Here is a 57,671-nt window from a genome sequence, read left to right as displayed (position 1 = left end):
AGCACCGGCGATAATTGCGACAATCAGAAATGTTAACGCCCAACTAATCATGGTATATCCTTGTTAAAGTTGATGGGAGTTATACCTTAGGTCGATTATAAAAAAAGCTCCTTAACACAGGTTAAAGCGAAATTTAAGTCAAAAAGTTAGCTTGGGAGTACACTTGAAAAAGTGATGTAATAAATGTTTCACTGAATGCTAATAAAATGCATTTTTACATTTACACATACAAACTTAAATTTTCAGAGGTAAATGATTATGTTAAATAATACTGATTCAAATCCATTCCGTCTGCTATGCAAAATTTTGCTTATGACATTTGCCTTGTCGAGTGTTGGCTTTATAACTGCTTGTGAAAATCAAGGTCCCGCTGAAGAAGCTGGTGAAGAAATAGATGAAAGTATTGAAGAGTCTGGCGATGCTATCGAAGAAGCGACAGATTAAAAAATTGAAGTAATCAGTTCAATTTAGCTGTCACAACCTTAGCTGTTCTTCAAACGGCAGATAATTTTTTTCAAGGAGATATTTACATGGCAACGGCTCAAACTAATCAAGAACTTCAAGAGCAACTAGATACACTGCGTAAAGACTTTGCTGAAGTTACCAAAACATTAAAAGATATGACGGCAGCTTATGCCAAAGAAAGCCAAGATCGTGTCAAAGTTGCAGCAGGCTATGCACAGGATCAAGTAAAAGAATCTTTTACTAAGGTTCAAGGCGAAGTTGAAAGTCATCCCTACAGCAGCATGGCAGTTGCTTTCGGTATCGGTTTAGTGATTGGCAAAATCCTGGATCGATAAGCAAACCTGAGTTATGCATGGATACTGAGTAGTTAGGAGATAAGCATGGGCTGGCGTTCCAGAGTACAAATTAATACCGTGGCATTAACAGTCTCAACACTGTTAGGCATATTTGCGCTAGGGTTCGCTGGCTTTGCTGTTTATCTGGCATTGCTGGTTCATTATCCACCGAATATTGCTGCAGTTATGACAGCTGGAGGATATGCTCTAGCGGCAATAATAGTGATGCTGATAGCAAAGTTTGCAGTGTATCGCACCAAAATTGCTTCTCCAAGTATCGAAAGGTCGAGAGCTCCTGATGTGGACGACCTGGAAAATGTTTTACAATCAGTTATAACGCCAGCCATCACTAAAATGATTCATCAACATCCTGGTAAATCAGCTATGGCTACCTTACTCGCGGGATTAGTTGTTGGTTACAATGATGATTCACGTGATGCTGTGAAAAATGTCTTAAAACGTTTTTTTGAACAAAAATAATGTTTAAGGGCTGATAAATCTGACGATAGTTAGATAACATAAGCATTCAGTTCTATTGACATCAGGCAGGTGTGCTGTGGGGAAAAAACTGAATCGTACCGCAGGTAAAATGCGGATTGAGACTTTGCAAAATCAACGCAAAGAGCGGATCGCAAAAGCAGGTTTATTGCTTGAGCGGTGGGGACAGCAAGAAAGAGTTCCTGTTTCAGGCGGAGCAGAATTAAGTGAAGTTGATCCTGAATTTATTGAGGATCAAATGACAGCGGAAGTGCTTAGTTCGTTAACCGCGGAACATATGCGTATAGTCACACAGCACTGGTCTCAAGGTCATTCTGCTGTTGAGATTGCTGAGATGGAAGATCAACCTCGAAGTGAAATACGACAGACATTGGCATTAGTTATTGAACAAGTTGCCGATAAAGTTTTGAAGTAAGCTGCCGATAAGACTTTTAGTAAACGAATTAGGGAGATGATAATGGAAACAACTAATGTTGCTGCAATGGCGACCCAGTTGTCAGTACAACAATCAGCCCAGCAGCAGATGGTCGCTACGCTAAAACTTAGCAATGACCAAATTAAGGCTCAGGGTCAGGCTGTTTTGCAATTATTGGATGCGGTGCCAATGCCTCAAGGTAATTTGGGTAATATCATTAATGTAAAAGTATGATTGCCTAATCTAACCTTAATTAGCATAAATTAACTAAAACCACCCCAGACATTGCCTCGGGTGGTTTTTTAATGCCTGAAAACCACGTAAGCTTCAACCAGACTTCATTCATATGGAAATACCGGTATATGGAAACTTACGTTGTAATTGTTTACTTGATTATCGTCTTGCTTATTGGGCTTTGGGCAGGTCGGGGCATAACAACCATGCACGAATATGCCTTGGCTGGAAAATCCTTTGGTACATTGGTGATTTTTGCCACGTTATCAGCATCGTTTATAGGTGGTGGATTTTCGATGGGCAATGCAGAAAAAGTATTTCTGGTCGGTATTAGTAATATCGTTGCCTTGTGGGGCTTCAGCATCAAAGAAATTCTGGTCGCAAAATATATTGCGCCACAAATGATGCGTTATCCCAATGCCATTTCTGTGGGCGACATTATGCATGAGCATTATGGTAAAGGGGCTCGGCTATTTAGTGGCGTATTTTCACTGGCTTTGTGTGCAGGGATCCTTGGCGCACAAATCGGCGCAATGGGTTACGTGTTTAATCTGTTTCTTGATGTCGATCGAGTTTGGGGTGTGTTGATTGGCTGCGGTATCGTCATTGCTTATGCCACAGTGGGTGGTATGCGTTCTGTGGTGTGGACCGATGTTATTCAGTTTATCGTACTGGCAGTCGGTATTCCGATGACATTATATTTTGGCTTACAGCATGTCGGTGGCTGGCAATCGATGCAAAGTAGTTTGCCGGATGCACATCTGTCTTTACCAACAGAACCATTAGCAATCATTGCTTTATTGTCATTATTTTTAACGTTCATGTTGGGTGAAACATTAGTTCCACCTTATTTACAACGTTTGTTGATTGGTAAAAGCAGTAAAGATGTTATTCGAGGTTCATTGTTAAGCGGGTTATTTTCGATTCCGTTTTTTGCCGTCACTGGTTTAATCGGTTTGGTGGCTCTCGCCATGCAACCAACGTTAGATGCTAATTTGGCGATGCCTTATGTTATCCAACAGGCTGTTCCCCCGATCTTGCAGGGTATTGTGGCTGCCGCAATAGTCTCAATTATTATGTCTTCGGCAGATTCGTTTTTAAATTCTGCATCAATTGCTTTTAGTAATGATATTGTGACTCCGCTGCGAAAAACACCATTAACAGCCAAAGCAGAATTAATGTTGGCTCGCGTTGTCACATTGCTAGTAGGTGTTGCTTCGATGGTTTTTGCTTTGTCGATAGACAGCGTGATTGATATTTTGATCTACGCTTATAACTTCTGGGCTCCGACAGTATTGGTGCCTTTAACGATGGCGATTTTGGGATGTTATGTGAGTCGTAAACGATTTATAGCGGGCGCTATTGCTGGCATCGGTTCTGCCATCGTTTGGAATGTGATATTGCAACAACCTTGGCAAATTGATGCATTAGTAATCGGGTTTTTTGCTAATCTGATTGCCTTTACTACGGTTGATAAAGCCGCAGCAAATGCCGCTAAATTGGCTCGGGTTTAATGGTTTCTAAGATTACCGTAAGCGTAATCTATTGGTGAGGAATAACGGATGAGAATATCTTTAGCACACTTTCGCCAGCTACTGGTTTTGCCGATATTTATTGCATTGACGAGCTGTGCTGCCTATAGCGTGGTCAATAGTGATCGTTATTCCGGATCATCCAGTGCGGTTCCTGCTGAATATATTCCATCACCTGGATTTTGTCGTATTTGGTATAAAAACCGTACACCCGAACAACAACCTGCTCAGGGTGATTGTGAAACGTTGAAACAGAATATTCCTGAAAATGCAGTGTTATTAAAAGGCTGACTCTTATGATGCAATTACGTTAATATTCATCCATGATTATCCGACTGCGTATGCTGACTGCTGTATTTGTTATCATCAATTTATTGATGGTCAGCGTTGTCACTGCGTCTGTCGCTCATTTGCCGGACGATCATTATTCAGCCCATCTGAGTATCGTGCATAGTCACGCTGATCATGACCATCAACATGAGGAAGTTGATCATGATCATCAACTTCATCTGCATATCGTTGCTGATTTAGTTAGTTTTTCGATGATTTTTCAGGCTCGCACTGCTGATGCAGTCTCTTCCTCCATCAGCAGTCAGCTGGTTACTTTGTATTATTCCCCTCTGTTACCGCCTCCCAACGCTTAACTCCATAACGTTTTAAACAACTTAATGTTTTGCTGCCTGCTTTTCAGCTGGTGGTGTTATGGAGTTCATCATGAATGATCAAAAAATTCTTTCCGCTAACAGGGTAATTATTTCCCTGATAATCTTCTCGTTATTGTTACTAACATCAACTGTGCGAGCTGACAGTCAGTCAAGTCTGGATCTGACCACAGCGATTGAACGCACCTTGTTACAAAGTCCACGACTACAACAGTTTCCTTATCAACAGCGGGTACTGGAAGCTCAACGGTTACAAGCTGGTTTACCTCCAAATCCACAAATACAAGCGGATGTAGAAAATGTGTTTGGTACTGGCGAGAGCCGGGTTCTTTCCGGTGCTGAATTCACTCTTTCATTAAGCCAACTGATCGAAATGGGTGATAAACGTCTGAAACGTGTCGATCTTGTCGATGCGAAATCTAGCCAGATACAGCAGGACTTTGAGCGCCAACGCCTAGATACGCTGTCTGATGTCACTATGAAGTTCCTGCAGGGGCTACGAATTGATGCCTTATTAAACTGGAATCAACAACGTATTCAGATTGAGCAGCAAGCGTTGGACGTTATCAACCAGCGGGCCGCTGCAGGCGCTGTCGGTCAAGCTGATGTGTTACGCATGCAGTTATTAGTCGAACGTTCCAAAGCTCGGCAGCAACAGCTCAGTGGTGAGCGTCAACTGGCCTATCAGCAACTGGCAGCCAGTTGGGGAGAAGAAGTTGATTTTGCTAGCCTTGAAGGCAAATTGCAGCAGCTACCTACCTTGCCTAAACGAGAAATGTTGGAACAAGCTATTAGCCAGTCACCGACGTATTTACAAAGCCATGCATTAATTCGCTTACGTGAAGCGCAATTAAGGTTAAGCGAGGCACAATCCAAAGCTGACATTAGCTTTGGAGCAGGCATACGGCGCTTAGAAGCACAAAATGACAATGCCTTGGTGTTTAGTTTTTCGATGCCATTGCAGTTATACGATCGGAATCAGGGCAATATCGCCGCTGCTCATGCAGATTATGAAGCCGGCATGTTGCAGCAACAACTCACGCAAACCGAATTACGGATGGCTTTACTGGAAATATATCAAGCTATGCTGAATAACCATCAACAAAACGATCGGTTACAACAAACCCTTATTCCTCTGACCCAAAAATTGTTGAAACAAACTGAAGCTGGGTATCAATCTGGCCAGTACAACGTGTTGCAATGGATTGATGCACAAATCGAAGCATTCAGCGTGGAACGTGAACTGATCGAAGCTCAGACTGCTGTGCATAGCCAGTTACTTGAGCTTGAACGGTTAACTGGAATGCCGCTCAGTAGTTCGATGTTTACCACCAGTTTTCAGGAATAAACCAATGAAATTAATAACATTATTATTTAGTCTGCTATTACTGCCATTGTCGATGCCGCTAGCCGCACCTGGCCATGACCATGCCGATCCTCATGATCATGAAGAACCTGTGGAAGGACCGCATGGTGGGCGTTTATTGGAAAGTGGTGAGTTTTCGTTGGAAATCACTTTTTATGAACAAGGTGTGCCGCCGGAACTGCGGGTTTATGCATTTGAGCACAATAAGCTAGTTGATCCTGAGCAAGTCGGGTTGATGGTCACGCTCGTTCGCCTGGATGGTGAACAGAATCTTATCGACTTTGCTGCTGAAGCCGATTACCTCGTCGGCGATACAATCGTTGATGAACCACATTCATTTGAAGTGGCGGTGGAGGCGGAATATCAGGGACAGTCCTATCACTGGCATTACGATAATTTTGAGGGTCGTAGTGAGATTAGCGATCGTCTGATAAAACTGTCTGGTCTTGAGACGGAGATAGCTGGTCCACAAACCTTGTCGATTAAAAATGCGTTATACGGTGTGATTACCGTAGCTGAAAATCGTCAATTTCGCATTCATGCTCCCTATCCCGGAATTATTGAGTCGGTGTTGGTGAATACCGGCGATAAAGTCAAAAAAGGCCAGGCATTACTGACGGTGCGTAATCAAGTCACTTTGCAAAGTTATTCCATCAATAGCCCTGCAAACGGTGAAGTGACGCAGCGTAATGCAAATGCAGGTGATCACAGTGATATGGGTAATTTACTGCAAATAAGTGATTTATCACGGGTTTGGGTCGAGTTGTCGATGTTTCCTGCTGATATTGAACAACTTCGGGTCGGTATGCCCATTCAAGTAAATGATTTACATCTGCATGAATCAGCCGAGACAACCATCAGTTATATCTCGCCGAAAATGACCGCCGGTCATATAGCGCGTGCTCGGGCTGAAATTAGTAATACCCACGGCAATTGGCGACCTGGCATGCACGTCAATGCTGAAGTAATGGTTGAGCAATATCCTGCAGCGTTAGCCGTTAAGCGAAGTGCCATCCAAACCTATCGTGATATGCCGGTGGTGTTTGTGCGCTATGGCAATACCTTTGAAGTAAGAATGCTCACGCTAGGCAAACAGGATGATGACTATGTCGAGGTACTTTCAGGTTTAAAACCCGGCAGTGAATACGTAACAACAAATAGTTTTCTGCTCAAAGCGGAAGAGCTCAAGTCAGGTGCTACCCATGATCACTAGCGCTTGTTTAGCTTTATTCCAACTCACAACAGAGGCGGCTATGAAAGATAAACAGGCCCTTTGGAGCAGATTATGATTAATTTAATTGTACGATTTTCTGTTGAACGCCGATGGTTAGTGCTTTTTTTGACAATACTTATCGCCGGAGTGGGCGCTTACAATGTTTTTCAGCTCAATATTGATGCTGTGCCGGATATTACCAATGTGCAGGTACAAATCAATTCTGAAGCGGATGGTTATTCCCCGTTAGAAGTTGAGCAGAGAATTACCTACGCTGTTGAAAATGCGATGGCAGGATTACCTAATCTAGATTACACCCGTTCATTGTCCAGATACGGTTTATCTCAAGTGACGGTTGTGTTTAAAGAAGGTACCGATATTTACTTTGCTCGACAGCTCATCAGTGAGCGATTGCAAAGTATTCGCAGTGCTTTACCGGCGGAGATAGAACCCGAAATGGGGCCTATTTCAACCGGATTGGGCGAAGTATTCACCTATAGCGTTCAAGCTGAAACGGACGCTTTAAAAGCAGATGGTACGTCTTACTCAGCTGAGGATTTACGCACTATTCAGGATTGGATTATTCGTCCTCAACTGATGAAAGTGCCCGGCGTTACCGAGATTAATGGTATTGGTGGTTTTGAACGCGAATATCAGGTTGCTCCCGATCCCGCTAAATTGCTGGCTTATAAGATCAGTCTTGCTGACCTTAACGAGGCATTGCTTCGCAATAACCAAAACGCTGGTGCAGGCTATATCGAACGCAATGGCGAACAATGGCTGGTGCGTACTCCGGGCCAATTAACTTCGCTGGAGGATATTGCCAATGTAGTTATTACCAAACGAGATGACACGCCGGTTCGGGTTTCTGATGTTGCAGCGGTTTTTTATGGAAAACAGTTGCGTACTGGCGCAGCCACGCGAGATGGGCAGGAAACGGTTTTAGGTACAGCTTTTATGCTGATTGGCGAAAACAGTCGAGTAGTCGCCAAAGCCGTAGCCGAAAGGTTAGCCTTGGTTAATCAAAGTTTGCCTGATGGTGTAATCGCCGAAGCGGTATACGACCGCACTACATTAGTGGATAAAACACTTAAAACGGTGCAGAAAAACCTGTTTGAAGGTGCTTTACTAGTCATCGTAGTGTTGTTTTTATTATTGGGTAATTTTCGAGCAGCATTGATAACGGCATTGGTTATCCCATTAAGCATGCTGTTTGCAATTACCGGTATGGTCAGTAATCGTGTTTCAGGGAATTTGATGAGCCTTGGCGCAATTGATTTTGGGCTCATTGTTGATGGGGCGGTGATCGTGGTGGAAAACGCTTTACGCCGTTTGGGAATGGCTCAACAACGTTTGGGTCGTTTGCTAAGTTTGCAGGAACGCCTGGCGGAGGTGATTGACAGTACCCGTGAAGTGTTTAACCCCGCCGTATTTGGCATGTTTATTATTATGCTGGTGTATTTGCCCATTTTTGCGCTCAGTGGAGTTGAGGGCAAAATGTTTCATCCCATGGCCTTTACCGTAGTAGCGGCTTTAATTGGAGCCTTGCTGTTTGCGGTAACGTTTGTCCCCGCAGCGATTGCAGTAATGATCACCGGCAAAGTGGCTGAACGTGAAAATCCAATTATGCGTATGGCTCGTTGGGGGTATCAACCCTTTTTAAAGTTGTCAGTACGTTTACCGATGCTCATTGTGTTATTCGCTACGCTGTTTGTTAGCATCACTGCTTATTATGGCTCGAAATTAGGCAGTGAATTTCTGCCACAGCTCGATGAGGGGGATATTGCTTTGCACGCCCTGCGTGTTACCGGCACAGGCTTGGAACAATCTGTGGCAATGCAAAATCAACTGGAATCAGTGATAGGAGAATTTCCGCAGGTTCAACATGTGTATTCGAAAATTGGTACACCGGATATTGCTACTGATCCTATGCCTCCTAGTGTCGCCGATACCTTTGTTATCCTCAAACCCTATGATGAATGGCCCCAACCTCAACAAAGTAAAGCTGAATTTTTGGCTGAATTACGTGAGAAGGTTGAAGCTGTACCCGGCAACCTTTATGAATTTACTCAGCCAATTGAAATGCGTTTCAATGAGCTGATTGCTGGCGTTAGGGCGGATGTCGCATTACGAATTTATGGTGATGATCTTGAGACGCTTTATCAGTTAGGCGGGCAAGCTGAGCAGATGTTGTCAGAGGTTGACGGCGCCACGGATGTACGGATGGAGCAGCTCACCGGTTTACCCATGTTGTCGATTGAACCACAACGTGATCATCTGGCCTTATTGGGATTGGATATTGTCAGTGTGCAGCAGGCCATTCAAACGGCTATTGGTGGCACAACTGCTGGGCTGATTTACGAAGGCGATAAACGTTTTCGTATTATGGTGCGCCTAGCGGATGAGCTACGCGAAAATCCTGATCGTTTAGCAAAATTACCTATTTCATTACCGAATAGTGATGATCAAGATTTATCGTATGTGCCGTTGGGTGAAATCGCAGATATTTATGAAATCAGTGGCCCGAATCAGATAAACCGTGAAAGTGGTAAGCGCCATGTGATTATAAGTGCCAATGTGGCTGATCGAGATCTAGGTTCATTTATAGGTGAGGTGCAGCAAAACTTTCAACAATTGAATTTGCCAGCCGGTTATTGGCTGGAATATGGCGGGACATTTGAACAGTTGGAATCAGCCAGCAAACGTTTGATGGTTGTTGTACCCGTGACTTTACTGCTGATTCTACTGTTACTGTTTAGTGTATTCAATTCATTGAGGGATGCTTTGCTGATATTTACCGGCGTGCCGATGGCCTTAACGGGAGGATTAATTGCACTCATATTAAGAGATATGCCCTTATCAATTTCAGCAGCGGTGGGCTTTATTGCGTTGTCAGGCATCGCGGTATTAAACGGTGTGGTGATGTTGACGTTTATCCGCCAATTACGTGAACAAGGTTTGGCATTAATCGAAGCGGTATTTCAAGGTGCTATGCAACGTTTGCGGCCGGTATTGATGACTGCCTTAGTAGCGGGGTTAGGATTTTTACCGATGGCGCTGAATACGGGAACCGGAGCAGAAGTGCAACGTCCGTTAGCCACAGTTGTGGTGGGGGGGATTGTGTCTTCCACGCTCTTGACGCTAGTTGTTTTACCGGCGTTGTATCTTTTAGTCCATGGATACAAAAAAGTGGCTTCGTCCAAATGACAGAAATGAAAAAGCCGGGAGAACCCCGGCTTTTCCACAACAAACGAAGCTGACACGAACTTAGTTCAGCATAGATTGCACTTTATCGCGCAATTCAGGATCACTTTGGATGGCCAAAGCGATATTACTGTATGTTTCTACATCTAAGCCTTTATCTTGAACGGTCTGAACCATTTTTTGGCTTGCTTCTTGTTGTAACTGTGCTGCTTGGTCTGGATCTTCTGTGCTTTCCAGACGACCTGAGTAGTCACTACGGATCCCTTCAAGATCTTCCTGAACATCCGCAAATTTTTTCAAATCAGCTTCACTGAAATCAGCAGCTTGATTAGATTCTGGCATAGGAGCTTGAGGAGCCGCTTGCTGTGGAGCTTGAGTGCCTTGCTCTGCCATCGCAGAAGTGCTCAAACCTAATGCCATTAAGATTGAAACTAATGTGGCTGTTTTTTTCATGGTGTTTTCCTTTAATGATTGTGGAACACACAGAGTAAGTAGCTAGTTCTGTGCCAAAAACATTGGCAAACTTAAGGTGTTGAAATTTAAAGGTAAATAAAAATTCTTGCTTATGAACTTAAATTTGATTGGCTTGACCACTACAGTATGGTGTGTCATTTTGGCTCATGTGCCATAAACTCAAGTTTTATTAAAGGCTCTAAAGATGCGATTCCCTTCGATTTTTAGCAATCTACGTTTAGTGCTGATCATGCAAGTTGCCTTACCGGTTTTATTGGTATTGGCTGCCATTTTGGCAATTGGCCTCTCCATGGTGGGTCAATTTATCGAAGAACGTATGCAACGTGATTTGCAGCAGGTCGCTAGGACTATTCATTTACCGGTTTCACAAGCACTTGAACGTGAGGATTTAGATCAATTGCAAAATAGTATGGCCTCGGTGTTTGGTATAACCGAAGTGTATGGCGCCTATTTATTTGATGCCAAAGGGAAACGTCTAAGCAGTTTTGGTGTGGTCAATCCCACTAAGGAACAGGCAACCGATGCGTTAGAGCAAATTGTACAAGGTGAGTTTGCTCAATACGAACGGATTCGTGGCCAAAATGTATATTCGTTTTTTATGCCATTGTTTGATGCCACTGGGCAGCCCAATGGTTTGCTGCAAGTGACACGCCGGCGTAGTGATATCGATCGGGAATTAACCGAATTAAAATATTGGGCCTGGGGTGGTTTTGCCTTGGTGTCATTAATTATTTTAGGCGTGATTACCTTTTCTCATCAACGGGCCATTGAAACACCGTTACAGCGATTGGTCGAAAGCATGCGGCGAGTCAGTCAGGGGGATCGGCATCACCGGGCAGCAGAGCAAGGGCCCATTGAAATCAGTCAATTAGCTCAAGGGTTAAATGGCATGCTGGATGCGATCGAACAAGCCGAAACGAGTGAAGCTCAACAACGTTCTGCCCGAGAACAAATGGCTGAGAGGCTAAGGCAAACTGAAACTATGGCAGCTCTTGGGCAATTGTCAGCAGGTGTGGCACATGAATTAGGTGCTCCATTAACAGTAGTTGATGGCCGCGCCAGTCGATTATTACGCCGTATTGATAATGAAAAAGATGTTAATGAGCTAAATGATATCCGCCAGCAAGCGGCTCGGATGACCTCCATTATTCAACAATTACTCAGTTTTGGTCGTTCATCACGGGCTGAGATGCGCGATCTGGATGTATTGTCTTTAGTAGAAAGATCCCAAGCCTTGCTCGCTGATCAAGGCTACCAAATCAAGCTTATCGAAGGACCAAAGGCCATTACAAAAGGTGATTCGTTAAGTTTGGAACAGGCCTTAGTCAATTTATTACGCAATGCCTGTCAGGCATGTCCAGCTGGACCTGTTGAACTGTCATGGCAAGTAGATGAGCAAATACACATTCATATAGATGATGCTGGACCAGGTATTACGGATGATCAACAAAGCCAGGTTTTTGAGCCTTTTGTGACCACTAAAGCACCTGGCGAAGGTAGTGGTCTTGGCTTGGCCATTGTGCAAAGGATTATGCGCGAACATCAGGGAGAGGTGAAATTGACTCATAGCCCACTGGGCGGTGCTAGATTCAGCTTAATTCTACCCTTGATAACAACACATTCCGGAACAACACTATGACGTTAAAACAGCAGATGAATCTGCCAATCTTGTTAATAGAAGATGATCAGGCCCTCGCCAGGTTAATCACTGATGAATTAGAGGCGGAGGGTTGGAGTCTAGTCGTTCATCACCAAATCCAATCGGCGATGGATTGGTTAACCATTAACCAGCCGGCATTGATAGTCACGGATCTGCGACTACCCGATGGTGATGGTATGAAAGTGGTAGAGCAGGTGGTCACGCATTGGCCAGAAGAACAACGCCCTGGGCTGATTGTTATTACCGCATTTGGCAGTGTGCGTCAGGCGGTTCATGCGTTGCAAGCGGGGGCTGATGATTTTCTCACCAAACCGTTGGATTTAGAGCACTTTCTGCTGGCGGTGGAAAGAGTTGTGGCCACTCGAAAATTGCATGATGAGTTATTTCAGTTTCGCAAACTCAATCGACAACCTGCTTTTCATCAGATGTTTGGCCGCAGTGAAGCGATGCGCAATCTATTTGAGCAAATAAAGGTAATTGGTCGTGCGCAGGGGCCAGTATTGATTAATGGCGAAAGTGGTACCGGTAAGGAATTGGTTGCCAAAGCCCTTCATGCTGAAAGCGACCGTGCTGATGGACCATTTTTAGCCGTCAATTGCGCCGGTATACCTCAAGAATTATTAGAAAGTGAATTTTTTGGTCATGCGGCCGGGTCATTTACTGGGGCCAAAAAAGCCCGCAAAGGTTTATTACAAGAGGCCAATGGTGGCAGCCTGTTACTGGATGAAATAGGTGAAATGCCAATGGCTTTACAGGCAAAGCTATTACGGGCGTTGCAAGATGGCTCGATTCGTCCAGTGGGTCAGGACACTGAGGAAAAAGTCGATGTTCGAATCATTGCGGCCACGCATCGGGATTTAAAGCAAAAAGTCGTCGAAGGCAGCTTTCGAGAAGATTTGTTCTATCGACTAGAAACCTTTGCTTTATCGGTGCCACCATTAAGGGAGCGAGAAGAAGACAGAGAAATTTTGGCACAGCAGTTTTTACAACAACTGGCCGTCTCGCAAGGGCGAAAAATTCAGGGTTTCAGCGACAAGGCATTGGAAATTATTCGCGAGTATGCTTTCCCGGGGAATGTCCGGGAACTACAGAATGTGGTGGAAAGAGCCTTTGCATTTTGTACGGAAGATTGGGTGCAACCACAACATTTACCAACACGGTTACTGGAAAACCAATCGACACCACAAGAGTTGGTAAGGCCTGATATGGAGAAGCACAATGATGATTTATTGGCTGGGGCTGTATTACCAACCTTAGATCAGTTACAAAAACGTTATGTAAATCTGGTGTTACAAGAAGTAGATGGTAATAAGCGACGTGCTGCTGCGCTACTCGGTATCGGGCGTAGGACTTTGTACAGGTGGCTAGATGAAGAAAGCGATGAAGCGGAAGAGCTGAGTTAGTCTTTCGAAATATAACCCCATTTATCAAGAATTTTTATCGCGGCCAACCCTTCGCTAAATGGATGAGCGTGTTCAAACTGGGGTTTGATAACCACTTCACCCTGACGATTGATAAAACCATATTGGCGATAGTTATGAGTTATCACGGCTAAACCATCTGAAAATGAATAGCCCCATACGTATTCCGGTTCAATTTCGATATTGCCGTCAGTGTTGATATAACCAACCATGGCATTTTTTTCTACACGGGCTAGCCCTTCGCTAAAATTCCAAGCATCCTCAAAATACGGTTTTACTACCATTTCACCCTGAGAATTAATGAAGCCGTATAAACCATTCTGTTTGATGACGGCAAAGCCTTCGCCAAAGGCTTTAGCTTGTTCGAACTGTGGTTTTATCAGCCAGTCACCCTTTGTATCGATATATCCCCATTGCCCATCGACTAAGACAGCAGCAAATCCTTCGCGAAATACTCTGGCCTGAGCATACTGTGGCTCAATCACCATATTGCCCTGTGCATCAATATAGCCCCAGTTTTCACCGATCTTAACGGCTGCACGTTGTTCGCTGAAAATATGAATTTCATCATATTGAGCAGCAATAACTTTTTCACCTTGTGTATTAAGATACCCCCAGTGTTCATTTTGTTGAAAGCCCGCCAAGCTTTCAGAGAAAACACCTACTTTGTCATATTGAGCCGAGATTACTTCTTTGCCGAAAGCATCTAGAAACCCCCATTTACCGTCGTTGATAAACGCAGCATAGCCCTGTTTGAAAGACTGGATTTTGGGATAAGTGGGCTGCAAAATCGTCTGACCATTACGGTCAACGATGCCCCATAGATTATCTTGACGGTAGGCGGTGACACCACTGTCCAAATCATTAATTTCATCTGCTGTGAATAAAATTTCACCATCGGGATTAATCATCGCAAAATTTGCCCGACCTTGATTGGCAATCATTATGGCTGCGCGCTTATTGTTAAAACTGCCTGCATCATCGAAAATCAAATCAATCTTCAGATTTTCTACATAAGCCATGGTAGGCTGGACAGCATAACTGGTAGCGATGCCAGTAAGCAGTAATGTCAGCGCAGACAAATAATATCCCAATGTTTTTAAAAGCTTTTTATTCATAACCACAGCCACACCTTAGGAGTTCTCTTAATAGTAAGTCTGTTCTCGATATGGTGAAAATATCGTGAAAGCAAATTTTGGGAAAAATCGCTCTGGAAGCTGCATTGCAGCTTAAGTGATAGTGAATCAACAATGCTGATGGAGAAAGTATGGAAAAGGATGAAGATACTTATATCGCGCTGAAAATGATGGCAGAAACCATTGATCTGAGCTCACGCAATGATAATGATGAGATTATCGGCCTTGAATATTACGTTAATCTGCATGTGTTGACTGACCAAGAATTGGCCGAATTAACTCAGCTTTGGGAACAAAAGTTGGCCACTTGCCAAAAAGAAAAACTGGCTTCGCAATTTACCGTAGTTCAGGTGTTTGGCTTAATTGGTTTGGCGATGCTGATTGCCTGGTTATCAGGAGGCATTGCCGGTGCAATTGCCAGTATGATTGGCATTGTGGGCATGATAGCGATGATAGAGGACAAACGTGTTAAGAAAGCAAAGCGTAACTTAAAAGATGCTGAAAAGGTGTGCAATAAGCTTCGTACCGCTGCGCGTTAGCCTGCTTTAAGGAACCTCTGTCCAGCTGACTCAGTCTGCAGTAGCAGCTAACTTCAGGAATATTATGTGTTTCGACAGCTTGTTAAAACGGTTTTTGGCGGTTTCTCTGCGCTTTCCTTAAGTGCTTGCTCACCCGTAACGGTATTAAATGCGATGGTGCCGGAATCGGGTTATCAACATCAAGCGGATATTCAATATGGCGATCTTCCTCGACATAGACTGGATATTTATCAGCCAGTGAAGTCGACAGGGTCAAAAACACCTGCAACCGTCATTTTCTTTTATGGCGGTGGCTGGGAGGCCGGCGAAAAAGCGGATTATAAATTTGTCGCAGAAGCACTGACCTCACAAGGTGTCATGGTAGTTATTCCTGATTATCGCGTTTTCCCTGAAGTTATATTTCCTGAATTTATCGAAGATGCTGCTCAATCAGTGGCCTGGACCAAACAGCATATTGCCGAGTATGGCGGCGACCCGGAACAACTGTTTATTGCAGGACATTCCGCAGGTGCCCATATTGCGGCAATGGTAACGCTTAATCCGGTGTATCTTCAGCAGGTTGAAATGCAACCACAGCAGCTGCGAGGGATGATTGGTTTAGCCGGACCATATGATTTCTTGCCATTAAAAAGTGAAACCTTAAAACAGATTTTTGGCGATGAAGACGGTCAATGGCAAAGTCAGCCAGTTAATTATGTCACCACCGATCATCCACCCATGTTATTGCTGGTGGGGAGTGACGACCGTACGGTGTTGCCACGTAACAGTTTCCGATTGGCTGAAAAACTTAAGCAGCATGGCAACTCAGTAGAGCTAGTTGAATTGAATGGTTACGGCCATGTGGCGTTGGTTGCCAAGTTGGCCAAGCCTTTGCGGGGTAATGGAGCTCTACTGACGCCGATAGTTAATTTCATTGAGCAACATCGCGATTAAGTTAAATGTGGCATAAGTTGTTCTGCTAAGGCATCAGCGCTACTGAAAGCAGCTTCAACCCGTCCCTGAATGCACCAATCACCGCACGCGGCTAATTTCAATTGGCTATCTAGGAAAGCTTGCTGACCCATTTGAGTCTGAATATTGGCAAAGACCCAGCGTTTGAGATCTACATGACTGGCTTTCGAAGTGTCTATACCACTAATACGTCGGACTTCTTCCAGCATCAACTGTTGAATAGTTTTATCAGTTTGCTGCAGGTGTTTTTCAGCCCAGAGATTATTTGCTTGAATCACCATGGAAAACCCTGCAGCACGTGAAGGCTTGCTGCTATTAACGGACATCCAGCTAATGATGGCGTCACTGACCAAGGCAGCTTGCCAATCTAAATCGAGGGGGTGATCAAATCCTAGCATCAGTGCGTAACAAGCCAGCATTTCTATTTGCTGAATTGCCTGAATATTCTCAAAACTATCAGGTAACAAATTTGCGGATTGTTTAGCCGGAAGACAGCAAATCACCCAGTCAAATTGCTCTGCTACCAGTTTATCGTCACTAAATAAGCACCATTTTCCATATCGCTGCTGGAGTTGAGTGATTTGACAGTTAAACTGAATATTTAGTGGTTTAGCGAGAGTTTCTGCAATGGCTTGCATGTCCGGACTGCCCACATAGTGCGGATAGTCAGCATTCCATTGGCGCTTTGCGATGGGCTTTGAAGCTGAAAACTCTACGAATTTTGCATCCCAGCGTTCAATTGCCCGCTGTTCGATTAAGGGTTGAATAAATTGGGTAAAACGCTGAGTTTTAACCGTAAAAAATTGCGCGCCATGATCAAAACTAAACGATCCCGCGGATCGTGAAGCTAATCGACCTCCAGCACGTTGGGCTTTATCGAATATCTCTACGTCAGCATAGGCTTGAAGCTGATGGGCCAGCGTCAAACCTGCCATCCCACTGCCGATAATCGCGATTTTGCTCATGGTATTCCGATGTTAAATGAATTCGGCAATCAGACCAGAGTGATGCTATGAGGTTTCCAGCAGGCAAAAAAAAGCCCCAATCCGAAGATTGAGGCTTTTTTATTTTTACTATGCGTATTAACGGTTACAGATGTACATTGTTACTTCGAAACCGAAACGCATGTCTGAATATTCTGGTTTAGCCCACATAATATTTCTCCTGTTGTTTGTTATCAGCTTTTGCTGACTTAGGTATAGATTATCGCGTTCAAACAATTAAAACCTCAGTGAAAACCCCGAAGCAACTCAGGATTTTCCTGATTAATCACTTACCGGTGTGCGCATGGTGACAAATTCTTCAGCAGCAGTGGGGTGAATCCCAATCGTTGCATCGAAATCTACTTTGGTTGCCCCGCATTTAATCGCAATGGCAATACCTTGCATAATTTCTCCTGCGTGGTCGCCAACCATATGAGCACCCAAGACTTTATCGGTATCCCCATCGACCAGTAACTTCATTAAAGTACGTTCCTGCGAACCACCTAAGGTGTGTTTCATGGCGCGGAAATTGGAACGGAATTTTAATACATTGGAATATTCCTTCCGTGCCTGCTCTTCCGTCATGCCCACCGTACCGATATTGGGTTGGCAAAATACGGTAGTGGCAATATTGCTGTAATCTACCTTGCAAGGTTGTTCATCAAACAAAAATCCAGCTAAAGCCATGCCTTCAGCTAAGGCTACCGGCGTAAGTTCAATACCCCCCGTGACATCACCTAGTGCATAGATGCTCGGCTCAGAGGTTTGAAATGTCTCATTCACCGCAATATGTCCGCTGTTACTAAGTTTGATATCCACATTTTCCAGTCCCAACCCATCCAGATGGGGCTTTCTACCAGTGGCAAACAACACAGCATCAACCGTTAAATGCTGACCATCAGTCATCGTTAAATATAAGCTACCATCCGACTGTTTTTTGATGGATTTCACTTCAGTATTGAAATGGATATGTACGCCATTTTGCTGAATCTGCTCAGCAGCAAACTCAGCCGTTTCTTTATCAAACCCATTTAATAATCCACCACCGCGAACCAGTTGAGTGACTTGTGAGCCTAAACCATGAAAAATACCAGCAAATTCAACAGCAATATAACCACCGCCCACTACGGCTAAACGATGGGGGAATTCTGCCAAATCAAATATGCCGTTTGAGTCTACAGCATGGGTTTTACCTGGAATATCCGGAATAAAGGGCCAGCCGCCGGTGGCAATTAAAATTCGTTCCGTAGTGATTTTTTTACCATTAACTTCAACGGTGTGTGCATCAATGATTTTCCCTCTACCATTAATGATCTCGACGCCTGCACGATCCAAAATGCCTTCATAGACACCATTCAATCGGCTTATTTCGTCTGTTTTATGGTCTCGTAACGTTGGCCAATCAAAAGCTGGTTTATCAACTTGCCAGCCAAAACCTTTAGCATCCTTAAAGTGAGCTGAATATTCAGAAGCATAAACATAGAGTTTTTTGGGCACGCAACCTACATTGACGCAGGTTCCACCCAGATAACGATCTTCGCATACCGCGACTTTTGCACCATATGATGCCGCCATGCGGCTGGCTCTAACGCCGCCGGAACCGGCACCAATAACAAATAAATCGTAATCATATTTCATCTGTAAAACTCCTGTTTACTGCTTAACTTTGCAAAAAAACACCGGGCCTGAGACTATTGCAGACCCGGTGAATCATGGCTAAGCGATGTTACTGTTTGTTCAAATAATCCAGCATCGTATCGACACCACTAACCTCAAATGGGTCATCAGGGCAGTTATCCATTTGGCCCGGTTCAGCAAACAATTGTTTGATTTCACCATCGACCACGTGCATTGAATAACGCCATGAACGTTCACCAAAACCTAGATTTTCTTTTTTCACCAACATGTTCATGCCGCGGGAAAATTCACCATTACCATCTGGAAGTAATTTCACTTTATTTACTTCCTGACGTTTTCCCCATTGGAACATGGTGAACGCATCATTAACGGACAAACAATAAACTTCATCAATGCCTTTGGCTTTCAGCTCTTCATAATGTTCTTCGTAACCAGGCAAATGGCTACTTGAGCAGGTTGGGGTAAATGCACCGGGCAGAGCAAATACGATGACATTTTTGCCTTTGAAAATATCGTCAGTGGTGACATCCTGCCAACGGAATGGATTATCTCCGCCAATGCTTTCATCACGTACGCGGGTTTTAAATACGACGTTAGGGACGCGTTTAGTCATGTTAAAAATCTCCTTTTGGGGTGGTTGTGACCTGAACATTTATTCAGTTGCGAGCAGTGTAGCGAAATTAAGTTGATTAATAAAACAACTTATTCAGGTTGATTTAATCGAAAAAAACGATTGTTATAGCGACTGACTATTAATATCAATTGCCATATTTAGTTGATGTCCATGGCGTTTGTTTCGATACATTGCTTCGTCAGCAAGTGTGTAGAGCTGTTGAAGATCATAATCACTTAATGATTTAGTGGTGGTAATGCCAAAACTGTAATGCAGATGAATATCACTATGGATGGACTGATTATAACCATCCACAATACTGGAGAGCCGTTGCAGAATCGTTGATTGATCAGTGTCATTCTGATTGACCATCAATACAACAAACTCATCACCACCAATTCGTCCGATTAAATCAGAATCACGAAAAGTATTGTTTAATAATCTGGAGAATTGCAGTAATGCATTATCGCCAGCTGGATGTCCGTGGCTATCATTGATTAAATTAAAGTTATCCAAATCAAAGTAGATCAACGACGCTTCACAGCCCAGGTTTCGGCACATTTGTAAAATATGATTTGCCCGAAACTCGAAACCTCTTCTATTCAATAAACCAGTTAAATGATCTTCACATAGCAGCTGATTGGTAGCGATTTCTTCTTCTACCATCAGCGCCAGCCCAGCTAATAAGCGGGAGTCCTTTTCACTGATATAACGGGGTTTAGTATCAATCAAACATAACGATCCCAACATTTCTCCGCTTGGAGCCCGGAAAGGAAAACCAGCATAAAAACGTATATGGGGGGCATTCACAACCAAAGGATTATCAGAGAATCTAGGGTCAATAGCAGCGTCATTCACTATAAAGCTTTTTTCTTGCTCAATAGTGTAGTTACAAAAGGCATGATCTCGAGCAGTTTCACTGATGTCGACGCCTACTTTTGATTTGAACCACTGTCTTTCCGAATCCAGCAATGTAATCAGAGCAATTGGTACATCGAACATGCGTTTTGCCAATCGGGTTATTCGATCAAATCGTTGTTCAGCACAGGTATCCATAATATTCAAAGATTCCAGCGCTTTCAGTCTTTGTTGTTCTAAAGCCAATTTACGTTGTTGTAGCCATTGGTCAATCTGATCAGCAGGAATCGGTCTGCCGATAAAGTAACCCTGAGCTTTATCACAGCCTTGCTGCTGTAAGAACTGCAAGGTAGCGTAGTCTTCAATGCCTTCAGCAATGACTTTCATATCAAGGCTGTGTGCTAGTTCAATTATGGCTTGAATGACTAATCTGGATTCGCGTGATTGCTGCGCGGTCATCACAAAGGATTTATCGACTTTTACCTCGGAAAAGGGCATGCGGACCAATTGCAGCATCGACGAAAAACCCGTTCCAAAATCATCAATCGACAATTGAAAGCCTTTCATCCTTAATCTAGTGAGGATATCCAATGAAGCCACGGGGTCGTCCATCGCACCCGTTTCAGTGAGTTCAAGCATGATGGTATGCAGTTTTACAGCATGTAATTCACACAAGGCTTCGATCTGATTAAACAAGGTCAGATTACGCAATGATAAGGCAGAAATATTAATGGAACAGATTAATTGACTGGCTTGAGCGGTGATGGGATTTAATCGTTGTTGCTGGCAAAACTGACTAAACCAAGGCAATGCTTGCTCGAAAACCAGTAACGTCAGATCGTCGATGAGATTGTTTTGTTCGGCAATGGCAATAAACACGTCGGGAGCAACAAAGCCATGTTCGGCATGATGCCAACGTGCCAGTGCCTCAAACCCCATTAACGCGCCACTAATACAGCCCACTTTAGGTTGATACGCCAGCGTGATTTCGCGATTTTTAATCGCTTTCTCCACATCCATTGCGGTAATGGCGGGCATGCTCGGTTTGCTTTGCAGATGCTGCCCATCAAGCAAATCAGAGGGATTTAGTGATGGTAAATCGATCATTTCTCGAAAAGCTTTCGGATTAAACGGTTTGGGCAAAATGCCGACAATGTTTAATCCGTGTGCCGCAGCGGAGCGTGCTGCGGCTTGTAGTACCTGATGACCCACACCACTGGTGATAATAATTTTGGCAGTAACCAGTTGCTCACCTAATGCTCCCAGAACCTCCACACCATCCATATCCGGCATGATGAGGTCAAGTGCAATATGCGTAGGCTGCCATTCGTTTAATAAACTAAAAAAATTAATTGCGTTGGTGGTCACTTTTACTGACATACCGGCGAATTCGGCGACATTACGGATGGTTTCTCCGGTCAGTTCGTCGTCATCCAGTATTAGCAGTTTATGCTCCGACATGTATTAATCTCTCAGGTCTTATAATTCAGCATTTGGGCGACTCTATTTATTAGTGCTGCACGATGATAAGGCTTATTTAAAATAGCAATACTGCCAGTTTCGCCTTGCACATCGGTTAATACATTTTCAGTGTACCCAGAGGTATAAAGAACGGGCAGATTTTTTCGAAGCTGCTTGGCTTGTTGAACCAGTTCGAAACCACTTAGTCCACCAGGCATGAGCACGTCTGTGAACAGTAAATCAATTTGTTGTGCAGACGCAAGCCAGTTTAACGCCTGATTGCCATCTGCAGCGGCTAATACCTGATAACCTGCGTCCCGTAGCTGCGCAATAGCATATTGCCGGACCAAATCATTGTCCTCAACAACCAGTATGGTTTGTTGAGAATTCTCTACCGATATTGGAGTTTCTATATCATGCAGGACTGGAGCTGGTGTGACTGTATCTGTATGAGGAATAAACAGTTGAAACCGTGTGCCGTGACCAATTTCAGACTGAACCTGAATATGTCCACCGGATTGTTTGATAAAACCAAACACCATACTTAACCCCAAGCCACTGCCTTTACCAGTGGGTTTAGTGGTAAAAAAAGGTTCAAACACTTTGTCTAGTAAATCTTTTGGTATGCCATCACCGTTATCCAGCACATCAATTTTTACGTATTCCCCTGCTTCTAAATCATTTTGAGATGTTTTTTGCTGCTCCAACAGAGTAAATCGTTCAGTGCTTATCATTAGTGTACCGCCCTCAGGCATGGCATCACGCGCATTGATTGTCAGGTTTAATAAACTGCTCTCCAGTTGAACCGGATCAATCATCACTGGCCAAATGTCACTGCTGAGATTCATATCCAACTGATATTTTTGCCCCAGAGAACTTCGTAATAATGCTTCCATGTTACGGATCAGCATGTTGATATTCACGGCTTCAGGTGACAAGGGTTGTCGCCTGGCAAATGCCAGCAGGTTACGCGTTAACCCAGCTCCACGTTCAGCGGCGCTGCTGATAAGTTTGGCAAGAGGTTGCAGAGAGGGGCTGTCGGACAACTGATCAATTAATAGTTCTGTATTACCGGTGATGACGGTTAACAGATTATTGAAATCATGGGCTATACCGCCCGTTAATTGTCCGATCGCTTCCATACGTTGAGCGAGTTGTAATTGTTGTTGTAAATGTCTTTCTTCGGTGATATCACGTTCTACAGATACCCAATGGGTATACCAACCCGCAGTTAATCCAATTGGGACGCTATTTAGTTCTAACACTATCTCCCGACCACTTTTATGATACTGCGTCAGTTGAGCTCGAATGGGTTGCCAAGTGCTATAAGCAGCCTTAATTTTGCGGAGTTCATTTTTTTCAGTTTTGGGCCCATGCAATATTTGTAGGGTTTTACCAATGACTTCCTGGCGGTTGTAACCGGTTATACGTTCAAAAGCACTGTTCACGAAGACGATATTGGGTTTTTCATGCGAGTAGCGAGAAGCTTCGGTAATAATCACTACATCATTGAGTTGTGATACGGCGCTACGTAATAGCTTAAGCTCCTCACCTTCTCTGCGTTGACGAGTGATATCTCGCAGATAAACCGTTAAACCATTGCTTGACGGATAAATTCTGATATCTAACCACAGTTGTCTGGCTTCATATAAATGTTCAAAAGAAATTACCTGCTGTTGCAATAGCGCTGAAGACAATTTTTTAACCAATAAACCAGCAGGATCAATATCGGTGTTTTCAATTCCTTTATGATCCAATAACGATGAGCGCGTCATGTTAAATAAGGACATTGCTTGGTTATTCACATAACTAAAACGCAAATCGGTACTTAATGTAAAAAAGGCATCGGTGATACTGTCCAGCGTATTTTGTAATTGCTGAGATAACACTTCACTTTGATGTTGAAGCATTTTGGTTTGATGGATATTGATACTCGACCCATACCATTTAGTGATTTGCCCTTGCTCATCACGAATGGCGCTGGCCTGAGCCAAAAACCATTTATATTCTCCATCAAAACGGCGCAGGCGAAATTCGTCAGAATAGGCATCCCCAGTTTTTATGGAATGAAACCAGCGTTCATGGACTCTTTGCTGATCATCCGGGTGCACTAACTCAATCCAGTTATTCAGAATATACGCTTCAGTTTTTCCAAAATACTCGGTGGTAAGAAGAGAAACCGAATCAATTACACCTTCAGCTGAGACCGACCACATAAATTGCAGTGTGCTTTCAGCCAAATAATTAAAGCGACGTTGTTCTTCCGCCAGATTTGCTTCAACAAGTTTATTTTGATGAACATCCTGAATGATGCCTTGAATTTCATTAAGCAACTGATCGTCATGGTAAGCCATGATCCTGAGGCGATATGGTCCATTGTTCACAGCCAGTGAGAACTCACCATCCAGAGGTTTTTTATTTTTTAAGGTGTTATTTAATGCCTGTTGCAGATCTTTTTGTTGCTTATCAACAAACAAGGAAACAAATTGAGTTGGCGAAATTTTGCCGAGATTATTTTGATTAAGCAGTTGGGCAGCTTCTGGACTTAGCAGTAGTTGACCAGAGTTATCGATTTGCCAATAGCCTAATTTTGCAATATTGGCGGCGAGCTTGAGTTGTTGCTGGTTTTTGGCTTGTTGCTGTTGCGCGCGAATAGTGAAGCTGCTGAGCAAAAAGATCGTCATTAAAGCCAACGTGGCGAGTATACGGTTGGCGATAGTTTGGGTTTGAAAAAAGGTTTCCTGACCGGCAGGCATAATAAACATGCCCGCCCAAACCAATATGATACAAATTAAGAATGTCGTCGTAAGGCGACGGAGACTGTTGCCAATACCAGATAGCATAAGGATGGGGGTATACAACACCCCATGCGCAAAGACTGGAATCGTGTATCTATCAGCCAGAAAAACGATTAATAGCAATAAATAAATCAGCCAATCAAAGGCTGAACTATTAATCAATCGGCTAATCGTCTGATTCATATAAAGATGACTCCAGTCATCCGGCTCTAAGTGATAAAAACGCACTTCAAGCGATGAATATACTGTAAACGCACGGAGCGTCACATGCTTTTAATATTTAGTCTTCCAAAAGACTTTTTTGGCTAGTGAATAGTTAAGAGAAAAATATTACGGATAAATATTTTCTTCGGTGACAATAAGATCCATTGGCACATCATGCGGCTGCGGGTGAATACTATTAAGTTGCATCCATTGATAGCCAATACCAATGCTTAAAGGTTTCGCAGAAACGGCTAAGGTTCGATCATAAAAACCACCGCCGTTACCTAAACGATGAAGTTCGTTATCAAAGCCCACCAACGGAATAATGAGCACATCTGGTTGAGTGACTGCGGTATTTTGGGGAACCGGAATGTCCCATACTTCCGCTTGCATGATGGATTCTGGACTCCAGCGACGAAATTGCAGAGCTTGTTTGGAATCGATGATTTTAGGCAAAGCCGCTTGCCAACCTTGTTTGATAAGTCCACAAATAAAATCGCGGCAATCAATTTCGCCGCGAACCGGCCAATAGAAACCGATTATGCCTTTAGGTAGGGGATCAAGAACTGTCTGTAATTTTTTAAATAGCGCCACCTGATGTAGCAGACGAAGATCACTTACCAGCTCAAGCCGTTGTTGCGTTAAACGATAGCGTTGTTCGTTTCGCCATTGTTGCCAGGAGCTCATGCGGATTCCGGTATTTCCAGCAGTTCCTGTAAACGATCTTTATTGAAAATTACATCAGCCAAAGTGTAATCATCCAAGACTTTTAAAAAGGCCGCCTGGGCCTTATGCAATGCATTTCTTAATATGCATGCGGGTTGAATTGGGCAAACAATTTCATCACTAAAGCAGGGCAGTAATTGCAAGTTTTCGGTTTTACGAACCAGCTTTCCGATACCAATATCACCAATCGGGAGCGCCAGCTTCAAGCCACCACCACGACCTCGATGGCTAACGATATAACCATGCTGGACCAACGTTTGAGCAACTTTAGCCAGGTGATTGGATGAAATACCAAAGCGCGACGCTGCATCCTGAATTGTTGCGGGCTGTTTCCCGTGATGTATTGCCAAGTACACCAATAATCTAAGCGCATAATCAGTATGCGTGGTGAGTTGCATTATTCATTGACTCCTAAAAGATGGACCAATACTATGCGTTTTTAAACAGGCATGTAAAATGCCTGTTTAGACAATAGGAGTTCGGCAATGAAGCCAGAAACTTTCGATATTATCCGTCAAACGGTGCCTGTTTTAGAGCAGCATGGCGAAGAATTAGCTGACTGTTTTTACAAAAATATGTTCCGTAATCATCCGGAAGTAAAAGCTTTTTTTAATCCGGCACATCAACATGACGGAACGCAACAACGCGCGTTGGCAGCGGCAATCTGTGCGTACGCTCAACATGCTAATGATCCTGAAAAATTGCGGCAGACAATTGAGTTAATTGCTCAAAAGCATGTTTCATTAGGCATCAAGCCGGAACATTACCCCATCGTTGGGGAGAATTTATTGGTTACACTGAGTGAAGTATTGGGTGAGGCTGCAACAGATGACGTTATTGATGCCTGGGCTGATGCTTACGGCATTTTGGCTGGTGTTTTCATTGATAGAGAAGATGAGTTATACCATCAACAAGAAACAATACATGGCTGGCAAGGTTTTAAACCGTTTACGCTGATTCGACGTCAAGTTGAAAGTAGCAATATCACTTCTTTTTATCTCTGTCCTACTGATCAACATCCCATACAACCATATTTACCAGGCCAATACATCACCCTGAAGGTAACTTTGGCCGACGGTAGCCAAGCGATGCGAAATTATAGTTTGTCTACAGCGCCAAGAGAAGATTACTTTCGAATTAGTGTTAAGAAAGAAACAGCAAATGACTACCATGGCGTCGTATCAAACCAGTTGCATAATAACTTTAAAGAAGGCGACCAGGTGCTGGTGGGGCCGCCCTGTGGTGAATTTACTTTAAAACCATCCTCCTCCCAACAGCGACCAGTAGTGTTTATTGCCGGAGGTGTTGGTATCACGCCTTTGCTAGCCATGTTGCATAGCGGTTTAAAACACGACCACCAACGACCCTTTGTGCTCATTCAATTGGCCAGAAACCAAGAAGTATTAGCGTTCTATGAAGAACTGTCGGTTTTAGCCCACACCTATCAAAATTTTGATTGGCATATTCGCCTAAGCCAACCATCTACAAACACATCATCCACTAAAGTGCATCAAAGCGAAGGTTATCTTGATGGGGCTTTGTTGGAGCAATTGCTACCCAACCCTCAAGCACAGTATTACTTGTGTGGTCCGACCACCATGATGCAAAGCACGATGGCATTACTTCAGCAGCGTGGTGTTGCCAGTACCTCAATATTTGCAGAATTCTTTGGAACAACTCAAACACTCACTATTTGAACTAACTCACCAGTATATGTATCCGCTTATCTTGCAACGAAGCAGATAAGCGGTTTTTATCCACTACTAACCGAAATCTGAATAAGCAATGAAGCTATCCAATTGGCTGCAAAAAATGCAGCAACGTGCAATACATAATCATCCAAAACTAAAAGAGAAGCTAAACGCAAGCTTGGGTGCGTTTACCGCCATTTGGTTATTAATGACTCTCGTCGGCCAATTACAATTGACACTACAAATGGAGTTATTAGTACTTGCTTCAATGGGGGCATCAACCTTCCTACTATTTGTTGTGCCGCATAGTCCCATGGCGCAGCCTTGGCCGTTAATGGCCGGTCATTTAATTGCTGCTGTAATGGGAGTGAGTTGTAACTATTGGATAGCTGAACCGGTGATGGCAACCGCCTTGGCGGTGGGTTTATCGGTATTTTTAATGCATTTTTTGCATGCGTTACATCCGCCCGCTGCTGCTACCGCTATGATTGCGGTCATCGGATTGCCAGAGCAAAGCAGTATCGCTTGGCATTTTGTCTATGCGATTGTCTCTATCAATGCAGCAAGCCTGCTGATCTTATCCTTACTGATTAATAATTTGCTGCCAGGTCGGCATTATCCACATCGGGATAACCACCATAAACATCATGATCAATTTATGAGTCAAACCAACAATAAAACGCTGCTAAATGAAGAGGACTTTCATTGGGCACTTTCAAAAATGGATGCAGTCATAGATGTAGCAGAAACAGACTTAGTCGATTTATATGAGTTTGCTTTAGAGCATGCCGAGCAACGAAATTTAAACCCTGAAATTAAAAATTAATTTTATTCAGTTTGATTTAAGTTTGGTTTTGTAAAGTGGAGCCACCTTAATCGGAAAGGAGTACCAAAAAATGAAAAATTTAAACAAAATGACTTTAGCAACATTACTCGCTTCAGCATTAACTTTGTCAACAGCGACAGCTATGGCAGATGATGATATGGCGACGATGAAGATGCAAGCCGAAAAATTCGGTTTGATAAGCGCTGAAGAAGCGAAAAATATCGCTTTAAAAGAAAAATCTGGCATCGTAACTGATATTGAATTAGATGATATTGATAACGGTGGTGGCTGGGAATATGAAATTGAAGTTGTCCAAGAAGATGGCACTGAATGGGACATTGATGTTCATGCCAAAACCGGTGAACTTCGTAAAGTAGACCGTGATTGATAGTTAATTCTGTCTAAGCGTAAAAAGCAGCGGCCCGTCTTTGACGGGCCGTTTTTTTATGTGTAATAAAATTAAAATAATTTAAAAATTCAGTTTGATTTAATTTTATTTTTATATCGTTAGTCATCATAAATAAAAAGAGGCTAGATATGAAAAAGTTACTAATATCCACATTGGTCGGAACTGCATTAAGTTTTCCAGCTTTCGCAGATGATATAAATGAAATGAATGCAAAAAGTGAGCAATTAAGCCTTATTAGGGTTGAGGAAGCAAAAGCAATTGCTTTGGAAGCCAAGCCTGGCATCGTTGATGATATTGATCTGGAGAATCGTTCATTTTTTGGTGGCTGGGACTATGAAATTGAAGTACTTGGTAAAGATGGTAAAGAGTGGGATGTCTATATCAACGCTGAGACAGGTGAAGTGAGAAAAGTGAGTAGAGATTGGGATTTGTTCTAAAGACAGTTTTGAGGAACCCGCTAAGGCGGGTTCCTTATATGATCAAAGGCAACCGTACTTCCACTTTTAATCCACCCATTGATGATCGACTAAACAGCATCTCGCCGCTATAACTTTCAACAATATCAGCCACAATGGCCAGGCCTAGCCCACTTCCTGGCACTGATTCATCTGCTCTGAAACCACGCTGTACCAATTGCGACAGTTCACTTTCAACACAGCCAATTCCATCATCTTCAACGACAAAACAGCAGTTTTGGTTCTGATAAACACTTATATAGACTCTTTTTCGACACCATTTGCAGGCATTTTCTAATAAGTTGCCTAGCATCTCGAGTAAGTCTTCCCGATCGCCAAAAAACAATAAGCCTGGCTCAATTTCCCAATCGATTATGGGAGATTTTTCGCGATAAAGTAATTGTAATGTTCGGCTTAATTCAGCAATTTCATGTTCAAGCTCAACCTTCTGGCCAGGCATCGGTGAACCCAATAGACGAGCCCGTTTTAATTCTCTCTCAATAACCTGCCCCATATCTCGGCTCACTTGATTCAGAGAAACTTGAATTTCCGGCAGATTTTTTAAAGACGCGTGTTCAGCGGTTTGGTTGAGCAACGTTAAACGGGTTTTAAGTGCGTGAGCTAAATTACCAAGTGCTGCACGTGAACGCTGAGTTTTGCGTGTCATTGTATTTAATAATCGGTTCAGCTCTTCAATCATAGGCTGAATTTCTGCAGGCCCTTGCGCATCTATTTTTGCGGTTTCACCCTTACGCAATCGCGAAAGTTGTTTTTGGATGTTTTGCAAAGGTTGTAGCGCCTTGCCAACAATTAGCCATTGAATAAAAAGCAATAAAGCCAAGCCAATGGCGGAGACTAGCGAATAGAGCATTTGGAACTGAAAAATATCCTCATGCAATTCACTAATATTCTGAGCGACCATAATGGTAAGGCGGTGATCCTGCTTAAAATAACCACGATGTAAGGTGAATAAACGTTCATCATTTGGACCAACCATGGAAGATTGGAGCTTACGACCGCTGGGGAGTTGCTCAATATTTATCGATTCATCCCATAAAGACCGAGATTGCTTGCAGGATTGCTCGGTACAAACAACAAAATAGTGTCCAGAGAAAGGGCGTTGATACAAGCTGCTTAGACGTAATGAATTGAGATCGAACGAGCCATCCGGGTAGATTTCGATACTAGCGAGAAGACCCTCACTTTCACTTTCGAGCCGTTCCAGTAATTGTGTTTCTGTGACGCGCTCAATCACCAATGTTATTAAAGCCCACTGCAATAAGATCAACAGGCTTAAAGTAAACGTCAGACCAAGTGATAGTCGGCGTTTAAGAGAAATCATGCAGAACCGAAAATATAACCTTGCCCTCGGCGAGTTTGAATCAAATCCGTTCCCACTTTTTGCCGTAATCTGTTGACGTAGACCTCGATGACATTACTATCGCGGTCACTGTCATACTCATAGACATGTTCAGTTAAGCGGCTTTTTGAGATCACCTGGCCGGGGTGCAACATAAAATAACGTAATAAACGAAACTCAGTACCCGTCAGAGTAAACTGAGTGCCATTACTTAGTTGAACCGATTGAGCATCTTCATCCAGTTGCAAACCTGCGACCTGCAGTGGTCCGCCACTGATACCTGAACTGCGTTTTAATACAGCACTTATGCGGGCTAACAATTCTTCGGTTTGAAAAGGTTTCGCGACGTAATCATCAGCACCCGCTTTGAAGCCTTGAACTTTTTCTTCCCAGCTGCCTCTGGCCGTCAGGATCACAACCGGCACATGATTATCGCGGCTACGCCAGTTTTGCAAAACTTCCATGCCAGAGCGTTTAGGTAGACCCAGATCCAGAACAATTAAATCATAGGGTTCAATGTCACCCAGCGCTTCAGCATCAATACCATCAACAGATAAGTCGACTGCATAACCTGCTTGGGAAAGCGCATTCTGTAGTGTTGGACCCATTTGCATATCATCTTCAACCAGCAGTATTCGCATTTTTAATCGTCCAGCTCCAGTTCGAGTAAGTCGCCATTAGTTGCGTCAAACTCAAGTTCCCAGACTCGTCCTTGATCATCGAGTATTTCAATTTCGTAGACCAACATACCGTCATCTCGTTCGAGTTCGGTATCAATAACTTCACCGTTACGATAGGTTCTGGCCGTTTCAATAATGCTTTCTAATGGCAGGATCTTTCCAGACTCACGCAGTATTCGAGCTTCAGAATGACTAACATTGTCAGCCATAACAGGACTTACTAGAAACCCTGACATGAGTATCAAACCGATTAATCGGAATGCCGAAACAAATGAACGTTGCATATTTTTCCTAAAAATTAGTCTTCACTGCCACTTTAGCTAAATCAAATTGTATAGATCCAGGCTTAATTTAAGCTTAACTAGTTTTCAGCACATTATTAGTTAGCCCTGTTGAAACCGTTTAATCATATCGCTCATATGATGTGATTGAGTAGATAGGCCATTGGCAGCATTATCAGCAATTTCGGCGCCATGCGATACTTGAGAGGCACTTTCATTAACTTGCACGATATTACGATTAATATCTTCACTAACACTACTTTGCTGTTCAACTGCAGTGGCAATTTGAGTATTCAGTTCATTGATATTGCTCACTTCCTTCGCGATGGTTTCCAGCGCTTGAATAGACGATTTAACATGAAGCTCACTGGTTCCACTGGTTTGCTGACTTTGTTCCATTACTTTCACTGCTTCTTTCACCGCACCATTAAGTTTGCCGATTAAATCCTGAATTTGCTGGGTAGAAAGTTGTGTTTTACTGGCCAAGGAGCGTACTTCTTCAGCAACAACAGCAAACCCACGTCCATGTTCTCCTGCCCGAGCGGCCTCTATCGCAGCATTCAGAGCTAGTAAATTTGTTTGGTCGGCAATGCTGGTAATAACCTCAATAATCTGACCGATATTACGGGTATCTTTATCCAACTGAGCAACCACGGTAGAAATATTACCAATAGCAGCACTGAGATCACTTAGTGAATTGACGGCTTTGGAAGCACTGGAAACACCATTCTTAGAGAGCTCGTCAGTTTCTCGTGCCTTAGTGGCAGCGTAAGCGGCGTTATTAGCAACTTCTTGAATGCTGGCGGTCATCTCCGTCATCGCAGTCGCAACTTCTCCCATTCGCATTGCTTGTTGTTGGATGGCCGATTGAATATCTGCAACTGATTTTGCACTGTTATCGGCTTCTTGTTCGATACTGGCCGCAGAGTCTCGTATACGGCCTAACGTAGTCCCAAGACGACCTTTCAAAAACTCAGCAGTTAATTGGATTTGGCCGATTTCATCCGATCGGCCGGTATAAATTAATGCCATCAATGGATTATTTATTTCTGCGCGTGCACTCGCAGCAGCTTGTTTTAAAGGGGCAAACGCCCAAACTGACAAGCCTAAAAAGATAACTATTGCGATGGCAGCAATAATGGCTGATTTGTAGGGTGCAATTTGCAGTAGAGAACTGGCGACAACAACAGCTAGTAACAGAGCTAATAAATGAGCCAATAAAAAACGATAGTGCAAATTCAAGCGAGAAAACCAACTGCCATCAATTGCCGATTTACCATTATTGAGACGGGCGTAAACTCTCTCTGCTCGTTCAACGCGTTCTCGTGTGGGTTTGGTTCTAACCGATTCGTAGCCAATTACATCGCCGTTTTCAATCACCGGACTAACATAACCATCAACCCAATAGTGGTCACCATTTTTAACACGATTCTTAATAATACCCATCCAATGATGATTGGACTTCATTGATTTCCATAAATCATCAAAAGCAGCTGGCGGCATTTCCGGATGACGAATGACATTATGATTTTTATTGATCAGTTCTTCTGCTTCAAAACCACTGATTTTCTGAAAGGTATCGTTAAAACTGTTGATGATGCCTTTGAGACTGGTAGTGGAGATGATCTCTTCTCCTTCTGGATAAGGCACTTCGTTATTGGTTATTGGAAGATTTTTTTTCATGATGTTGCCCCTCTATTCCATGCTTTGTTATAGCTATTATTGTGATAAAGATTTGCCAAACTGCTTTGTGGAGCAATTTGGCTTTATATCGGCATTCCCATCGCTGACTTTAAGCAAACAAACTTAAACCCTTCATTTTTATAATTTAAATATGTTCAGCTTAATTGGTAGAGTAATGCAGGAAAATAAAAAAATCAGTAATTAGCTGATTCAAAGCAACAATTTTTTACGCTAAGGTAAGGTTAATAACCCAAAAATGTAGAGGAGAAACACCGTCTATGTCTGATTCAACATCCAAACTGTCTCATGCAGATTTGAGTGAAACTCGTCGTAGTCAAACACAAACGGTAGCTCCTCCTACGATATTGAAAGAAGCGGCGGATCTGGCCGGCGTCAGTTTCAATGGTGATCATCCTTGGGATATACAGGTTTTTGATTCTAGAGCCTACCGCCGCATTTTGACTCAAGGGTCGCTTGGCTTCGGTGAAAGCTACATGGATAACATGTGGGAATGCCATGAACTCGATGAGTTGTTTCATCGCTTACTGAAAGTCAATATCGAAAAGCATTTGGGGAGTGTGGCTAAATTCAGATTATATTTTGAAATTTTCAGACAAAATTTATTCAATCGTCAAACCAGTAAACGCGCTTATGAAGTAGGGAGAAAGCACTACGATACTGGTAATGATATTTTTCAGGCGATGCTCGATCCCACTATGAGTTATTCCTGCGGATATTGGGCCAAGGCAGATAATTTGGCTCAGGCACAAATCGACAAGCTGGACTTAATCTGTAGAAAACTCATGCTTAAACCCGGTGAGCGAGTGTTAGAAATTGGTTGTGGTTGGGGCAGCTTTGCCCAATATGCTGCCCAACACTACGGTGTAGAAGTCCTGGGTATTACTATTTCAAAAGAACAGCAAACATTGGCTCGCGAACGTTGTGAAGGATTACCGGTCACCATTGAATTAATGGATTATCGTGATCTAAATGGTCAATTCGACAAGATTGTATCCATTGGCATGTTTGAACATGTGGGACCTAAAAACTATCCGGTATATTTTGAAAGTGCATTGAAGTTGTTAAAGCCCGAGGGACTCTTCTTGCTACATACCATCGGTATCTATGCCACTTCATTAAAAGTCGATCCATGGATTGATAAGTACATATTTCGTAATGGAAAATTACCTTCAGCTGAAGAATTGGCGGGTGTACTGAATAGTCGTTTTGTCATAGAAGACTGGCACAATTTCGGCACTGATTACGATAAAACGCTGATGGCGTGGTGGGAAAATTTTGATAAAGCCTGGCCTGATTTATCAATGCATTACGACGAACGGTTTTACCGTATGTGGAAATACTATCTTCATAGCTGTGCTGGATTCTTTCGAGCCAAACAGGGCCAATTGTGGCAGCTGGTATTAAGTAAGCATGGTCGCGAAGGTGAATATCGCTCGTTACGCTAACTAGACATTTAATATCATTATTAATCGTCATAGCCGATTGTTGATATTGGAATTAGTTGTTTTGCCGATTCGGTTTTTTGACCTATAGTAGGGAAAAACTCACGTAGATGGGTCTTATTTATTGCCCTCAAGGAGGCGAACATGGCAGACAAACCAAAACTCACAACAATTGGTGGTGCACCCGTTGTAGATAATCAGAACAGTATGACAGCCGGTCCACGCGGCCCGTTGTTAATGCAGGATGTCTGGTTTCTCGAAAAAATGGCCCACTTTGACCGTGAGGTCATTCCAGAAAGACGCATGCATGCTAAAGGTTCGGGTGCTTTTGGCACATTCACCGTTACGAACGATATAACGCAATACACACGTGCCAAAATCTTTTCTGAAGTGGGTAAAAAAACGGAATTATTTGCACGCTTTTCCACCGTAGCAGGTGAGAGAGGTGCAGCGGATGCAGAGCGTGATATCCGTGGCTTTGCTGTCAAGTTCTATACCGAAGAAGGTAATTGGGATATGGTCGGCAATAACACGCCGGTCTTCTTTTTACGAGATCCTCTAAAATTTCCGGATCTCAATCATGCTGTAAAACGTGATCCAAAAACCAACATGCGTAGCGCCCAGAATAATTGGGATTTCTGGACCTTATTACCTGAAGCACTCCATCAGGTCACGATTGTAATGAGTGATCGCGGTTTGCCGAAAAGTTACCGCCATATGCATGGTTTCGGTAGCCATACTTATAGTTTTATCAATTCCAGTAACGAGCGGTTTTGGGTGAAATTTCACTTCAAATGTATGCAGGGCATTGAAAATCTAACAGATGAAGAAGCGGCTAAACTCGTTGGTGAAGATCGTGAAAGCCATCAGAAGGATTTGCTAGAAGCAATTGATCGCGCTGATTATCCTCGTTGGGAATTAAAAGTTCAGGTCATGCCGGAAAAGGATGCTGACACTTATCACGTTCACCCATTTGACCTGACAAAAGTCTGGCCACATAAGGACTATCCATTGATTGATGTGGGCGTGATGGAGCTTAATCGTAATTCTGAAAACTACCATGCAGATGTTGAGCAGTCAGCATTTACTCCTGCCAATGTTGTGCCGGGTATTAGTTTTTCGCCAGATAAAATGTTGCATGGACGGTTGTTTTCTTACGGTGATGCCCATAGATATAGATTAGGGGTTAATCACCATCAGATACCGGTGAACACGCCACGCTGTCCGTACCATAGCTATCATCGCGATGGCGCTATGCGTGTCGATGGCAACTATGGAAGTACCAAAGGCTATGAACCTAATAGCTATGGCGAATGGCAGGAACAACCTGATTTCAGTGAACCACCGTTAGCCATCAATGGTGCTGCAGATCATTGGAACTTTAGGGAAGATGATGATGACTACTATTCACAACCAGGCAATCTATTCCGTTTGATGACGCCAGAGAAACAGCAAGTGCTGTTTGAAAACACGGCAAGGGCCATTGACGGAGCAGACGATGAAGTAAAAAAACGTCATATTCGCAATTGTCTAAAAGCTGATCCGGCCTACGGTAAAGGTGTAGCGGATGCGATTGGTATTTCGCTGAATGATGTGAACTAAACAGATATGGATCATGGTCGTCGTGATGTCACGGCAGACTTCGAATTTTATCAGGAGGTAAATGTATGAGTTCGATTGATATTGGTATTAATAAAAAAGACAGAGAAAAGGTAGCTGAAGGCCTGAAGAAATTGCTTGCTGACACCTATACCCTGTATTTACAGACCCATAACTTTCATTGGAATGTGACAGGCCCTCGGTTCCGTGAACTACATCTTATGTTTGAAGAGCATTATGTCGAATTGGCAACGGCTGTTGATGATATCGCGGAACGAATCAGAACCTTGGGTGTCTCAGCACCAGGTACTTATAAAGCATTTGCCGAATTAAGTTCGATCAAGGAAAAGGATGGTGTTCCTGATGCGGTGGAAATGACAGAAACTCTGACGCACAACCACGAATTAGTGGTAAAAACCTGCCGTGAAGTATTGAAAGTGGCAGAAGCAGCAGATGATGAATCGTCGTTGGCATTAGTATCAGACCGCATGCGGATCCATGAAAAAACGGCCTGGATGTTACGGGCAATGACGCAGTAGCAAGAAGTACTTTTTTTCTCTCTCAAATTTTAAGACCGCCCTCGGGCGGTCTCTTTTTGTCTGCAATATGGGGTTCACACCTAAGGGATACTTTTAGAGGTGAGCACAATCATCTTATCTACTTGCATATCTTCCATGCTATAAGCAATGCCACCCGTGCCATGCCCAGAATGTTTTAACCCGGCAAATGGCATCCAATCAACCCTGAATGCAGTATGTTCATTAATCATCACAGCCGAAGCATCCAATCAACCCTGAATGCAGTATGTTCATTAATCATCACAGCCGAAGCATCCAGTCGCTCTGCTACATACATGGCATTATCAATATTTTGGCTATAAACGGATGCCTGAAAAGCAAAGTCGAGGCTATTGGCTTCTTTTATGGCTTCATCAACATCCTGATAGGGGTAAACGCAGACTACTGGACCAAAAATTTCGTTTTTGGAGACTTTAGCATCAGCAGGTGGATCGAATATAACAGTGGCTGAATAACAATTGTTTTCCAATGTGGTCCCACCAGATAATAATTCTGCACCCTGTTTGACGGCTTCCTGTACCCAGTCATTCACACGGGTCACTTCACTGCTACGGATTAAAGGCCCAATTTCAGTTTGATCCGATAACGGATCACCGATCTGCATTTTATTGCCTGCCGCCGCTAATTTTTCGGCTAAATCACGGGCAATAGAGTGATGAGCAAAAATACGTTGTACTGATACACACACCTGACCGGCATGATAGAAGCTGCCTTTAGCCAGTCCGGGTATTGCGGCATCAACATCAGCTTTTTCATCAACAATGACTGGTGCTACACCACCGTGTTCCAATGCACATCGAGTGCCTGCCGCCAGCTTGGAGCGCAAATACCAGCCCACTTTGGCACTGCCGATAAAGCTGACAAAAGCCACTTTGGGATCGGTGGCGAGTTGTTCTGCAACTTGATGGTTTTCGGTTAATAAAGCCTGACACCATTCAGCTGGCAAACCAGCTTGGTGGAAGATCTCGACCAAACGGAAACAAGATAACGGTGTGTTTTCTGCGGGCTTAACAATGACCGGACAGCCTGACGCAATCGCTGGACCGACCTGATGAGCAATTAGATTTAACGGATGATTAAAGGCGCTGATGGCCACCACTACGCCAATCGGTTCTTTATGTAACATCGTCAAACGGTGTTGAGAAGCCGGATTTACACCCATTGGAACGGGATGTGAAGTTTGATGGCGCAGCGTATCCATACAATGACGAATGCTGTCGATACAGCGCACCATTTCAACTTTAGAATCAATCAATGGCTTACCGCCTTCTTCGGCAGCGCCTTTGGCCAACTCCTCAGCTTGTTGCTGCATTAATTCGATTGATTTTTCTAATATAGAGATACGCTGAGTAACAGAAAGCCATTTGCTTCTATCAGTAAATAAATTGTGTGCGGTGTGTAAAGCGGTTTCGACGGCACTGCTATCAGCCACATCTACCGTGGCGATAAGCTGATCATTGAAGGGATTGGTTACATCAATCTTAGCCCATTGCTTGGCTTTTACACCGGGTAAGCTCAGAGCGAAGTGGGGAGCGGTAGACATAAGGCTTCCTTATAAAATGCAGATTTTTTGTTTCAACCCCTCATTGAGAATTGAGTGGTTGAGAGAGTAGTCGATGGCGACATCAATTAAATGTACACCAGGGGTGTTAATGGCTTCACGCAGCATTTTATCAAACTCGATATAGCTACTGGGGCGATGACCAAAGGCGCCATAACTGTCAGCATATTTCACAAAGTCGGGATTGTTAAAACTCAAACCGAAGTCATTAAACCCCATGCCCTGTTGTTTCCATTTGATCATACCGTAAGCATTATCATTCAAAATGATGACCACTAGATCCAGCTTAAGCCGCACTGCAGTTTCCATTTCCTGTGAGTTCATCATAAAGCCGCCATCGCCACATACAGCAACGACTTTACGTTCAGGGTGCAATAATTTAGCTAACATCGCTGTAGGCAAACCAGCCCCCATGGTTGCCAATGCGTTATCTAATAATAAGGTGTTGTTTTCATAACACTGATAATTGCGGGCAAACCAGATTTTGTAGAGCCCATTATCCAGCGCCAGGATATCTTTTTCGCCAAGTGCTGCACGAATTGTGGTCACGGCGCTTTGCGGCAAAATCGGAAAGCGATCATCTTCACTATATAAACCAAGCCGTTGCTGAACTTCTTGTTTTACGCGATAGAAATAGGAAAAGTCCCAATTTGATTGTGGTGATAATGCATCAGAAAGACGGTTGATAGAGGTAGCCAGATCGCCGATAACATCCAGCTGTGGAAAGTAAACCGGATCGACCTCAGCTGGTTGAAAATTGATATGAATAACCGGTGCGCCGCCGTCTTTCATAAAGAAAGGAGGCTTTTCCACCACATCGTGACCCACATTGATAATCAGATCGGCCCGTTCAATAGCACAATGCAAGTAATCAGACTCAGATAAAGCGGCTGTGCCCAGGTAGCTGTCATGACGTTCATCAATAACGCCTTTACCGAGCTGGGTGTTAAAGAATGGAATACCCGTTTTTTCGACAAACCGAGTTAATGCTTTACTGGCACGTTTACGATTTGCGCCGGCACCAATCAATAACAGCGGCATATTGGCTTTGCGGATCATTTCCAACGCATCTTTTATCGCCGTGTTATCGGCATCCGGACGTCGAATATTTTCCACCACATAAATTCTGTCCTGAACTTCCTCGGCTGCAATATCTTCGGGTAACTCGATATGCACAGCACCTGGACGTTCCTGAACTGCAATACGACAAGCCTCTCGCACCACAGCACCAATGGTATTGCCATGTACCACCTGTTTGGTGAACTTGGTGATGGGACGCATCATATTGACGATATCAACAATCTGGAATAAAGCCTGTTTACTGGCCTTAATCGGTTTTTGCCCGGTAATGATCAGCATCGGCATACCGCCCAGCTGGGCATACGCCGCCGGGGTAATCAGATTGGTTGCACCAGGCCCCAATGTTGATAAGCAGACTCCGGGCTTGCCTGTTAACCGTCCGTAATTTGCAGCCATAAATCCCGCACCTTGTTCATGTCGGGTAATGATCAGTTTGATGGTGGAATGTTGTAATGAATCAAGGAAATCGAGGTTTTCTTCGCCAGGGATACCAAAAATATATTCGACCCCTTCGTTTTCTAACGCTTTAACCAGCAGATCAGATGTTTTCATGGAGTGTTCCTAGGTCCTCTGAGTGGGCGGAGCAATCATCGCGTCATTGCTTGGTTGTACCATAAATAATCAAGGCATCACAGACCTTATTGAGTGAGGACAGCTATTTCTACCCTTCGGTTGCGTGCTCGACCAGAATCCGTGTCATTTTCTGTGATAGGACGTGTATCGGCGTAGCCTTCAACACGAAATCGTTCAGCTTGATATTCAGGATAGCGCAAGAGTTCATGTAATACAGAAGTTGCCCGTGATCCTGATAATTCCCAGTTGGAACGATATTGAGATGTACTGAGAGGCCTGTTATCAGTATGCCCGGAAATGACTAAAGGATCATCCGTCTCTGCCAGAGCTTCCGCAATAGTTTTCAATACTGGTAAAAAGGCGGGTTTAATTGAAGCAAGCCCAGAGGGAAAAGATGCTTGTTCATCAATAGTGATAACCACTCTATCTTCACGAGTTTCTACTTGCAATATTCCTTCATCAATTTGTTTTTGCAATGCTTGTTTAATTTGCATCAACTGGCGTTGCTGCTTGGCTTGCAAATACAAATTGAGATCATTGGTATTAAGAATGGGTTTAGTTGGATCGCCCGTCTGTCTCACTTGTTGAATAACGGTCACATCAGAAGGGTTTGGCGAAAAGGTTTGTTTTATAATGGAGGTTCCCATTGGAATAGTTTCTGGTACTTCAGGGGGAGTAACCCCATAAGCATTATCCATTGATTGAGCCACCATTTTTAAGCGGATAACATCCAATTCCGACATCGATAAAAGCAACACAAAAAAGCACAATAACAACGTCATTAAATCAGCAAACGTAGCGATATAGGCAGGGATAACTTTACGTTTTACCATTCGATTTGAAGCACTAGGCGTCCGTTTTTGATTGATCATCTGTCCATTAACCAATTCATCCAGATTTTCAAAATTGGCAGATGGAATTAAGGCAGTATTTATGCGAGGTTTCATTGTTACTGTAAGTGCCTGATAAATCAAGGTTTGGGAGGAAAAGGGTGATGAATGTTAACCTTTATTCCTAAGCTCACGTTGTGATGCACACCTCAGCATTAAGTAATTAATTTTTTTTATAGTGATAAATAGTCTAATAATGAACTTTCAATGTAACGTATCCAGCCAGCTATGCTCTGCTGGCAAAGGGTTCTGACGGATGAGTAATGCGATTTTTAATAGCAACTAAACTGGTTTTTAATAGCATGATTGCCACCATCGCATTGCTCATTTTGGTGGCGGCGATTTATCTGGATCATGTTATTCAGGATCGAACAGCCAATGCTCTGCAATCGAAGGTTCAACAACAATTAAGTCACTATCACAACAATCTAGTCACTAACTTACAAAATCACATTCAAATTGTCAGAGGTTTGCCGGGCTTGTTTGCGGTTAATCCACAATTAACGCAAGCACAGTTTGAAATTGCCATGAGTCATTTGATTGGCAAGCACACTCAGTTACGTAATGTCGCTGCTGCTCCGGATATGGTGATTCGCTATATGTATCCCGTGGCGGGCAACGAGCAGGCTATAGGTTTGGATTATCGTCAAGAACCTTCCCAATCTGCGGCTGCAGAGCGCGCCCGAGACACTCGAAAATTAGTCCTGGCAGGTCCACTTGAGTTAAAACAAGGCGGTTTGGGCTTAATCACCCGAATACCCGTTTATCTGTTTGATGAAACGGGACAAGAATATTTCTGGGGCATCATCTCTGCGGTTATTGATGCTGAAAAGTTTTTTGAAGCATCTGGTTTAAATAATACGGAGTTACCAATAGATATTGCCATCCGTGGCAAAGATGGTCTTGGCGCCCAAGGTGAGGTGTTTTTTGGTGATGCCGCCTTATTTGAAAATGAGCCATTAACCATGCCGTTGGCTCTGCCGGAAGGTTATTGGTCACTCGCCGGACAACCAAAAGGTGGCTGGAACGCCAATAAAAACAGTGTATGGCAATCCAGAATCTTGATATATGGAACAGCCCTGGCCGTTTTTGCCTTATTGACGGCCTTTATTCGCTTTATGTTTTCAGCGTCTTTGGCCAATCTAAAATTCAGGCAAGTAATTGATTCCTCTCCAGTTCCCTACATTTTGGTCGGACGAGACCGTAAGATAAGTTTTATCAACCCAGCATTTACCGGGCTTTATGGCTATTCCTTGCGTGATTTACCGACACTGGCATTATGGTGGAATAAAACAAATATACCCAAAAGCTTATTGAAAGCTATTAATGATTGGTGGGACGCCAATCTTGGTGCAAAAACCTTACCTAAAGCTTCTGTTGAACTTAATATCACATGTCTGGATGGTAGTGAGCGACTTGCCTTGCTTTCTGTGTCACCGTTACATGATGCGGTGAATAATGAGCTATTGCTGGTGGTGTATGACATCACCACCCATAAATTGGCCGAGCAGCAAATCCATTTTTCAGAACAGATTTTCAGTCAGGCGCATGAAGGCATTGTGCTCACCGATACTCAAGGCCGTATTCTGCAAGTTAATCCTGCTTTTACCGAAATAACCGGCTATTCCGTTGAAGAAGCTCTGCAAAATACGCCTGCCATGTTGAAATCAGGCAAGCATGATGATGCGTTTTTTCAGCAAATGTGGCAAAGCCTGGAAAGTAAAAATTACTGGCAAGGTGAAATCTGGAATCGTCACAAAGAGGGGCATTTATATGCCTTGATGTTGACGATTTCTTTAATGAAAGATCCACACGGCCATACCCAACACTATGTGGGTTTGTTTTCTGATATCACCCAGTCCAAGGTACAGCAGGAAAAGCTTGAGTTAATGGCGCATTACGATGTGCTGACCCATTTACCTAATCGGATATTGTTTGCTGACAGATTCGCTCAGGCGGTCGCCCATAGTCAGCGGTTGGGCACTTGGTTAGGTGTTTGCTTTTTGGATTTGGATGACTTTAAACCGGTCAACGATACTCACGGCCATAATGTTGGTGATTTATTGCTGGTTGAAGTGGCCAATCGTTTACGGGCTAGTGTGCGAGAAGAAGATACCATTTCCCGCTTTGGTGGGGATGAGTTTGCTATTTTATTCAGAGATATCAATTCTTTTGAGCAGTGTGACCAGTTGCTGACCAGATTGCATCAGGCCTTGGCTGAGCCCTATTGGATAAATAATCTTCGGATTATGATCAGTGCTTCCAGTGGTATCGCCTTGTATCCCATGGATAACGTTGATTTAGATACGTTGCTGCGCCATGCAGACCAGGCCATGTATCAGGCAAAAATCACTGGACGGAACACTTTCAGACTGTTTAATCCCGAGATTAATCAAAAAGTTGTACATAAACATAATGTTGTTCAACGCCTCCGCGAAGCCTTGCTGAACAACGAGTTTGTTTTACATTATCAACCGGAAATCAACATGAAAACCGGCGAAATCATTGCAGTAGAAGCATTGATTCGTTGGCAGCATCCGGAGCGGGGATTGCTCTATCCCAATGAGTTTCTGTCTGATGTCGAAGGCAGTGAATTGGAATTTGATTTGGGCTTGTGGGTTATTGATTCCGCGTTACAGCAGTTGCAACAATGGCAGCAGAACGGCTTATCGATCTTGGTAAGTGTCAATATTGCCGCAAATCACTTGCATGCCAATAACTTCATCGAATCCCTACAACAAACCTTGAGCCGCTTTCCAGATATTAAACCGGCCTCATTGCAATTGGAAATTCTGGAAAGTGGTGCATTGGGTGATGTGCAGCTGCTGAGTCGGATCATTGATGAGTGTCGTGAGTTGGTTGGTGTGCAGATTGCTCTGGATGATTTCGGTACCGGCTATTCTTCATTAACTCATCTTCGCCATTTGGCGGCAAACTCAGTGAAGATTGATCAGAGTTTTGTCCGGGATATGCTGGTGGATGCCAATGATTACAACATTGTGGAGGGTGTGATTAGTTTGGCTAGGGCATTCAATCGACAGGTTGTCGCTGAAGGCGTCGAAACCATTGAGCATGGTCTAATGTTGTTATCAATGGGCTGTGAACTGGCGCAAGGTTATCAAATAGCCCGTCCAATGCCTGCCGCTGATGTTCAAGGCTGGTGCCAACAGTTTGAACTGGAACCTGCATGGAAGGCGCAAGTGCAGTCTGTGAAACGGGCTAAAAAATTATCAAACTAAATGAATCTGCTGCCAGGTTGAATTTATCGTTACTAAATAACTCAAAGTAGTTTGGTTCATTAAAACTATTGGAGCTCGATATGTCTCGTGACTTAACCAAATGGTGTTTCATCTTTCTCATTCTTCTTCCATTTATCAATGGCTGTGCATCACGATCGCAGAGTAATTATTATGCCGATGAGGTAGGAGAAATCATGGCCATTGAGGATGTTTGGATCATCTCATCGCGAATGGTCAAAATTGAGGGCTTAGGCGATAAACGGCCTGGTTGGGGGGCAGCAGTAGGCGCTACAGTTGCAGGAGCTTCGGCTTATGGCATTACTCAGGCAGATAATCCGGCTGGTGTGGCGATTACAATTATTGCTTTAGTCGGTGGGGCGTTGGCGGGACAGCTTTTTGATGAGAAGATAAAGTCAGAGCTCGGCGTAGAATATATCTTGGACAAGCCCACGGGTAACAAGATTGCCGTCATTCAAGCGGTAGAAAGTGCAGACGAGATGTTACCCGCCAAAACACCAGCTTTATTAATGCGAGGTAGAAGCGGCTACTATCGCGTTATTCCACAATAATTTTTTCTAATACATTTAATCCGATCAACTTCAATAGGTTTGAAGCGGAAGAGATTTTTTATGTCAGATCAACGTTTTATCCAACAGTCGAGAAATCAATGGAGTTCTGAGCCAGCCTTTATTGCTTCTATGGCCGCTGCTGCGGTGGGGCTTGGCAACTTATGGCGATTTCCCTATATCGTAGGCGAAAACGGTGGCGGTATTTTTGTCATCGCCTATCTACTCGCATTATTTATTGTTGTTTTGCCCATTATGATGTTGGAGGTGGCTGCTGGGCGACTTACTCACGGCAATACCGTGGCGACCTTCAGGCAAATTAACCGGCTGGGAAGCTCTTACGGTTGGTTTGTTGTGAGTATTACCATTGCCATTACCAGCTATTATTTAGTCATTACTGGGTGGACATTAGGCTATAGCATTGATGCGGCTCGAGGAGAGTTGCGAGTCTTTGATGAGTTTACTCAGGGCTATAACAGTTTTTGGTATTTTCTGGGCATTATCGCATTGGCTTCTATCGTTTTAATCAAAGGGCTAAAAGCGATTGAAGGTCTGTCAAAGTTTCTGATGCCGATATTACTCATCGTGATGATTTTTCTGGTGGTGACCGCCAGCAAAACATCTGGATGGCAGCAAACCGTGAATTTCTTCTTTGAGTTTGACTGGACAAAAATGGGCAATGGCGAATTATGGGTATTTGCTTTTGGGCAGGCATTTTATACGTTGGCAATTGGTCAAGGTTATTTGATCACTTATGGCAGCTATATTCCCCGTAAAACTAATCTTCCCAGAGCCTGTATTATCGTTGCGATGTTTCAAACTGTAGTGGCACTGCTCGCTGCCTGGATGATTTTCCCTTTTGTGTTCAGTCAAGGCTTATCGCCTGATGAAGGTACTCAATTAGCATTTGCTACCATGCCTAAGGTATTTGCCGAGCTTTCCGGTGGCTCAATTATCGGTATAGTTTTCTTTACATTATTTTTTGCTGTGGCGTTTACCTCAACACTTGCAGGCTTAAAGGTCATTGTTTCAGCCTTTACAGAAGAATTTTCTTTGACCAATCTCAAAGCCGTCATGCTCGTTGCAGCCTTAATGGTGCTATTCGGATCAGCATCAGCATTAAGCTTTACCCCGCTCAATTTACAAATTGCAGGTGAACCCGTGTTGGACATAGTGGATCGCATTGCAGGTGGCAATGTCATTTTGTTGTCTGGAGTCATTGGAGCGGCATTATTTTGCTGGTTTATCCCTCCAATTAGAATTCATTCGGTGTTAGGAACAGACTCTCATTGGTGGGAATGGCGTATTTATCTGGTCGGTCGTTTCCTACCGGTCGTGATATTGGTGGCATTGGCAATGAGGTATTTTCGTTAGTCGCCGATAATCCTAGCCATGCCGTTAGGTTAATGAAATTAGGTCGTTAACCTGGGTAAATTGTTATTCAATATTGCTATGGTAGTCTTGATAGATAGTCGATCCTCGCTGGGAGCTTGTTTCTTGTATGCATGACAAAAAAATTATTCGCCTTAAAGAAAATTGTTGGCGTTATGTCAATGCTGATAGAGCAGCATTACTGGTAGATGGTGAGAATTACTTTGGAACGCTTCATAACGCTATCAGTCAGGCCCAATATGCCGTTTACATATTGGCATGGGACATCGATAGTCGGTTGGAGTTACTCCGTGGAAAGCAAAAATCTGATCTCCCCGCGGAATTAGGTAATCTAATAAATACCTTGCTCGATAAACGACCTGATTTAAATGTTTATATTCTGAACTGGGATTGGGCCATGCTCTATACGCTTGAGCGAGAATGGTTGCCTTTGTTCAGGCCCGGCTGGAAAAAACAAGATCGTCTGCATTATCAGCTAGATGGTGAGTGTCCATTTGGAGGTTCGCAGCACCAAAAAGTTGTTGTTGTTGATGACAAACTAGCTTTTTGTGGTGGCATTGATCCCGGAAAACATCGTTGGGATACCAGTGAACATGCCCCTGAAGATCATCGGCGTATTGATCCGGATAAGGAAGCTTATCCGCCGTTTCATGATATGCAGATGATGGTGGATGGTGAGGCAGCCAAGAACCTTGCCGAGCTCGCACGAGACCGTTGGTTCAAAGCAACAGGAGAACAGCTTCCAGAAATTAAGCAAGACGGCAAAGATATCTGGCCGGATGATATTGAACCTGATTTTCATAAAGTGAACATCGCCATCGCCCGGACCCTGCCTGAGTTTAAAGGTCAAGCTGAAATTACTGAAGTCGAAACGTTATATTTGGATGCGATCGCCGCGGCGAAAAATCTAATTTATATAGAAAATCAGTATTTTACATCATGGAAAGTCGCTGAAGTCTTAGCGCAGCGCTTAACTGAGGACAAGGGACTGCAAGTGGTGATTGTATGTCCGAAAATGACAGGGGGATGGCTTGAACAACACACCATGGATGTATTGCGTTCCAGAGTGAGCAGAAAGTTATTTGAGGCTGACAAGTATGGACAGCTTAGGGTGTGTTATCCCCACTATGAGGATTTGGGAGAAGCCTACATTAGTTTGCATAGCAAACTGCTCATTGTGGATGATGTTTTTCTGCGTGTCGGTTCAGCCAATCTGAGCAACCGGTCGATGGGATTGGATAGTGAATGTGATTTGGCAATCGAAGCAGAAAACGAAGAACAGACCCATGCGATAAAAGCATTTCGTCAGCGTTTACTCTGTGAGCATCTCGGACTGAGGAGCGATGAGCTTGAAGATCTGCTATCAGAGCATGGATCATTGATCACGTTAATTGATGCCCGAGAAAATGCCTCTAGAACACTTCGCTCATTGGACTGTGAGATTGATGAAGACATTGATGGTTTGACCCCAACAGCTGATTACATCGATCCTGAACGACCAGTCGATTCAGTTCAAATGAGCCGTAAGCTGGTGCCGATAGACGAACCAAAATCCCCCAAAAAACAAATTATTATCGCAGCACTGGTTTTACTGGCAGTCATTGCCATGACGGCATTATGGAAATGGACACCGTTAAATGAACTTTTGACGCCAGAAAACATGAAACAGTGGATCAGTGCTTTAAATGACAATCCATTTACGCCTGTCATTGTCATCACCGTATTTGCGATTGCTGGTCTTATCGCTATCCCGTTGACCTTATTGGTTGTTACCGTTGCTATTAGTTTTGGTGCATGGCCTGGCAGTATTTATGCACTTGCAGGGTCATTATTAAGTGCAACTTTGGCCTATATCTTAGGCCACTGGTTGGGGCGCACTAGTGTGTCTGAAATGGCCGGCTCAAAATTAAATCGTTTATCTAAAAGGTTAGCAAATCATGGTGTGATGGCAATTATTACCGTCAGGATTATTCCCGTAGCACCTTTTACATTGATCAATTTGGTGGCTGGAGCGTCTCACATAAAATTTAGAGATTTTATCTTAGGGACTTTAATTGGAATGTTGCCCGGTATCTTGGCAATAACCGTTTTTGCCAACTCTTTACTCAGAGTTGTTCAGCAACCCGAACCAATAGAAATTGCCGTGTTCGTAGTGGTGGTATTTTTTATTGGTGCCTTACTGTACGGCGTTAAAAAATGGCTGAATAGAATTTCAACAGACACGTGACTGAAATAACCCCACCAAAAACACTCACAATAGCGACTTATAATATTCATGCCTGTATTGGAGCGGATGGTCGTTTTGATCCCGCAAGAATTGCTGCGGTTATACGAGAGCTTGATGCCGACATTATTGCCTTGCAAGAGGTCGAGCATCACTCTATTGATGATCTGGATCTGTTGGAATATCTCGCTTATCAAACGGGGCATGAAGCAATAGCTGGTCCGACTTTGTTTCGGGAAACCCGTCATTATGGCAATGCTTTGCTCAGCCGACTGCCTATAAGATCATTCAAACATATCGATTTATCGGTAACAGGGTATGAACCACGAGGCGCTATAGAAGCCACGTTTGATGCTTCGGGCTATGAATTACAAATCATCGCCACACATCTAGGTTTGAAACCGGCAGAACGACGTTGGCAAGTTAAACAGTTATTAGATCTTAAATCGCAACAAGAAGCTGATATTAGTTGTTTATTAGGCGACGTAAATGAGTGGTTACTCTGGGGTAGACCATTGCGCTGGCTGCATCGACATTTTAGTAAGCAACCCCATTTAGCGACGTTTCCGGCCCGCTGGCCGATTTTTGCTTTAGATCGAATCTGGATTGCCCCACAACGGTGCCAAATTAAATTATCGGTTCATAAATCTGCATTAGCATACCAAGCCTCGGATCACTTACCTTTAACCGCAAAAATAATTTTCTGAAAAAAGGCATTAAATCGGTTTCTATTATTGCCCTACTGAAGATTTACGACTATCTTTGACAAGATTATTTCAGAGGCGTGTATGACTTATTGTGTAGCCATTACCTTAGATGCCGGATTAGTGCTGACATCCGATTCCCGAACCAATGCCGGAATCGATCAGGTGAGTACTTATAGCAAAATGACACGTTTCGAAACGCATGCAGACCGGTGTTTAGTGTTGTTGAGTGCAGGTAATTTAGCGACGACACAATTTGTGGTGGAGCAGATCCACCGGGATATCCATGAAGGCCAAGCGCGAAATCTCAATACCTTAAGTTATTTATCCGATACCGCCGACTATATCGGTGAAATTCTCAGCAGCCGTATTCGCCGATACTCTGAAAATGAAGCATCTGGCTTTGCCCCAGAAGCGACTTTGTTACTGGCTGGTCAAATTCAGGGTGGCCCTCCGCAGGCTTACATGATTTATCCACAGGGCAATCATATCACTAGCTCGAAAGAGACCCCTTATTTGCAGATTGGTGAAAGCAAATATGGCAAACCGGTTTTGGATCGTTTTATCCGGCCGGATACTTCTCTGCTGGATGCGGCCACCTGTTCACTGATTTCCATGGACTCCACCATGCAGAGTAATGTCAGTGTCGGTCCACCGATTGAAGTGCTGATGTATAAAAAAGACAGTTATGATCTAAGTGCTCACTATCGGTTTGGCGTCGAGAATGCCTATCTGATTGAATTAAGAAAGGCTTGGGGTGATAAACTCCGTCAAGCCTTTACCGAGATGCCTAGATTCAGCGAACAGTAAGTAATAATGTGGTTAAAGGTTACTCTCGATGCATCAAATCATGAATAAATTGCAGTTTCTTTTGTACTTTAGTTGAAACCACAAAGGGATAAGCATCGACATTACCGATACTTCTATTCAGCGCGTTTAACACCAACACCAATTGCATCCATTCCGATAACCATACATGAAATTCCCGATCCATCTCGGCCTGTCTAATAACGTCAAAGGCTACAGCCGTTTCCAACGTTTCGTGCATTAAAAGATAATGTGCCCATGTTTCCGCCCAGTCCTCAAGCGCATGTGCACTGGCGTAGGCCGAGATATATTCCTGTTGAAAATCTTCGGGGGGACCAGCCTCATAATAAGCCGCTAACGCCTGCGGATAATCAACGGTATCATCACCGAATAACGCTTTAAAATCGTTATAAATTGACTGATTTTTAATCAATTTATCCCAATAAAAATGACCGATTTCATGGCGGAAATGACCTAATAATGTTCGATAAGGTTCATTCATCGCCTCACGCGCAGCTTCGCGATAGCTATTATCGGCCTCGGAAGCATTAAGCGTGATGACGCCTGCAGCATGACCACTGAAAACCTGCTCATGGCCATCAATAGGATTACTTATCTGATCTTCCAGAAAGTGAAACTGTAGTCGCTGAATATCATCAGCTGGCCAGTTATCGATCGGTAAGCCAAGCCTGAGCAGGCCATACAGCATCCTGCGTTTTGCTGACTCTAATACCGACCATCGTTTAACGTTGTAAGGATAGTTTTGATTGGGAATGACTCGTGTCAAACGGCACGATAGACATTGGGTAAAGTTATCATCGGTAGACAATAACCAGTTGCACTGCATCTGGTGTTGATGATGAACGCAGCGTTTATAGCGTTTCTCCGGATTTTTCACCGAGCGGAACTGGCCTTTGTAAGGCTCGATACTGATGAGCTTTTGCTGCTCGGGATCAAAACCTAAAATACTGTTACAGCTGTTGCAGTAAGTATTATCAAAAAAAACTTCTTGCCCGCAGTGGCAATAGAACCGTCTCATGCCACAGATCTATCGGGATGAAACCATTGTTGACTGATTTGACTGCTCAAATCCGCAAGCTTGGCCTGCAATTCATCCATGCGGGTATGGATCATTTCGGCCGGCAGTTCGTTCAGTCTCTCTGTAAATATTTCGGACATAATTATTTGATGATGTTCCAAGGTTGAGGTGGACTGCGGCAAGGGCCATATATAACGTCCAATCGCTTTTAACGAGAAGAATAATGACCGCGGAAATGCTTCGTCGCGTATTAAGAACGTTAACACGCCATCAGCATTCATCGATGAGCTATGCGCTTGAGTGTACATCTGCTGAGCACTTAATGCGCGTAATAAATGTGTCCACAAAATGCCTTCTGCAGCACGCAATGATTCACTGCGATTTTCGGCCATCAACAATGAGGTCATTTCCAGAATTCGACTGGTCATATCCGCACGTTCCAGATGTTTAGCTGTTTGCATAAAATGATAGGCATGGTTACGGCTCATATGATTTGCCAATATGCCCCACACCGTTTGGCAACGTTCCATAATGGTCAGCAGCAATTGCTGACGCCGCCGACGATTACTGATCGCGGCCATTTCATTTTTAACCAGTAAATACAGTTCGTTCACCTGTTCCCAGGTTTCTTCCGGCAGGATATCTAAAGAAGTTCGAGCATTTTCTCTAACAGCCGATAGAGAATTAAGTAGCGAAATTGGATTGTTGGGTTCTGCCAGCAAAAATTGCATCACATTATTTTCATTAATCTGATCAAAGTTAGCGTGATAGAACATATCAGCATCGAAAATGGTCACTAGCGTAAACCAGTCAATTTCGACGTCCCGAGGTAAGTCCATCAATAACCCAGTATGAACATTGATGAGCCGGGCAGTGTTTTCCACCCGTTCCAAATACCTAGCCAGCCAATAAACCCGTTCTGCAACCCGCGACAACATTAGCTCAGTCCCCCAAAGTATGAATCATCGACTATCCAGGTATCTTTACTGCCGCCACCTTGCGAGGAGTTGACGACCAGCGAACCTTTGACCAAGGCTACCCGAGTTAATCCGCCAGGTGTGACATAGTTATCTTTACCGGACAGGATAAACGGCCGTAAATCCACATGACGAGGCGCAATATGGTCTCCGCAACTAGTGGGTGAGACCGATAGTTTGAGAGTTGGTTGAGCAATATAGTTGTTGGGATCGGCAATTAATAACTGACGAAACTCTTCAATTTTTTCTTCACTGGAATGTGGACCCACCAACATACCATACCCCCCGGACTCATTAGCAGGTTTAACGACAAGTTCCGGTAAATGGTCGAGAACGTGCTGTAATTGGTCGGGATCTCGACACATCCAGGTTGGTACGTTTGGTAACAAAGGTTCTTCATTCAAGTAATAACGGATCATCGCCGGGACATAGGCATAAATCACTTTGTCATCAGCAACTCCACAGCCAGGTGCATTGGCAATAGCGACCTTACCGTCTCGCCAAGCTTGCATAATTCCGGGTATGCCCAAGGTGGAATCTTCGCGAAATACCAGCGGATCAATAAAATCATCATCAATACGTCGATAAATAACATCGACCCGTTCCAGCCCATGAATGGTTTTCATATAGACATACCCATCATTGGCAACTGTCAGATCAGCTCCTTCAAGCAAGATCAAGCCGGCTTGTTGTGCCAATGCGGCATGCTCGAAATACGCTGAGTTATAGATACCAGGAGTGAGTAACACCATCGTGGGGTGAGCAATATCAGGTGCTAAAGAAGCCAACATGGCCGATAGGTGTGAGGGATAGTCATTTACCGGACTGATGTGCAGTAGTTTGAATAATTCGGGTAACACCCGCTTAGTCGTTTTACGGTTTTCCAGCATATACGCCACACCGGAAGGCACCCGTAAATTATCTTCCAAAACATACATCGTGCCGTTGTCATCGCGAACTAAGTCAGACCCACAAATATGTGCCCAAATCCCATGTGCCGGTTGCATACCTTTACATTGAGGTCGGTAACCTTTGGATTGTAATACGACATCTTCTGGAATCAGTCCATCTCGAATGAAGTTGCCCTCATTGTAGATGTCATTAATGAACATATTTAAAGCACGAATCCGTTGCACCAGCCCCTTTTCGGTGCAGTCCCATTCGCGTTTAGTAATGATGCGAGGAATGATATCGAAGGGCCAAGCACGATCAATATTGCCCGCATCGCTGTACACCGTGAAGGTAATACCACGCTCAAGTATTTCGAGCTCAGAATCCACAATGCGCTGTTCGAAAGCCTCTCTACGCATGGATTTCAGATAATCCAGCAACTTATAGCTGAAGTGTCTTGGCTGATGTTGATCGTACATCAGCTCATCATAGAACTCACCGGGATCATAATCACGCCACAGCTGCATCATGCTCATTTCCCCTTCTTCGGATAGTAATGAAGGTGGGACTGCAATACTTATGCCCTAAATCCCGAAAGGGTCAATATTGCAGCCCACACAACAGCTTTTAGTTCTGATTAGCCGTTCATTGTTGTTGCAACAATGCAGCCCATCCCTTTTTCTGCATACAGCCTAGTAATCCTCTGGTGACCACGCTCATATTGGCTTCTGGTGAATGTTCTTCACCTAGTTCAGCTACACAAGCTTCACTATCAGCCATTAATTTTTCTGGGCCAGCGCCCATCCGCCACCACGAATTAACCTGTAATTTTTCCATAGGATCAACGGGTTTGTCGTCAACTTCAGCCATGGCATCATCCGCTACGGCAATGGTCTTGGTTTCTCCGCGACTGAGTGGAATTAAGGGTTTATCTGGACCTACCACTAACCAGCCTTGTTGTTGCAGACATGCATCAATCTCTTTTTCAGTGCTTGAATCAGATTCGCAGCGCTCTTTTTCACTTTGAAAATCTGTTGCCGTTGCCCCTCGTTTATAACTGAACTCACCCCCGCAGCCAGACAGCATTAACAAACTACCAAATAGGCACAGAGCACCAATTGTGTGAATGGATTGGTGTTTCATTTTTCCTCCTTAACGATCTGTTGTTTAAGACTTCACCAAAGAGTAACTGAAACCCTACGTAACCCATGTACGCAATTTGACGTATTTAAGCACTAGACCCAGCTGACTAGTATGGCTCTCGAACTTAATGGTTGATGAGCACCGAGGCGAATTCAACAACGACGCTTTTTATTATGGTGAGATTTTCGGGAGAAGAAAAAATGAAAAAAATGAACAAAGTCGCCTACTTGGTCGCCTTGGCCACAACCGCTACCCTAGCTCCAATTGCTACTACTCATGCTGCAGGCACCATCACTTTTGGTGAAGATCAGTACATCAGTGTTGGGTTTGGTATGCGTGGCAGCTATAGCAATCTTGAAGATGCGGCAAACGATGGCGGCAACTCAAATGATTTTGAACTGGACAGTGCCCGTTTATATGTTTCGGGTTCGTTAAATAAATACATCAAAGGTATGTTTAACTCGGAAAAATCCGGTGGTAATGATTCTTTCCAAGTTATCGATGCTGCGGGTATTTTCCAGTTTACCCCTGATATGGCTATTTGGGCAGGTCGTTTCTTGTCTCCAAGCTCACGCGCCAACATGGCGGGACCTTACTACACATCTGGTGACGGTTATTGGGCAAACATTACAGCTCGTTATGGCTGGAATGGCGGCACTATCGGCCGTGATGATGGTGTGGCTTTGGTTGCCACCGCATTTGATCAACGATTGGCTTATTCATTCGGAGCGTTTGAAGCCGACAAAATTTTTGAGTTCAGTGGGGTAGGCGACGTTACCGATAATGCTGAACAAGATGATGACCTAATGTATGCCGGTCGTTTGCAATACAGCTTCTGGGATAAGGAGCCAGGCTATTACGGCACCGGTAACTATCTTGGCACTAAAGATATTTTCACCATTGGTTTGGCAGGACGCCATAAAGGCGATGGGTCTGCTTCAGCAACTGAAGTAGGTGATTATTCTCAGTGGACAGTTGATTTGCTAGTTGAGAAGAAACTTGCCGCGGGTGCTGTATCACTGGAAGCCGCCTACTTCGACTATGACACCGATGATGTCTTCCTTTCAGAACAAGGTGAAGCTTACTACGTCAGTACTGGTTATATCTTCAACCAAAGAGTCGGTTGGGGCCAATTTATGCCATTCGTTCGCTACCAAAACTTTGATTCTGATGCTGGCGAAACTGAGCGTACAGACTTTGGTGTGAACTACTTCATTGATGGCTATAACGCATCCGTTACCGCCGTTTATCGCGACCTGGAAAGAGAAGGATTGGCGGATCAAGATCAATTCGTCGTTTCAATGCAGCTGCAATTTTAATCCAAATATTACTTAGCAAAACGTTTCTTCAACGTAGGAGATACCGATGAAAACTTTAGTAAAACTTGATTTAGATAAAAAACCCTGGGAACAGGATGGTCAAATTCATAATCGCTGGCACCCTGATATTCCGATGATTGCCATGGTGAAACCGGGCGATGAATTCCGTGTGGAATGTATGGATTGGACTGGTGGCCAGATCGGTAATAACGACAGTGCCAATGACATTCGTGATGTGGACTTGTTACAAGTCCACTATCTCAGCGGCCCGATTGGGGTGGAAGGTGCAGAGCCTGGTGATTTGATGGTGGTCGACATCTTAGATGTCGGTACTTTTGAAGATTCACAATGGGGTTTTAACGCCTTCTTTTCAAAAGAAAATGGTGGTGGGTTTTTAACCGACCATTACCCTGAAGCACGTAAATCCATCTGGGATTTTAGCGGAATTTACACCACTTCACGTCATGTGCCTAACGTTAAATTCGCAGGCATTATGCACCCAGGTTTGATTGGTTGTTTGCCATCGAAAGAGATGTTGGCCGAATGGAACAAACGTGAAGCAGAATTGATTGCAACCGAACCGGATCGGGTTCCACCTTTAGCACTGCCACCAAATGAACAGGCTGCAGTAATGGGCCGGTTGAAAGGTGATGAAGCAGCCAAAGCAGCAAAAGAAGGTGCTCGTACCGTACCGCCACGTGAGCACGGCGGTAACTGCGATATCAAAGATTTAACTAAGGGTTCTAAAATCTACTTCCCGGTTTATGTGAAAGATGGTGGCTTGTCCATGGGCGACCTTCACTTTTCACAAGGTGATGGCGAAATCACTTTCTGTGGTGCTATCGAAATGGCCGGTTATCTGGATATTAAGGTTAGCCTGATTAAAGACGGTGTGAAGAAATACGGCATCAAAAACCCACTATTCAAAAACAGTCCTTTAACACCGACTTACAGTGACTTCTTGATGTTTGAAGGTATTTCGGTTGATGAGCAAGGTAAACAGCATTATCTGGATGTACATGTTGCTTATCGTCAAGCCTGCCTGAATGCCATCGAATATCTGAAGAAATTCGGTTACACAGGTGAGCAAGCACTATCGATTCTAGGTACTGCCCCAGTTCAAGGTCACATTAGCGGCGTGGTAGATATTCCGAATGCGTGTGCCACGTTATGGATCCCAACAGAAATCTTTGATTTCAACATCAACCCGACGGCAGATGGCCCATCGCAATTTGTCACTCAGGGTTTTGACTTAAGTTCGACATCTTAAGCGGGATATCACGTTATGCCGATATATGACTACCGATGTGAACAGTGTGGCGATTTCAGCGCGCTTCGCAAAATGAGTGAAGCCGGTGAGTCAGTGGAATGTGTTGAATGTGGTGAGATGGCGGTGCGGGTTATCAGCGCACCCTATCTTGCCTTGATGGACCGTAACACGCGTGTGGCCAATGAGCGTAATGAAAAGTCCGCTCATGAACCGAAACAAGTGCGACGTTCCAGCTGCGGTTGCTCAGGAACACATACCTGTAAAACCGATACCACGGATAAAGCCAAAAAAGCAGCACAGGCCAAAAGCAATCCGAATGGCCTGATGATGCAAACAAAGAAAACCGCAAGACCCTGGATGCTCGGTCATTGAGCCCCCAAAACAAACCGTACGGAACAACGTTGTTCACTCTAATTTTGCTAACAGGAGATACACGATGAGCTACTTTAGTCGACGAAAATTTTTAGGCAAAACCGGCGCACTGCTTAGTGCAATGGTAGCTGCTGGTTTTATTACCAGTAGTGCAATGGCGGCGGATTATCCGACTGCTGAAGTCAACACTACCGGCATGGCAGTAACGGATGACACAGTAACGGTGGGTATCCTGCATTCTTTAACCGGCACCATGGCGATCAGTGAAACCGGTGCTCAAGAAGCAGAAAAACTGGCTATCAAACAGATCAATGAAAGTGGCGGTATCCTCGGCCGTCAAATCCAAATCATCCAGGAAGATGGTGCTAGTGATTGGCCAACATTTGCTGAAAAATCCAGAAAACTGTTGGTAAATGACAATGTAGCTGCGGTATTTGGTTGCTGGACTTCCGCATCGCGTAAAGCTGCTTTACCGGTTTTCGAGAAAGAAAATGGTTTGCTGTATTACCCGACATTCTATGAAGGTCTGGAACAATCTAAAAACGTGATCTACACCGGTCAAGAAGCTACTCAACAGATCCTTGCAGGTTTGGATTGGGTTGCCAAAGAAAAAGGTGCCAAAACGTTCTATCTGATTGGTTCTGACTATATCTGGCCACGTACCTCAATGAAAATTGCACGTATTCACATTGAAAAAGTGCTGGGCGGTAAAGTGGTTGGTGAAGAGTACAAACCTTTAGGTGATACCCAGTTCGGTTCGGTTATCAACAAAATTCGTTTGAGAAAGCCTGACGTTATCTTCGCTGCAGTGGTTGGTGGTAGTAACGTTGCTTGGTTCAAACAATTGAATGCGGCAGGTATTACTTCTAAAAATCAAACATTACTGACCTTATCAGTAACGGAAGATGAAGTATTAGGTATTGGTGGTGAAAATCTGGAAGGCTTTTATTCAGTTATGAAGTACTTCCAAAGCCAAGATAATGAGAACAACGTTGCATTCGTGAAAGCATTTAAAGAAATGCATGGCGATGACAGTGTTATCGGTGACGTTACACAAGCCGCTTACCTTGGCCCTTGGCTGTGGAAAGCAGCGGTTGAGAAAGCCGGTAGTTTTGATGTAGATAAAGTGGTAGCTGCTTCTGAAGAGGGTGATATTGAATTAACTACCGCTCCTGAAGGTTACGTCAAGCTGCATCCTAACCATCACTTGTGG

The 57,671-nt window shown here is 43.8% G+C and carries 55 protein-coding genes (1 of these 55 running past the window's edge); 32 read left to right on the top strand and 23 right to left on the bottom strand.

Translation table 11 applies throughout. The annotated features are described in order from the left end of the window. Positions 1-51: the 5' end (the start) of a DUF1328 domain-containing protein gene (locus tag ACN0V2_RS09330; protein ID WP_136555018.1), read on the bottom strand. Its footprint begins 114 nt before the window's first position; 51 of the gene's 165 nt are visible here — the first part of the coding sequence; its start codon is at positions 49-51; its stop codon lies beyond the left edge, outside the window. 207 nt (positions 52-258) lie between these two features. On the opposite strand from ACN0V2_RS09330, the gene ACN0V2_RS09325 reads away from it, so the two are divergent. From ACN0V2_RS09325 to ACN0V2_RS09275, 11 genes are all read left to right on the top strand, one after another. Beyond that, complete coding sequence (locus ACN0V2_RS09325; protein ID WP_417550540.1) at positions 259-444, top strand: hypothetical protein; 186 nt, start codon at positions 259-261, stop codon at positions 442-444. A gap of 86 nt (positions 445-530) precedes the next feature. After that, complete coding sequence (locus ACN0V2_RS09320) at positions 531-800, top strand: hypothetical protein (protein ID WP_417550539.1); 270 nt, start codon at positions 531-533, stop codon at positions 798-800. A 45-nt stretch (positions 801-845) separates the two neighbouring features. After that, positions 846-1,280, top strand: a complete 435-nt coding sequence (locus ACN0V2_RS09315) for a hypothetical protein (RefSeq protein ID WP_417550538.1) — start codon at positions 846-848, stop codon at positions 1,278-1,280. 76 nt (positions 1,281-1,356) lie between these two features. Then, entirely contained in the window at positions 1,357-1,713 is a 357-nt protein-coding gene (locus tag ACN0V2_RS09310; protein ID WP_417550537.1) for a hypothetical protein, read from the top strand. A gap of 42 nt (positions 1,714-1,755) precedes the next feature. Continuing rightward, positions 1,756-1,947 carry a hypothetical protein gene (locus ACN0V2_RS09305; protein ID WP_417550536.1) on the top strand — a complete coding sequence of 64 codons (192 nt, stop codon included), beginning with the start codon at positions 1,756-1,758 and terminating at the stop codon, positions 1,945-1,947. 128 nt (positions 1,948-2,075) lie between these two features. After that, positions 2,076-3,461 carry a sodium:solute symporter family protein gene (locus tag ACN0V2_RS09300; RefSeq protein WP_417550535.1) on the top strand — a complete coding sequence of 462 codons (1,386 nt, stop codon included), beginning with the start codon at positions 2,076-2,078 and terminating at the stop codon, positions 3,459-3,461. Between the two features lie 48 nt (positions 3,462-3,509). Further along, positions 3,510-3,770, top strand: a complete 261-nt coding sequence (locus ACN0V2_RS09295; RefSeq protein ID WP_417550534.1) for a hypothetical protein — start codon at positions 3,510-3,512, stop codon at positions 3,768-3,770. A gap of 32 nt (positions 3,771-3,802) precedes the next feature. Beyond that, a complete protein-coding gene (locus ACN0V2_RS09290; protein ID WP_417550533.1) occupies positions 3,803-4,123 on the top strand; it encodes a hypothetical protein in 321 nt (106 codons plus the stop codon). A gap of 70 nt (positions 4,124-4,193) precedes the next feature. Then, positions 4,194-5,489, top strand: coding sequence for a TolC family protein (locus ACN0V2_RS09285; protein WP_417550532.1), 1,296 nt, complete (start codon positions 4,194-4,196; stop codon positions 5,487-5,489). A 4-nt stretch (positions 5,490-5,493) separates the two neighbouring features. Continuing rightward, a complete protein-coding gene (locus ACN0V2_RS09280) occupies positions 5,494-6,720 on the top strand; it encodes an efflux RND transporter periplasmic adaptor subunit (RefSeq protein WP_417550531.1) in 1,227 nt (408 codons plus the stop codon). A 72-nt stretch (positions 6,721-6,792) separates the two neighbouring features. Then, complete coding sequence (locus tag ACN0V2_RS09275; RefSeq protein WP_417550530.1) at positions 6,793-9,927, top strand: efflux RND transporter permease subunit; 3,135 nt, start codon at positions 6,793-6,795, stop codon at positions 9,925-9,927. Between the two features lie 60 nt (positions 9,928-9,987). Here the strand turns inward: ACN0V2_RS09275 and ACN0V2_RS09270 are convergent, their stop codons facing one another. Then, on the bottom strand, positions 9,988-10,377 hold the full coding sequence (locus ACN0V2_RS09270) for a DUF4168 domain-containing protein (RefSeq protein ID WP_417550529.1): 390 nt from the start codon (positions 10,375-10,377) through the stop codon (positions 9,988-9,990). Positions 10,378-10,582: 205 nt separating this feature from the next. Here ACN0V2_RS09270 and ACN0V2_RS09265 point away from each other — a divergent pair, with 205 nt between their 5' ends. Then, positions 10,583-12,037 carry an ATP-binding protein gene (locus ACN0V2_RS09265; RefSeq protein ID WP_417550528.1) on the top strand — a complete coding sequence of 485 codons (1,455 nt, stop codon included), beginning with the start codon at positions 10,583-10,585 and terminating at the stop codon, positions 12,035-12,037. Next, the gene (locus ACN0V2_RS09260) at positions 12,034-13,461 is read left to right on the top strand and encodes a sigma-54-dependent transcriptional regulator (RefSeq protein ID WP_417550527.1); all 1,428 of its coding nucleotides are present in this window, start codon (positions 12,034-12,036) and stop codon (positions 13,459-13,461) included. The genes ACN0V2_RS09265 and ACN0V2_RS09260 overlap by 4 nt, the downstream gene beginning before the upstream one ends. On the opposite strand, the gene ACN0V2_RS09255 is transcribed toward ACN0V2_RS09260, so the two are convergent. Further along, the gene (locus ACN0V2_RS09255) at positions 13,458-14,597 is read right to left on the bottom strand and encodes a WG repeat-containing protein (protein WP_417550526.1); all 1,140 of its coding nucleotides are present in this window, start codon (positions 14,595-14,597) and stop codon (positions 13,458-13,460) included. The two genes, ACN0V2_RS09260 and ACN0V2_RS09255, sit on opposite strands and share 4 nt — an antisense overlap. Positions 14,598-14,746: 149 nt before the next feature. Between ACN0V2_RS09255 and ACN0V2_RS09250 the strand changes: the two genes are divergently transcribed. Together ACN0V2_RS09250 and ACN0V2_RS09245 are read left to right on the top strand one after the other, a co-directional pair. Further along, positions 14,747-15,154, top strand: a complete 408-nt coding sequence (locus ACN0V2_RS09250) for a hypothetical protein (RefSeq protein ID WP_417550525.1) — start codon at positions 14,747-14,749, stop codon at positions 15,152-15,154. 66 nt (positions 15,155-15,220) lie between these two features. Further along, a complete protein-coding gene (locus ACN0V2_RS09245; protein WP_417550524.1) occupies positions 15,221-16,087 on the top strand; it encodes an alpha/beta hydrolase in 867 nt (288 codons plus the stop codon). On the opposite strand, the gene ACN0V2_RS09240 is transcribed toward ACN0V2_RS09245, so the two are convergent. The 8 genes from ACN0V2_RS09240 to ACN0V2_RS09205 all read right to left on the bottom strand — a co-directional run bounded on the left by ACN0V2_RS09240 (position 16,084) and on the right by ACN0V2_RS09205 (position 25,784). Continuing rightward, positions 16,084-17,070, bottom strand: a complete 987-nt coding sequence (locus ACN0V2_RS09240) for an NAD(P)/FAD-dependent oxidoreductase (RefSeq protein WP_417550523.1) — start codon at positions 17,068-17,070, stop codon at positions 16,084-16,086. The two genes, ACN0V2_RS09245 and ACN0V2_RS09240, sit on opposite strands and share 4 nt — an antisense overlap. 117 nt (positions 17,071-17,187) lie before the next feature. Further along, positions 17,188-17,259, bottom strand: coding sequence for a pyrroloquinoline quinone precursor peptide PqqA (pqqA, locus tag ACN0V2_RS09235; RefSeq protein WP_417550567.1), 72 nt, complete (start codon positions 17,257-17,259; stop codon positions 17,188-17,190). Between the two features lie 111 nt (positions 17,260-17,370). Further along, positions 17,371-18,726: a glutathione-disulfide reductase gene (gene gorA / locus ACN0V2_RS09230; protein ID WP_417550522.1), complete on the bottom strand. Its 1,356-nt coding sequence runs from the start codon at positions 18,724-18,726 to the stop codon at positions 17,371-17,373. Positions 18,727-18,814: 88 nt separating this feature from the next. Beyond that, positions 18,815-19,339 (bottom strand): peroxiredoxin, encoded by a 525-nt coding sequence (locus tag ACN0V2_RS09225; RefSeq protein WP_417550521.1) that lies wholly within the window; start codon positions 19,337-19,339, stop codon positions 18,815-18,817. A 123-nt stretch (positions 19,340-19,462) separates the two neighbouring features. Then, positions 19,463-21,658, bottom strand: a complete 2,196-nt coding sequence (locus ACN0V2_RS09220) for an EAL domain-containing protein (RefSeq protein ID WP_417550520.1) — start codon at positions 21,656-21,658, stop codon at positions 19,463-19,465. A gap of 11 nt (positions 21,659-21,669) precedes the next feature. Continuing rightward, entirely contained in the window at positions 21,670-24,639 is a 2,970-nt protein-coding gene (locus tag ACN0V2_RS09215) for a PAS domain S-box protein (protein WP_417550519.1), read from the bottom strand. Between the two features lie 147 nt (positions 24,640-24,786). Then, positions 24,787-25,347 carry a 5-formyltetrahydrofolate cyclo-ligase gene (locus ACN0V2_RS09210; protein WP_417550518.1) on the bottom strand — a complete coding sequence of 187 codons (561 nt, stop codon included), beginning with the start codon at positions 25,345-25,347 and terminating at the stop codon, positions 24,787-24,789. Beyond that, positions 25,344-25,784: an RrF2 family transcriptional regulator gene (locus ACN0V2_RS09205; protein ID WP_417550517.1), complete on the bottom strand. Its 441-nt coding sequence runs from the start codon at positions 25,782-25,784 to the stop codon at positions 25,344-25,346. The genes ACN0V2_RS09210 and ACN0V2_RS09205 overlap by 4 nt, the downstream gene beginning before the upstream one ends. A gap of 87 nt (positions 25,785-25,871) precedes the next feature. Between ACN0V2_RS09205 and hmpA the strand changes: the two genes are divergently transcribed. The 4 genes from hmpA to ACN0V2_RS09185 all read left to right on the top strand — a co-directional run bounded on the left by hmpA (position 25,872) and on the right by ACN0V2_RS09185 (position 28,749). Next, positions 25,872-27,083 (top strand): NO-inducible flavohemoprotein, encoded by a 1,212-nt coding sequence (gene hmpA, locus ACN0V2_RS09200; protein WP_417550516.1) that lies wholly within the window; start codon positions 25,872-25,874, stop codon positions 27,081-27,083. Between the two features lie 88 nt (positions 27,084-27,171). After that, entirely contained in the window at positions 27,172-27,903 is a 732-nt protein-coding gene (locus tag ACN0V2_RS09195) for an HPP family protein (protein WP_417550515.1), read from the top strand. Between the two features lie 70 nt (positions 27,904-27,973). Next, positions 27,974-28,291 (top strand): PepSY domain-containing protein, encoded by a 318-nt coding sequence (locus tag ACN0V2_RS09190; protein ID WP_417550514.1) that lies wholly within the window; start codon positions 27,974-27,976, stop codon positions 28,289-28,291. A gap of 149 nt (positions 28,292-28,440) precedes the next feature. Then, entirely contained in the window at positions 28,441-28,749 is a 309-nt protein-coding gene (locus tag ACN0V2_RS09185) for a PepSY domain-containing protein (RefSeq protein WP_417550513.1), read from the top strand. A 34-nt stretch (positions 28,750-28,783) separates the two neighbouring features. Here ACN0V2_RS09185 and ACN0V2_RS09180 read toward each other — a convergent pair whose 3' ends face one another. The 4 genes from ACN0V2_RS09180 to ACN0V2_RS09165 form a co-directional block, all read right to left on the bottom strand. Then, positions 28,784-30,109, bottom strand: a complete 1,326-nt coding sequence (locus tag ACN0V2_RS09180) for an ATP-binding protein (protein WP_417550512.1) — start codon at positions 30,107-30,109, stop codon at positions 28,784-28,786. Continuing rightward, positions 30,106-30,768: a response regulator transcription factor gene (locus tag ACN0V2_RS09175; protein WP_417550511.1), complete on the bottom strand. Its 663-nt coding sequence runs from the start codon at positions 30,766-30,768 to the stop codon at positions 30,106-30,108. Before ACN0V2_RS09175 ends, ACN0V2_RS09180 begins: the two co-directional genes overlap by 4 nt. A 2-nt stretch (positions 30,769-30,770) precedes the next feature. Further along, positions 30,771-31,091, bottom strand: a complete 321-nt coding sequence (locus ACN0V2_RS09170) for a PepSY domain-containing protein (RefSeq protein WP_417550510.1) — start codon at positions 31,089-31,091, stop codon at positions 30,771-30,773. A 99-nt stretch (positions 31,092-31,190) separates the two neighbouring features. Further along, positions 31,191-32,771, bottom strand: coding sequence for a methyl-accepting chemotaxis protein (locus tag ACN0V2_RS09165; protein WP_417550509.1), 1,581 nt, complete (start codon positions 32,769-32,771; stop codon positions 31,191-31,193). 278 nt (positions 32,772-33,049) lie between these two features. Between ACN0V2_RS09165 and cfa the strand changes: the two genes are divergently transcribed. From cfa to ACN0V2_RS09150, 3 genes are all read left to right on the top strand, one after another. After that, positions 33,050-34,237 carry a cyclopropane fatty acyl phospholipid synthase gene (gene cfa, locus ACN0V2_RS09160; protein ID WP_417550508.1) on the top strand — a complete coding sequence of 396 codons (1,188 nt, stop codon included), beginning with the start codon at positions 33,050-33,052 and terminating at the stop codon, positions 34,235-34,237. Between the two features lie 141 nt (positions 34,238-34,378). Then, positions 34,379-35,836: a catalase gene (locus tag ACN0V2_RS09155; protein WP_417550507.1), complete on the top strand. Its 1,458-nt coding sequence runs from the start codon at positions 34,379-34,381 to the stop codon at positions 35,834-35,836. Between the two features lie 65 nt (positions 35,837-35,901). After that, positions 35,902-36,372: a Dps family protein gene (locus ACN0V2_RS09150; protein WP_417550505.1), complete on the top strand. Its 471-nt coding sequence runs from the start codon at positions 35,902-35,904 to the stop codon at positions 36,370-36,372. An 80-nt stretch (positions 36,373-36,452) separates the two neighbouring features. On the opposite strand, the gene ACN0V2_RS09145 is transcribed toward ACN0V2_RS09150, so the two are convergent. From ACN0V2_RS09145 to ACN0V2_RS09130, 4 genes are all read right to left on the bottom strand, one after another. Further along, positions 36,453-36,566, bottom strand: coding sequence for a hypothetical protein (locus ACN0V2_RS09145; RefSeq protein WP_417550566.1), 114 nt, complete (start codon positions 36,564-36,566; stop codon positions 36,453-36,455). Between the two features lie 35 nt (positions 36,567-36,601). Further along, positions 36,602-37,954: an aldehyde dehydrogenase family protein gene (locus ACN0V2_RS09140; RefSeq protein WP_417550504.1), complete on the bottom strand. Its 1,353-nt coding sequence runs from the start codon at positions 37,952-37,954 to the stop codon at positions 36,602-36,604. Between the two features lie 9 nt (positions 37,955-37,963). After that, entirely contained in the window at positions 37,964-39,604 is a 1,641-nt protein-coding gene (locus ACN0V2_RS09135; protein WP_417550503.1) for an acetolactate synthase large subunit, read from the bottom strand. Positions 39,605-39,690: 86 nt separating this feature from the next. After that, positions 39,691-40,572, bottom strand: coding sequence for an OmpA family protein (locus ACN0V2_RS09130; protein WP_417550502.1), 882 nt, complete (start codon positions 40,570-40,572; stop codon positions 39,691-39,693). A gap of 206 nt (positions 40,573-40,778) precedes the next feature. Here ACN0V2_RS09130 and ACN0V2_RS09125 point away from each other — a divergent pair, with 206 nt between their 5' ends. From ACN0V2_RS09125 to ACN0V2_RS09100, 6 genes are all read left to right on the top strand, one after another. After that, positions 40,779-43,754, top strand: coding sequence for an EAL domain-containing protein (locus tag ACN0V2_RS09125; RefSeq protein WP_417550501.1), 2,976 nt, complete (start codon positions 40,779-40,781; stop codon positions 43,752-43,754). 80 nt (positions 43,755-43,834) lie between these two features. Next, positions 43,835-44,323: a hypothetical protein gene (locus tag ACN0V2_RS09120; RefSeq protein WP_417550500.1), complete on the top strand. Its 489-nt coding sequence runs from the start codon at positions 43,835-43,837 to the stop codon at positions 44,321-44,323. A gap of 60 nt (positions 44,324-44,383) precedes the next feature. Then, a complete protein-coding gene (locus ACN0V2_RS09115; RefSeq protein WP_417550499.1) occupies positions 44,384-45,694 on the top strand; it encodes a sodium-dependent transporter in 1,311 nt (436 codons plus the stop codon). 127 nt (positions 45,695-45,821) lie between these two features. Further along, positions 45,822-47,939: a VTT domain-containing protein gene (locus ACN0V2_RS09110; protein WP_417550498.1), complete on the top strand. Its 2,118-nt coding sequence runs from the start codon at positions 45,822-45,824 to the stop codon at positions 47,937-47,939. Further along, positions 47,936-48,643 carry an endonuclease/exonuclease/phosphatase family protein gene (locus tag ACN0V2_RS09105; protein ID WP_417550497.1) on the top strand — a complete coding sequence of 236 codons (708 nt, stop codon included), beginning with the start codon at positions 47,936-47,938 and terminating at the stop codon, positions 48,641-48,643. The genes ACN0V2_RS09110 and ACN0V2_RS09105 overlap by 4 nt, the downstream gene beginning before the upstream one ends. A gap of 81 nt (positions 48,644-48,724) precedes the next feature. Beyond that, positions 48,725-49,450, top strand: coding sequence for a proteasome-type protease (locus ACN0V2_RS09100; RefSeq protein ID WP_417550496.1), 726 nt, complete (start codon positions 48,725-48,727; stop codon positions 49,448-49,450). Between the two features lie 19 nt (positions 49,451-49,469). On the opposite strand, the gene ACN0V2_RS09095 is transcribed toward ACN0V2_RS09100, so the two are convergent. The 4 genes from ACN0V2_RS09095 to ACN0V2_RS09080 form a co-directional block, all read right to left on the bottom strand. Then, a complete protein-coding gene (locus ACN0V2_RS09095) occupies positions 49,470-50,486 on the bottom strand; it encodes a zinc-binding metallopeptidase family protein (protein WP_417550495.1) in 1,017 nt (338 codons plus the stop codon). Continuing rightward, a complete protein-coding gene (locus ACN0V2_RS09090) occupies positions 50,483-51,424 on the bottom strand; it encodes an alpha-E domain-containing protein (protein WP_417550494.1) in 942 nt (313 codons plus the stop codon). Before ACN0V2_RS09090 ends, ACN0V2_RS09095 begins: the two co-directional genes overlap by 4 nt. Beyond that, positions 51,424-52,884, bottom strand: a complete 1,461-nt coding sequence (locus ACN0V2_RS09085; RefSeq protein ID WP_417550493.1) for a circularly permuted type 2 ATP-grasp protein — start codon at positions 52,882-52,884, stop codon at positions 51,424-51,426. The genes ACN0V2_RS09090 and ACN0V2_RS09085 overlap by 1 nt, the downstream gene beginning before the upstream one ends. A gap of 115 nt (positions 52,885-52,999) precedes the next feature. Next, the gene (locus ACN0V2_RS09080; RefSeq protein WP_417550492.1) at positions 53,000-53,497 is read right to left on the bottom strand and encodes a hypothetical protein; all 498 of its coding nucleotides are present in this window, start codon (positions 53,495-53,497) and stop codon (positions 53,000-53,002) included. Positions 53,498-53,697: 200 nt separating this feature from the next. Between ACN0V2_RS09080 and ACN0V2_RS09075 the strand changes: the two genes are divergently transcribed. The 4 genes from ACN0V2_RS09075 to ACN0V2_RS09060 form a co-directional block, all read left to right on the top strand. Beyond that, positions 53,698-54,816: a porin gene (locus tag ACN0V2_RS09075; protein WP_417550491.1), complete on the top strand. Its 1,119-nt coding sequence runs from the start codon at positions 53,698-53,700 to the stop codon at positions 54,814-54,816. Between the two features lie 46 nt (positions 54,817-54,862). Continuing rightward, the gene (gene fmdA / locus ACN0V2_RS09070; protein WP_339776845.1) at positions 54,863-56,086 is read left to right on the top strand and encodes a formamidase; all 1,224 of its coding nucleotides are present in this window, start codon (positions 54,863-54,865) and stop codon (positions 56,084-56,086) included. A gap of 15 nt (positions 56,087-56,101) precedes the next feature. Next, on the top strand, positions 56,102-56,458 hold the full coding sequence (locus ACN0V2_RS09065; protein ID WP_417550490.1) for an FmdB family zinc ribbon protein: 357 nt from the start codon (positions 56,102-56,104) through the stop codon (positions 56,456-56,458). Between the two features lie 64 nt (positions 56,459-56,522). Further along, on the top strand, positions 56,523-57,671 hold a 1,149-nt coding region (locus ACN0V2_RS09060; protein WP_417550489.1), incomplete at its 3' end, for a transporter substrate-binding protein.

This window comes from Methylophaga sp. (genome assembly GCF_048266885.1).
GTDB lineage: Bacteria > Pseudomonadota > Gammaproteobacteria > Nitrosococcales > Methylophagaceae > Methylophaga.
This window is presented reverse-complemented; position numbering and strand designations above follow the sequence as displayed.

Excerpts from the sequence above, each read along its gene's own strand:
- ACN0V2_RS09325 (WP_417550540.1), top strand. The coding sequence starts at position 259 with ATGTTAAATAATACTGATTCAAATCCATTCCGTCTGCTATGCAAAATT.
- ACN0V2_RS09320 (WP_417550539.1), top strand. The coding sequence starts at position 531 with ATGGCAACGGCTCAAACTAATCAAGAACTTCAAGAGCAACTAGATACA.
- ACN0V2_RS09315 (WP_417550538.1), top strand. The coding sequence starts at position 846 with ATGGGCTGGCGTTCCAGAGTACAAATTAATACCGTGGCATTAACAGTC.
- ACN0V2_RS09305 (WP_417550536.1), top strand. The coding sequence starts at position 1,756 with ATGGAAACAACTAATGTTGCTGCAATGGCGACCCAGTTGTCAGTACAA.
- ACN0V2_RS09300 (WP_417550535.1), top strand. The coding sequence starts at position 2,076 with ATGGAAACTTACGTTGTAATTGTTTACTTGATTATCGTCTTGCTTATT.
- ACN0V2_RS09295 (WP_417550534.1), top strand. The coding sequence starts at position 3,510 with ATGAGAATATCTTTAGCACACTTTCGCCAGCTACTGGTTTTGCCGATA.
- ACN0V2_RS09290 (WP_417550533.1), top strand. The coding sequence starts at position 3,803 with ATGATTATCCGACTGCGTATGCTGACTGCTGTATTTGTTATCATCAAT.
- ACN0V2_RS09285 (WP_417550532.1), top strand. The coding sequence starts at position 4,194 with ATGAATGATCAAAAAATTCTTTCCGCTAACAGGGTAATTATTTCCCTG.
- ACN0V2_RS09280 (WP_417550531.1), top strand. The coding sequence starts at position 5,494 with ATGAAATTAATAACATTATTATTTAGTCTGCTATTACTGCCATTGTCG.
- ACN0V2_RS09275 (WP_417550530.1), top strand. The coding sequence starts at position 6,793 with ATGATTAATTTAATTGTACGATTTTCTGTTGAACGCCGATGGTTAGTG.
- ACN0V2_RS09270 (WP_417550529.1), bottom strand. The coding sequence starts at position 10,377 with ATGAAAAAAACAGCCACATTAGTTTCAATCTTAATGGCATTAGGTTTG.
- ACN0V2_RS09265 (WP_417550528.1), top strand. The coding sequence starts at position 10,583 with ATGCGATTCCCTTCGATTTTTAGCAATCTACGTTTAGTGCTGATCATG.
- ACN0V2_RS09260 (WP_417550527.1), top strand. The coding sequence starts at position 12,034 with ATGACGTTAAAACAGCAGATGAATCTGCCAATCTTGTTAATAGAAGAT.
- ACN0V2_RS09255 (WP_417550526.1), bottom strand. The coding sequence starts at position 14,597 with ATGAATAAAAAGCTTTTAAAAACATTGGGATATTATTTGTCTGCGCTG.
- ACN0V2_RS09250 (WP_417550525.1), top strand. The coding sequence starts at position 14,747 with ATGGAAAAGGATGAAGATACTTATATCGCGCTGAAAATGATGGCAGAA.
- ACN0V2_RS09240 (WP_417550523.1), bottom strand. The coding sequence starts at position 17,070 with ATGAGCAAAATCGCGATTATCGGCAGTGGGATGGCAGGTTTGACGCTG.
- gorA (WP_417550522.1), bottom strand. The coding sequence starts at position 18,726 with ATGAAATATGATTACGATTTATTTGTTATTGGTGCCGGTTCCGGCGGC.
- ACN0V2_RS09225 (WP_417550521.1), bottom strand. The coding sequence starts at position 19,339 with ATGACTAAACGCGTCCCTAACGTCGTATTTAAAACCCGCGTACGTGAT.
- ACN0V2_RS09220 (WP_417550520.1), bottom strand. The coding sequence starts at position 21,658 with ATGTCGGAGCATAAACTGCTAATACTGGATGACGACGAACTGACCGGA.
- ACN0V2_RS09215 (WP_417550519.1), bottom strand. The coding sequence starts at position 24,639 with ATGAATCAGACGATTAGCCGATTGATTAATAGTTCAGCCTTTGATTGG.
- ACN0V2_RS09210 (WP_417550518.1), bottom strand. The coding sequence starts at position 25,347 with ATGAGCTCCTGGCAACAATGGCGAAACGAACAACGCTATCGTTTAACG.
- ACN0V2_RS09205 (WP_417550517.1), bottom strand. The coding sequence starts at position 25,784 with ATGCAACTCACCACGCATACTGATTATGCGCTTAGATTATTGGTGTAC.
- hmpA (WP_417550516.1), top strand. The coding sequence starts at position 25,872 with ATGAAGCCAGAAACTTTCGATATTATCCGTCAAACGGTGCCTGTTTTA.
- ACN0V2_RS09195 (WP_417550515.1), top strand. The coding sequence starts at position 27,172 with ATGAAGCTATCCAATTGGCTGCAAAAAATGCAGCAACGTGCAATACAT.
- ACN0V2_RS09190 (WP_417550514.1), top strand. The coding sequence starts at position 27,974 with ATGAAAAATTTAAACAAAATGACTTTAGCAACATTACTCGCTTCAGCA.
- ACN0V2_RS09185 (WP_417550513.1), top strand. The coding sequence starts at position 28,441 with ATGAAAAAGTTACTAATATCCACATTGGTCGGAACTGCATTAAGTTTT.
- ACN0V2_RS09180 (WP_417550512.1), bottom strand. The coding sequence starts at position 30,109 with ATGATTTCTCTTAAACGCCGACTATCACTTGGTCTGACGTTTACTTTA.
- ACN0V2_RS09175 (WP_417550511.1), bottom strand. The coding sequence starts at position 30,768 with ATGCGAATACTGCTGGTTGAAGATGATATGCAAATGGGTCCAACACTA.
- ACN0V2_RS09170 (WP_417550510.1), bottom strand. The coding sequence starts at position 31,091 with ATGCAACGTTCATTTGTTTCGGCATTCCGATTAATCGGTTTGATACTC.
- ACN0V2_RS09165 (WP_417550509.1), bottom strand. The coding sequence starts at position 32,771 with ATGAAAAAAAATCTTCCAATAACCAATAACGAAGTGCCTTATCCAGAA.
- cfa (WP_417550508.1), top strand. The coding sequence starts at position 33,050 with ATGTCTGATTCAACATCCAAACTGTCTCATGCAGATTTGAGTGAAACT.
- ACN0V2_RS09155 (WP_417550507.1), top strand. The coding sequence starts at position 34,379 with ATGGCAGACAAACCAAAACTCACAACAATTGGTGGTGCACCCGTTGTA.
- ACN0V2_RS09150 (WP_417550505.1), top strand. The coding sequence starts at position 35,902 with ATGAGTTCGATTGATATTGGTATTAATAAAAAAGACAGAGAAAAGGTA.
- ACN0V2_RS09145 (WP_417550566.1), bottom strand. The coding sequence starts at position 36,566 with ATGCCATTTGCCGGGTTAAAACATTCTGGGCATGGCACGGGTGGCATT.
- ACN0V2_RS09140 (WP_417550504.1), bottom strand. The coding sequence starts at position 37,954 with ATGTCTACCGCTCCCCACTTCGCTCTGAGCTTACCCGGTGTAAAAGCC.
- ACN0V2_RS09135 (WP_417550503.1), bottom strand. The coding sequence starts at position 39,604 with ATGAAAACATCTGATCTGCTGGTTAAAGCGTTAGAAAACGAAGGGGTC.
- ACN0V2_RS09130 (WP_417550502.1), bottom strand. The coding sequence starts at position 40,572 with ATGAAACCTCGCATAAATACTGCCTTAATTCCATCTGCCAATTTTGAA.
- ACN0V2_RS09125 (WP_417550501.1), top strand. The coding sequence starts at position 40,779 with ATGCGATTTTTAATAGCAACTAAACTGGTTTTTAATAGCATGATTGCC.
- ACN0V2_RS09120 (WP_417550500.1), top strand. The coding sequence starts at position 43,835 with ATGTCTCGTGACTTAACCAAATGGTGTTTCATCTTTCTCATTCTTCTT.
- ACN0V2_RS09115 (WP_417550499.1), top strand. The coding sequence starts at position 44,384 with ATGTCAGATCAACGTTTTATCCAACAGTCGAGAAATCAATGGAGTTCT.
- ACN0V2_RS09110 (WP_417550498.1), top strand. The coding sequence starts at position 45,822 with ATGCATGACAAAAAAATTATTCGCCTTAAAGAAAATTGTTGGCGTTAT.
- ACN0V2_RS09100 (WP_417550496.1), top strand. The coding sequence starts at position 48,725 with ATGACTTATTGTGTAGCCATTACCTTAGATGCCGGATTAGTGCTGACA.
- ACN0V2_RS09095 (WP_417550495.1), bottom strand. The coding sequence starts at position 50,486 with ATGAGACGGTTCTATTGCCACTGCGGGCAAGAAGTTTTTTTTGATAAT.
- ACN0V2_RS09090 (WP_417550494.1), bottom strand. The coding sequence starts at position 51,424 with ATGTTGTCGCGGGTTGCAGAACGGGTTTATTGGCTGGCTAGGTATTTG.
- ACN0V2_RS09085 (WP_417550493.1), bottom strand. The coding sequence starts at position 52,884 with ATGATGCAGCTGTGGCGTGATTATGATCCCGGTGAGTTCTATGATGAG.
- ACN0V2_RS09080 (WP_417550492.1), bottom strand. The coding sequence starts at position 53,497 with ATGAAACACCAATCCATTCACACAATTGGTGCTCTGTGCCTATTTGGT.
- ACN0V2_RS09075 (WP_417550491.1), top strand. The coding sequence starts at position 53,698 with ATGAAAAAAATGAACAAAGTCGCCTACTTGGTCGCCTTGGCCACAACC.
- fmdA (WP_339776845.1), top strand. The coding sequence starts at position 54,863 with ATGAAAACTTTAGTAAAACTTGATTTAGATAAAAAACCCTGGGAACAG.
- ACN0V2_RS09065 (WP_417550490.1), top strand. The coding sequence starts at position 56,102 with ATGCCGATATATGACTACCGATGTGAACAGTGTGGCGATTTCAGCGCG.